At 72.3% G+C, this 56,613-nt stretch carries 55 protein-coding genes and 2 pseudogenes (2 of these 57 running past the window's edge); 28 read left to right on the top strand and 29 right to left on the bottom strand.

The genetic code is table 11. The annotated features are described in order from the left end of the window. Positions 1-751, bottom strand: partial view of a phosphotransferase enzyme family protein gene (locus tag WQO_RS28165; protein ID WP_010059318.1) — the 5' portion only. It extends 116 nt beyond the left edge of the window; the window shows 751 of its 867 coding nt (coding positions 1-751); its start codon is at positions 749-751; its stop codon lies beyond the left edge, outside the window. 144 nt (positions 752-895) lie between these two features. Here WQO_RS28165 and WQO_RS28170 point away from each other — a divergent pair, with 144 nt between their 5' ends. From WQO_RS28170 to WQO_RS28195, 6 genes and pseudogenes are all read left to right on the top strand, one after another. Next, positions 896-1,912: a carbohydrate ABC transporter permease gene (locus tag WQO_RS28170; protein WP_029182172.1), complete on the top strand. Its 1,017-nt coding sequence runs from the start codon at positions 896-898 to the stop codon at positions 1,910-1,912. Further along, positions 1,909-2,778, top strand: coding sequence for a carbohydrate ABC transporter permease (locus WQO_RS28175; RefSeq protein ID WP_010059316.1), 870 nt, complete (start codon positions 1,909-1,911; stop codon positions 2,776-2,778). The genes WQO_RS28170 and WQO_RS28175 overlap by 4 nt, the downstream gene beginning before the upstream one ends. Continuing rightward, positions 2,778-4,076, top strand: coding sequence for an ABC transporter substrate-binding protein (locus WQO_RS28180; protein WP_010059314.1), 1,299 nt, complete (start codon positions 2,778-2,780; stop codon positions 4,074-4,076). The genes WQO_RS28175 and WQO_RS28180 overlap by 1 nt, the downstream gene beginning before the upstream one ends. Then, positions 4,048-5,347, top strand: a pseudogene (mgt, locus tag WQO_RS28185) (macrolide-inactivating glycosyltransferase). The gene WQO_RS28180 and the pseudogene mgt overlap by 29 nt, the downstream one beginning before the upstream one ends. Positions 5,348-5,915: 568 nt before the next feature. Beyond that, a complete protein-coding gene (locus tag WQO_RS28190; protein WP_010059312.1) occupies positions 5,916-7,118 on the top strand; it encodes a S8 family peptidase in 1,203 nt (400 codons plus the stop codon). Between the two features lie 155 nt (positions 7,119-7,273). After that, the gene (locus WQO_RS28195; RefSeq protein WP_010059311.1) at positions 7,274-7,822 is read left to right on the top strand and encodes a DUF1697 domain-containing protein; all 549 of its coding nucleotides are present in this window, start codon (positions 7,274-7,276) and stop codon (positions 7,820-7,822) included. 10 nt (positions 7,823-7,832) lie between these two features. Here WQO_RS28195 and WQO_RS28200 read toward each other — a convergent pair whose 3' ends face one another. Then, entirely contained in the window at positions 7,833-9,344 is a 1,512-nt protein-coding gene (locus WQO_RS28200) for an alpha/beta hydrolase (RefSeq protein WP_010059310.1), read from the bottom strand. Between the two features lie 161 nt (positions 9,345-9,505). On the opposite strand from WQO_RS28200, the gene WQO_RS28205 reads away from it, so the two are divergent. The 8 genes from WQO_RS28205 (at position 9,506) to WQO_RS28240 (ending at position 18,942) form a co-directional block, all read left to right on the top strand. Further along, complete coding sequence (locus WQO_RS28205) at positions 9,506-10,324, top strand: MerR family transcriptional regulator (protein WP_010059309.1); 819 nt, start codon at positions 9,506-9,508, stop codon at positions 10,322-10,324. A gap of 78 nt (positions 10,325-10,402) precedes the next feature. Next, positions 10,403-12,094, top strand: a complete 1,692-nt coding sequence (locus tag WQO_RS28210) for an ABC transporter ATP-binding protein (RefSeq protein WP_029182170.1) — start codon at positions 10,403-10,405, stop codon at positions 12,092-12,094. Beyond that, a complete protein-coding gene (locus WQO_RS28215; RefSeq protein ID WP_010059307.1) occupies positions 12,091-13,974 on the top strand; it encodes an ABC transporter ATP-binding protein in 1,884 nt (627 codons plus the stop codon). Before WQO_RS28210 ends, WQO_RS28215 begins: the two co-directional genes overlap by 4 nt. Positions 13,975-14,041: 67 nt before the next feature. Next, positions 14,042-15,100: an iron-siderophore ABC transporter substrate-binding protein gene (locus WQO_RS28220; RefSeq protein ID WP_010059305.1), complete on the top strand. Its 1,059-nt coding sequence runs from the start codon at positions 14,042-14,044 to the stop codon at positions 15,098-15,100. Between the two features lie 85 nt (positions 15,101-15,185). After that, positions 15,186-16,211, top strand: coding sequence for a FecCD family ABC transporter permease (locus tag WQO_RS28225; protein ID WP_010059303.1), 1,026 nt, complete (start codon positions 15,186-15,188; stop codon positions 16,209-16,211). Positions 16,212-16,213: 2 nt separating this feature from the next. Further along, entirely contained in the window at positions 16,214-17,374 is a 1,161-nt protein-coding gene (locus tag WQO_RS28230) for a FecCD family ABC transporter permease (protein WP_010059302.1), read from the top strand. Between the two features lie 3 nt (positions 17,375-17,377). Next, positions 17,378-18,217 (top strand): ABC transporter ATP-binding protein, encoded by an 840-nt coding sequence (locus WQO_RS28235; protein ID WP_010059301.1) that lies wholly within the window; start codon positions 17,378-17,380, stop codon positions 18,215-18,217. Between the two features lie 86 nt (positions 18,218-18,303). Next, the gene (locus WQO_RS28240; protein ID WP_010059300.1) at positions 18,304-18,942 is read left to right on the top strand and encodes a mycothiol-dependent nitroreductase Rv2466c family protein; all 639 of its coding nucleotides are present in this window, start codon (positions 18,304-18,306) and stop codon (positions 18,940-18,942) included. A 19-nt stretch (positions 18,943-18,961) separates the two neighbouring features. On the opposite strand, the gene WQO_RS28245 is transcribed toward WQO_RS28240, so the two are convergent. The 16 genes from WQO_RS28245 to WQO_RS28320 form a co-directional block, all read right to left on the bottom strand. Beyond that, positions 18,962-19,816, bottom strand: coding sequence for a class I SAM-dependent methyltransferase (locus WQO_RS28245; RefSeq protein ID WP_010059299.1), 855 nt, complete (start codon positions 19,814-19,816; stop codon positions 18,962-18,964). A 112-nt stretch (positions 19,817-19,928) separates the two neighbouring features. Further along, entirely contained in the window at positions 19,929-20,681 is a 753-nt protein-coding gene (locus tag WQO_RS28250) for a sirohydrochlorin chelatase (RefSeq protein WP_010059298.1), read from the bottom strand. A gap of 8 nt (positions 20,682-20,689) precedes the next feature. Then, complete coding sequence (locus WQO_RS28255) at positions 20,690-21,616, bottom strand: ABC transporter permease (protein ID WP_010059297.1); 927 nt, start codon at positions 21,614-21,616, stop codon at positions 20,690-20,692. After that, entirely contained in the window at positions 21,603-22,394 is a 792-nt protein-coding gene (locus WQO_RS28260; protein ID WP_010059295.1) for an ABC transporter ATP-binding protein, read from the bottom strand. Before WQO_RS28260 ends, WQO_RS28255 begins: the two co-directional genes overlap by 14 nt. A gap of 48 nt (positions 22,395-22,442) precedes the next feature. After that, entirely contained in the window at positions 22,443-23,555 is a 1,113-nt protein-coding gene (locus WQO_RS28265) for an aliphatic sulfonate ABC transporter substrate-binding protein (RefSeq protein WP_010059292.1), read from the bottom strand. Between the two features lie 230 nt (positions 23,556-23,785). Further along, positions 23,786-25,120, bottom strand: coding sequence for a sulfate adenylyltransferase subunit 1 (locus WQO_RS28275; RefSeq protein WP_058954125.1), 1,335 nt, complete (start codon positions 25,118-25,120; stop codon positions 23,786-23,788). Then, a complete protein-coding gene (gene cysD / locus WQO_RS28280) occupies positions 25,121-26,059 on the bottom strand; it encodes a sulfate adenylyltransferase subunit CysD (protein ID WP_010059290.1) in 939 nt (312 codons plus the stop codon). Beyond that, complete coding sequence (gene cysC, locus WQO_RS28285; RefSeq protein ID WP_010059288.1) at positions 26,056-26,601, bottom strand: adenylyl-sulfate kinase; 546 nt, start codon at positions 26,599-26,601, stop codon at positions 26,056-26,058. Before cysC ends, cysD begins: the two co-directional genes overlap by 4 nt. Positions 26,602-26,624: 23 nt before the next feature. Further along, positions 26,625-27,341 carry a phosphoadenylyl-sulfate reductase gene (locus WQO_RS28290; protein WP_010059286.1) on the bottom strand — a complete coding sequence of 239 codons (717 nt, stop codon included), beginning with the start codon at positions 27,339-27,341 and terminating at the stop codon, positions 26,625-26,627. Continuing rightward, the gene (locus tag WQO_RS28295) at positions 27,338-27,517 is read right to left on the bottom strand and encodes a hypothetical protein (protein WP_010059284.1); all 180 of its coding nucleotides are present in this window, start codon (positions 27,515-27,517) and stop codon (positions 27,338-27,340) included. The genes WQO_RS28290 and WQO_RS28295 overlap by 4 nt, the downstream gene beginning before the upstream one ends. Next, a complete protein-coding gene (locus WQO_RS28300; protein ID WP_029182168.1) occupies positions 27,514-29,211 on the bottom strand; it encodes a nitrite/sulfite reductase in 1,698 nt (565 codons plus the stop codon). Before WQO_RS28300 ends, WQO_RS28295 begins: the two co-directional genes overlap by 4 nt. Before the next feature lie 114 nt (positions 29,212-29,325). Continuing rightward, positions 29,326-29,409, bottom strand: coding sequence for a putative leader peptide (locus WQO_RS37290; protein WP_309486338.1), 84 nt, complete (start codon positions 29,407-29,409; stop codon positions 29,326-29,328). 211 nt (positions 29,410-29,620) lie between these two features. Beyond that, on the bottom strand, positions 29,621-30,217 hold the full coding sequence (locus tag WQO_RS28305) for a GNAT family N-acetyltransferase (RefSeq protein WP_010059282.1): 597 nt from the start codon (positions 30,215-30,217) through the stop codon (positions 29,621-29,623). A gap of 82 nt (positions 30,218-30,299) precedes the next feature. Further along, on the bottom strand, positions 30,300-31,598 hold the full coding sequence (locus tag WQO_RS28310; RefSeq protein ID WP_032748145.1) for a GAF domain-containing protein: 1,299 nt from the start codon (positions 31,596-31,598) through the stop codon (positions 30,300-30,302). 244 nt (positions 31,599-31,842) lie between these two features. Continuing rightward, positions 31,843-32,625, bottom strand: a complete 783-nt coding sequence (locus WQO_RS28315) for a SigB/SigF/SigG family RNA polymerase sigma factor (protein ID WP_010059280.1) — start codon at positions 32,623-32,625, stop codon at positions 31,843-31,845. A 258-nt stretch (positions 32,626-32,883) separates the two neighbouring features. Continuing rightward, positions 32,884-33,261 carry a DUF4267 domain-containing protein gene (locus WQO_RS28320; RefSeq protein WP_032748143.1) on the bottom strand — a complete coding sequence of 126 codons (378 nt, stop codon included), beginning with the start codon at positions 33,259-33,261 and terminating at the stop codon, positions 32,884-32,886. A 206-nt stretch (positions 33,262-33,467) separates the two neighbouring features. Here WQO_RS28320 and WQO_RS28325 point away from each other — a divergent pair, with 206 nt between their 5' ends. Continuing rightward, the gene (locus WQO_RS28325) at positions 33,468-34,028 is read left to right on the top strand and encodes a DoxX family protein (protein WP_010059277.1); all 561 of its coding nucleotides are present in this window, start codon (positions 33,468-33,470) and stop codon (positions 34,026-34,028) included. Between the two features lie 55 nt (positions 34,029-34,083). Here WQO_RS28325 and WQO_RS28330 read toward each other — a convergent pair whose 3' ends face one another. Then, a complete protein-coding gene (locus WQO_RS28330) occupies positions 34,084-35,721 on the bottom strand; it encodes an acyl-CoA dehydrogenase family protein (protein WP_010059275.1) in 1,638 nt (545 codons plus the stop codon). A 74-nt stretch (positions 35,722-35,795) separates the two neighbouring features. On the opposite strand from WQO_RS28330, the gene WQO_RS28335 reads away from it, so the two are divergent. Together WQO_RS28335 and WQO_RS28340 are read left to right on the top strand one after the other, a co-directional pair. Then, the gene (locus tag WQO_RS28335; protein WP_029182167.1) at positions 35,796-36,947 is read left to right on the top strand and encodes a YihY/virulence factor BrkB family protein; all 1,152 of its coding nucleotides are present in this window, start codon (positions 35,796-35,798) and stop codon (positions 36,945-36,947) included. An 18-nt stretch (positions 36,948-36,965) separates the two neighbouring features. Beyond that, complete coding sequence (locus WQO_RS28340) at positions 36,966-37,736, top strand: DUF6597 domain-containing transcriptional factor (protein ID WP_010059271.1); 771 nt, start codon at positions 36,966-36,968, stop codon at positions 37,734-37,736. Here the strand turns inward: WQO_RS28340 and WQO_RS28345 are convergent. From WQO_RS28345 to WQO_RS28360, 4 genes are all read right to left on the bottom strand, one after another. Further along, positions 37,664-38,071 (bottom strand): VOC family protein, encoded by a 408-nt coding sequence (locus WQO_RS28345; RefSeq protein ID WP_029182166.1) that lies wholly within the window; start codon positions 38,069-38,071, stop codon positions 37,664-37,666. The genes WQO_RS28340 and WQO_RS28345 overlap by 73 nt on opposite strands. 71 nt (positions 38,072-38,142) lie before the next feature. Continuing rightward, the gene (locus tag WQO_RS28350; protein ID WP_029182165.1) at positions 38,143-39,693 is read right to left on the bottom strand and encodes a 3-hydroxyacyl-CoA dehydrogenase; all 1,551 of its coding nucleotides are present in this window, start codon (positions 39,691-39,693) and stop codon (positions 38,143-38,145) included. 16 nt (positions 39,694-39,709) lie between these two features. Beyond that, a complete protein-coding gene (locus WQO_RS28355) occupies positions 39,710-40,495 on the bottom strand; it encodes a CoA-transferase subunit beta (protein WP_029182164.1) in 786 nt (261 codons plus the stop codon). Beyond that, positions 40,492-41,403 carry a CoA transferase subunit A gene (locus WQO_RS28360; protein WP_193407310.1) on the bottom strand — a complete coding sequence of 304 codons (912 nt, stop codon included), beginning with the start codon at positions 41,401-41,403 and terminating at the stop codon, positions 40,492-40,494. Before WQO_RS28360 ends, WQO_RS28355 begins: the two co-directional genes overlap by 4 nt. Before the next feature lie 150 nt (positions 41,404-41,553). Between WQO_RS28360 and WQO_RS28365 the strand changes: the two genes are divergently transcribed. Then, positions 41,554-42,459 (top strand): LysR family transcriptional regulator, encoded by a 906-nt coding sequence (locus WQO_RS28365; protein WP_010059265.1) that lies wholly within the window; start codon positions 41,554-41,556, stop codon positions 42,457-42,459. 136 nt (positions 42,460-42,595) lie between these two features. Beyond that, on the top strand, positions 42,596-43,816 hold the full coding sequence (locus WQO_RS28370) for an acetyl-CoA C-acetyltransferase (protein ID WP_010059264.1): 1,221 nt from the start codon (positions 42,596-42,598) through the stop codon (positions 43,814-43,816). Positions 43,817-43,838: 22 nt separating this feature from the next. Here WQO_RS28370 and WQO_RS36965 read toward each other — a convergent pair whose 3' ends face one another. The 3 genes from WQO_RS36965 to WQO_RS37230 all read right to left on the bottom strand — a co-directional run bounded on the left by WQO_RS36965 (position 43,839) and on the right by WQO_RS37230 (position 45,541). Further along, positions 43,839-44,171, bottom strand: a complete 333-nt coding sequence (locus WQO_RS36965) for a hypothetical protein (protein ID WP_237274174.1) — start codon at positions 44,169-44,171, stop codon at positions 43,839-43,841. Then, positions 44,168-44,689, bottom strand: a complete 522-nt coding sequence (locus tag WQO_RS37225; protein ID WP_237274237.1) for a Rossmann-fold NAD(P)-binding domain-containing protein — start codon at positions 44,687-44,689, stop codon at positions 44,168-44,170. Before WQO_RS37225 ends, WQO_RS36965 begins: the two co-directional genes overlap by 4 nt. A 174-nt stretch (positions 44,690-44,863) precedes the next feature. Then, positions 44,864-45,541: a chaplin gene (locus WQO_RS37230; RefSeq protein WP_029182163.1), complete on the bottom strand. Its 678-nt coding sequence runs from the start codon at positions 45,539-45,541 to the stop codon at positions 44,864-44,866. 555 nt (positions 45,542-46,096) lie between these two features. Between WQO_RS37230 and WQO_RS28385 the strand changes: the two genes are divergently transcribed. From WQO_RS28385 to WQO_RS28410, 6 genes are all read left to right on the top strand, one after another. Next, positions 46,097-46,498 carry a rodlin gene (locus WQO_RS28385; protein WP_030710050.1) on the top strand — a complete coding sequence of 134 codons (402 nt, stop codon included), beginning with the start codon at positions 46,097-46,099 and terminating at the stop codon, positions 46,496-46,498. Between the two features lie 249 nt (positions 46,499-46,747). Further along, on the top strand, positions 46,748-46,981 hold the full coding sequence (locus tag WQO_RS28390; RefSeq protein ID WP_010056890.1) for a chaplin: 234 nt from the start codon (positions 46,748-46,750) through the stop codon (positions 46,979-46,981). A gap of 248 nt (positions 46,982-47,229) precedes the next feature. Further along, positions 47,230-47,520 (top strand): hypothetical protein, encoded by a 291-nt coding sequence (locus tag WQO_RS28395; protein WP_010056891.1) that lies wholly within the window; start codon positions 47,230-47,232, stop codon positions 47,518-47,520. 69 nt (positions 47,521-47,589) lie between these two features. Then, the gene (locus WQO_RS28400) at positions 47,590-48,000 is read left to right on the top strand and encodes a rodlin (RefSeq protein ID WP_030710052.1); all 411 of its coding nucleotides are present in this window, start codon (positions 47,590-47,592) and stop codon (positions 47,998-48,000) included. Positions 48,001-48,199: 199 nt separating this feature from the next. Further along, entirely contained in the window at positions 48,200-48,421 is a 222-nt protein-coding gene (locus tag WQO_RS28405) for a hypothetical protein (RefSeq protein WP_010064322.1), read from the top strand. Positions 48,422-48,539: 118 nt separating this feature from the next. Further along, complete coding sequence (locus tag WQO_RS28410) at positions 48,540-48,947, top strand: rodlin (RefSeq protein ID WP_010064321.1); 408 nt, start codon at positions 48,540-48,542, stop codon at positions 48,945-48,947. A gap of 150 nt (positions 48,948-49,097) precedes the next feature. On the opposite strand, the gene WQO_RS28415 is transcribed toward WQO_RS28410, so the two are convergent. Then, the gene (locus WQO_RS28415) at positions 49,098-49,598 is read right to left on the bottom strand and encodes a DUF5949 family protein (protein WP_010064320.1); all 501 of its coding nucleotides are present in this window, start codon (positions 49,596-49,598) and stop codon (positions 49,098-49,100) included. A 358-nt stretch (positions 49,599-49,956) separates the two neighbouring features. Here WQO_RS28415 and rsgA point away from each other — a divergent pair, with 358 nt between their 5' ends. Both rsgA and WQO_RS28425 read left to right on the top strand, forming a co-directional pair. After that, complete coding sequence (gene rsgA / locus WQO_RS28420) at positions 49,957-51,108, top strand: ribosome small subunit-dependent GTPase A (RefSeq protein ID WP_010064319.1); 1,152 nt, start codon at positions 49,957-49,959, stop codon at positions 51,106-51,108. A gap of 72 nt (positions 51,109-51,180) precedes the next feature. After that, the gene (locus WQO_RS28425) at positions 51,181-52,551 is read left to right on the top strand and encodes a DNA-3-methyladenine glycosylase 2 family protein (RefSeq protein ID WP_058954126.1); all 1,371 of its coding nucleotides are present in this window, start codon (positions 51,181-51,183) and stop codon (positions 52,549-52,551) included. Positions 52,552-52,575: 24 nt separating this feature from the next. Here WQO_RS28425 and WQO_RS28430 read toward each other — a convergent pair whose 3' ends face one another. Beyond that, positions 52,576-53,058 carry a DUF456 domain-containing protein gene (locus WQO_RS28430; RefSeq protein WP_010064318.1) on the bottom strand — a complete coding sequence of 161 codons (483 nt, stop codon included), beginning with the start codon at positions 53,056-53,058 and terminating at the stop codon, positions 52,576-52,578. 80 nt (positions 53,059-53,138) lie between these two features. Continuing rightward, a complete protein-coding gene (locus tag WQO_RS28435; RefSeq protein WP_010064317.1) occupies positions 53,139-54,131 on the bottom strand; it encodes a helix-turn-helix transcriptional regulator in 993 nt (330 codons plus the stop codon). Between the two features lie 210 nt (positions 54,132-54,341). On the opposite strand from WQO_RS28435, the pseudogene WQO_RS28440 reads away from it, so the two are divergent. Next, a pseudogene (locus WQO_RS28440) lies at positions 54,342-56,613 on the top strand (S8 family peptidase); it runs 1,499 nt beyond the window's last position.

The raw sequence follows: 56,613 nt of genomic DNA on the forward strand, positions 1-56,613 counted from the left end.
TCGCCGTCTCACGGGCGCCGCGCAGGACCGCGCAGCCCTCCCACTCCCGGACGTCCCAGCCGTACGCGGCGGTGAAGGCGTCGTAGGCCGCCGGGTCGAGGCCGTAGCGGTCGCGGGAGAGGGCGAGGACGACCAGGTCGTGTTCCCGCAGGTCGGCTGAGAACGTCTCCAGGTCGACCAGGACCGGGCCGTCCGGGCCGACATGGACGTTGCGCGGGAGCGCGTCGCCGTGGATCGGCCCCGGAGGGAGGTGGGGGACCAGCGCGGCGGCCGCGGCCGCGAAGCCGTCGCGGCGCTCGCGGAGGTAGTCCGCGTCCGCCGGGTCGATCGCGTCGCCCGCCAGGGTCAGCCAGCGCTCGACCCCGCCGAGCAGCTCGCGGCGCGGCAGCGTGAAGTCCGTCGGAGCGGGCAGCGCGTGCACCCGGGTCAGCAGCGGGGCGAGGTCGCGCGGTTCGGCGGGGCGTACGGCGTCCGGGAGCCGGTGCCACAGCGTCACGGGGTGGCCCTCGACCAGGCGCGGCTCACGCTCGGCCGCGCGGACGGCCGGGACACCGGACGCGGCGAGCCAGTCGGCGAGCGCCACCTCCCGCTCCGCCCGCGCGCGCAGCTCGGGATGGCCGGTGGCGTCCCGGCCGACCTTGATCACCAGGTCGCCGGTGGTGAACACCGCGTTCTCGCCCAGCGCGAGCAGCTCCGCCGCACCGGAGAACCCGGCCGCCGTCAGCACCTCGCGCGCACGCATCTCGTCCATGGGTGCGATTTTCGCATCCTCGCAGGCCACCTTGACGAACCGACGGCCCGTCAGCACGATGACGGAGGCCTCCCGGGCAGCCGGAACGGGATGAAGTCCGCCTCAGGTACATATCAGGTAGCAACGCGACAGAGGGGTCTCCTCGTGACATCGGTGACCGCGACGAAGCGGTCCGGACCGGACGACCCGCACGGCGGGCACAGCGGACGGGACGGACACGGCGGACAGGGAGGGCGACCGCGGAGGTCCTGGCGGCCGGGCCCCTCCGGGCCGCCGCCCCGGGGCAAGGCCTTCGGGGACCGGGCCGCCTGGTTCCTGGTCCTGCCCGCGCTCATCCCGATCCTGATCCTCAGCGTCGGACCGCTCCTCTACGGCATCGCGCTCGCCTTCACCGACGCCCAGTCCGGCCGGACCCGCTCCACCCAGTGGATCGGCACCCTCAACTTCCAGGACCTGCTGCACGACACCCTGTTCTGGGACTCGTTCCGGATCGGCCTGGTCTGGGCCGTCGGCGTCACCGTCCCGCAGTTCCTCCTTGCCCTCGGCCTCGCCCTGCTGCTCAACCAGAACCTGCGGCTGCGCTGGCTCGCCCGGGCGCTGGCGATCGTCCCCTGGGCGATGCCCGAGGTCGTCGTCGGCATCATGTGGCGGCTCGTCTACAACCCGGACGCCGGCATCCTCAACGAGACCATCCGCGACCTCGGACTCGGCGACGGCCGGGACTGGCTGACCGGCCTGGCCACCGCGCTGCCCGCCGTGATCCTCGTCGGCATCTGGGCGGGCATGCCCCAGACCACCGTGGCCCTGCTCGCCGGACTCCAGAACACGCCGCGCGAACTCCACGAGGCGGCCGCCCTGGACGGGGCGGGCGCCTGGCGCCGGTTCCGTACGGTCACCTGGCCCGCGATCAAGCCCATCGCGCTCGCGATCTCCGCGCTCAACCTGATCTGGAACTTCAACTCGTTCGCCCTGGTCTACGTCCTGACCAGCGGCGGACCCGGCGGCCGGACCCGGCTGCCGATGCTCTTCGCCTACGAGGAGGCCTTCCGCTACGGGCAGTTCGGCTACGCCGCGGCGATGGGCTGTGTGATGGTCGCGGTGATCTCCGTACTCCTCGCCCTCTATCTCGTCGGCCGGCTCAGGGGAGGTGAGGACCGATGAGGCGCGGAGCCGTCGCCCGTGAGTCCACCGGGCTGCGTACCGGCCGGGCCGCGCGCACCGGGCAGTACCTTGCCCTCCTGGCGTATCTGGTCTTCCTCGCGTTCCCGTTCGTGTGGCTGATCTCGACCGCCTTCAAACCCGCCCGCGAACTGGGCTCGCTGCACCCCACCTGGATCCCCGAGCACCCCACCCCGGACAACTTCCGGCAGGCCTTCGACGAGCAGCCGCTGCTCCAGGCCGCGGGCAACTCGCTGGTCGCCGCCGTCTCCGCCGCCCTGATCGCCGTCGTGATCGCGACCCCCATGGCCTATGTGATGGCCCGCCACCGGGGCCGCCTCGCCACCGCGGCGACCGGCTGGGTCGTGGTCAGCCAGGCGTTCCCGTTCGTCCTGGTGATCATCCCGCTCTTCCTGATCCTCAAGAACCTGCATCTGGTCAACACCCTGTGGGGGCTGATCCTCGTCTACGTCGTCTGGTCGCTGCCCTTCGCGCTGTGGATGCTCGCCGGGTACGTGCGCGCCGTACCCACCGAGCTGGAGGAGGCCGCCGCCGTGGACGGCGCGGGCCGCGTCCGTACCCTCGTCTCGGTCGTCGCCCCGCTGCTCGCCCCCGGCATCGTCGCCACCGCGCTGTTCGCGTTCATCACCGCATGGAACGAGTTCTTCTTCGCGCTCGTCCTGCTCAAGACCCCGGAGAAGCAGACCTTGCCGGTCGTCCTCACCCACTTCCTCGGCGCGGAGGGCGTGGCGGACCTCGGACCGCTCGCCGCCGCCGCGTTCCTCGCCACCCTCCCCTCCCTCGTGCTCTTCGCCTTCATCCAGCGGCGGATCACCGGCGGGATGACGGCCGGGGCGGTGAAGCACTGATGCGCGCCACTCTCCGGCGGGCGGCCACCGCCGTCGCCGTCCTGGCCCTGCTGCTCACCGGCTGCTCCGGCGGCGACGGTGACGGGCGGGACGCGGACGGCACGATCCGGCTCCGCTTCCAGTCGCTGGCCTGGCAGAAGGAGTCCGTCGACGCCAACAAGCAGCTGGTGAAGGAGTGGAACGCCGCCCACCCCGACGTCCAGGTGGAGTACGTCCAGGGCAGCTGGGACAGCGTCCACGACCAGCTCCTCACCTCCTTCGAGGGCGGCGAGGCACCCGACATCATCCACGACGCCTCCGACGACCTGGCCGACTTCGCGTACGGGGGCTACCTCGCCGACCTGCGCCCCCTCCTGCCCACCCGGCTCAAGGCCGACATCCCCGAACAGTCCTGGCGCACCACCACGTTCGGCGAGGGCGTCCACGGGGTGCCCTTCCTCCAGGAGCCCCGGGTCCTGATCGCCAACACGAAGCTGCTGAAGGCCTCGGGTGCGCGCGTTCCGACCCCGGGGCGCCCCTGGAGCTGGGAGGAGTTCCGGCAGGTGACGAAGGAGCTGACGGGGAAGGGGCGGTACGGGATCGCCTGGCCGCTCAAGGAGCCGGTCTCCGTCACCCTCAACCTGGGCCTGTCCGGCGGTGGCCGGCTCTTCCACCGCGACGGTGACGGCAAGGCGGTCCTGCGCTTCGAACCGGGCGACGGTGTGGTCACCGGCACCATCCACGACCAGGTCAACACCGACAACAGCGCGGCCCGCAGCGCGCTGGGAATGGGCGGGTCGGACGCGCTGCCCGGGTTCTTCGGCGGTAAGTACGCGATGCTGCCGCTCGGCTTCTCCTACCGCCAGCAGATCATCCAGCAGGCCCCCGAAGGGTTCGACTGGACGGTCCTGCCGATGCCCGCGGGCGCGGGCGGCGCGGTCCAGGGCGTGAGCCCGCAGACGCTGTCGGTCGCCGAGGAGAGCCCGTACAAGAAGGAGGCCGTCGCGTTCATCGACTTCCTGCTGCGCCCCGCGAACATGGTGCGCCTCGCCCGGGGCGACTGGATGCTGCCCACCGGGACCGAGGCGCTGGCCGATCCGTCGCTGCGCTCCGCCGAGCACGGGTGGGCCGTCGGCACCGCGCTCGCCGAGGGCCTGCGGCCGGCGCCCGCCCAGGCGGTGCGCGGCTATCCCGAGTGGAAGGACAAAGTGGCGACCCCCGCGTACCAGGAGTTCTACAGCGGTGCGATCGACACCGACGAGCTGAGCAAGAGGCTGGTGGAGGACGGGAATCGGGTGCTGGCCCGCTACCAGCGCTGATCCCGGTACGGAGAGATCCCGGTACGGAAAGAGGTTGCACGAGACGTCTCGTCTCGCCTAGGGTCGCCGACATGACGGAATCCCCGCGTGCCCACATCGCCATGTTCTCCATCGCCGCCCACGGACATGTGAACCCGAGCCTCGACGTGATCCGCGAGCTCGTCGACCGTGGACACCGCGTCAGCTACGCCATCCCCGCCTCCTTCGCGGAGAAGGTCGCCGCCACCGGCGCCGAGCCGGTGATCTGGACCTCGACCCTGCCGACCGACGACGACCCCGACGCCTGGGGGACGGAGCTGATCGACAACATCGAACCCTTCCTCGCCGACGCCATCCAGGCCCTCCCGCAGCTCGCGGAGGCCTTCGCGGGCGACGAGCCCGACCTCGTCCTGCACGACATCACCTCCTATCCCGCCCGCGTTCTCGCCCACCGCTGGGGCGTCCCCGCCGTCTCCCTCTGGCCCAACCTGGTCCCCTGGGAGGGGTACGAGAAGGAGGTGGCGGAGCCGATGACTGCCGAGCTGAGGCAGACCGAGCGCGGCCAGGCGTACTACGCGCGCTTCGAGGGCTGGCTCGCCGAGAACGGCCTCGGTCACGTCCCCGCCGACGACTTCGTCTCCCGGCCGCGCCGCGGCCTCGTCCTCATCCCCGAGGCGCTCCAGCCGAACGCGGACCGGGTGAACCGCGAGATGTACGCCTTCGTCGGCGCCTGCCAGGGCGACCGCGCCGACCAGGGGGAGTGGCAGCGGCCCGCCGACGCAGAGAAGGTGCTGCTGGTCTCGCTCGGCTCCTCGTTCACCAAGCAGCCCGCCTTCTACCGCGAGTGCGTGGCGGCCTTCGGCGACCTGCCCGGCTGGCATGTGGTGCTCCAGATCGGTGCGCACGTCGACCCCGCCGAACTCGGTGACGTGCCGGGCCAGGTGGAGGTACGCACCTGGGTGCCGCAGCTGGCCGTCCTCAAGCAGGCCGACGCCTTCATCACCCACGCCGGTGCGGGCGGCAGCCAGGAGGGGCTCGCCACGGGCACCCCGATGGTCGCCGTGCCGCAGGCGGTCGATCAGTTCGGCAACGCGGACATGCTCCAGTCCCTGGGGGTGGCCCGGCATCTGCCGATGGAGGAAGTGAACGCCGCGAGTCTGCGCGAGGCGGTGCTCGCCCTGGCGGACGATCCCGAAGTGGCCGCCCGGTGTGCGCGCCTGAGCGAGCAGATGGCGCGGGAGGGCGGCACGCCGAGGGCCGCCGACCTCATCGAGGCGGAGCTGTCGCGCTGAGCGGACCCGCCTGACTGATATCCGGACGTTCTCCGTCCCGCCCCGACCGCTCCGACCTGCGGTTACCCGGGGCGGGGCGCTTCTGTTACGGCTCCGTGAACCCGATATCGCGGCGGGGGTGGTCGGCGCATCTGCACGCACGCCCTTGCGATTTCACACCCGGGACCGGGCGTTCACCCCCCTTGCGCACACCTTCACGGGTCTTCACATGTCTTCACGCATGGTCACTCCTGCCCCGGAGGGCACGAGGCGGCCGCGGGCGGTGGTCGGGCGAGGAGCGCCCGATGCCTCAAGTGCCGCTCTGAACAGGCGGAATGCAAGGTGGGAGGGCCTTCACGGGGTGGTCACGGAATCATCGATTCCGGCGAGGTAACTACTCGACCGGCCGCCGCGGCTGATGTGACCAGCCATGGCCGATTTCTTATTACGAAACCTTGTTGAGCAAGTCACGCCTCCATGAAGGTCTTGATCTGCGCTCGTCAATCGGTCAGGGTTTCGAGCCAGCCCCCGGAGATCTTCCGGCCGAGGGCCAATCCCCCCACAAAGACTGACGAGGAGAACCCTCTTCATGGCCAAGCACCAGCGCACCCGTCGCATCAAGCTCACTGCCGCGATCACCGCCGTGGCGGCCGCCGCAGGAGTCACTCTTCTCGGGACCTCGTTCGCGGGGGCCGCACCCGCCCCCATGGGCACGGTCTACGGCGCGGACGCCGCGACCGCCGTCTCCGGCAGCTACATCGTCATGCTGGACGAGAAGAAGGCCGACAAGTCCGAGCTGGCCAAGGAGTACGGCGGCAAGCTCAAGCGCGACTACAACTCCAGCATCAACGGATTCTCCGCCAGCGGCCTTTCGGAGACCGAGGCCAAGCGCCTCGCCGCCGACCCGGCCGTCGCCAAGGTGGTGCAGAACAAGAAGTTCAGCATCAACGCCACCCAGGAGAACCCGCCGTCGTGGGGTCTGGACCGCATCGACCAGACCGAGACCGCCGGTGACAAGGCGTACAACTACCCCGACGCCGCGGGCGAGGGCGTCACCGCGTACGTCATCGACACCGGTGTCCGCGTCACCCACGAGGACTTCGAGGGCCGCGCCACCTCCGGCTTCGACGCCGTCGACAACGACGACGACGCCGACGACGGCAACGGGCACGGCACCCACGTGGCGGGCACCATAGCCGGGGCCGCGCACGGCGTCGCCAAGAAGGCGAACATCGTGGCCGTCCGCGTCCTGGACGACAACGGCTCGGGCACCACCGAGCAGGTCATCGCCGGGATCGACTGGGTCGCCGCCAACGCCAAGGGCCCGTCCGTCGCCAACATGAGCCTCGGCGGCGGGGCCGACCCGGCTCTCGACGAGGCGGTCCAGAAGGCCATCGCCGCGGGCATCACCTTCGGTGTGGCCGCCGGCAACGAGTCCAGCGACGCCGGTCAGGGTTCGCCCTCCCGCGTCCCCGAGGCGATCACCGTCGCCTCGTCCACGGAGGCCGACGAGCAGTCCGACTTCTCCAACTTCGGCTCGGTCGTCGACATCTACGCCCCGGGCTCGGACATCACGTCCACCTGGAACGACAGCGACAGCGGCACCAACACCATCTCCGGTACGTCCATGGCCACCCCGCACGTCGTCGGCGCGGCCGCCGTCTACCTGGCGGGCCACCAGGACGCCACCCCGGAGGCCGTCGCCACGGCGCTCACCGAGGGAGCCACCCCGGACGCCATCAGCAACGCCACCGAGGGCACGGCCAACAAGCTCCTCAAGGTCGTCGAGTAACACCCCGGTAAGTATCCGGTTCCGACCGGATGCCGGGCGGCGGTGGCCCCACACCCCGCCGCCCGGCCACCGCCGCACCCAGCAGCCGCCGCGCTCGCCCCCACGGGGCGCGGCGGCTGCGGCGTGTCCGGGGAAGCGCTCTAGGGTGGGGCGCCATGACGACGACGTATGCGGCGCTCCTGCGCGGGATCAACGTGGGCGGCAGCAAGAAGGTCCCGATGCCCGAACTGCGCGAGGTGCTCGCCGGACTGGGGCACACCGGCATCGCCACCCACCTGCAGAGCGGCAACGCCGTCTTCCGCAGCGACAGCGAGGACGCCGACGCCCTCGCCGCAGCCCTGGAACAGGCCCTGCGGGAGCGGTTCGGGTTCGCCGTCGACTGCCTCGTCCGCAACGCCGCGTATCTCGCGGCCGTCGCCGACGCCTGCCCCTTCCCCGCCGCCGAACTGGAGGGCAGGCAGCTCCACGTCACCTACGTCGACCGGCCCCTGGACCCCGAACGCTTCGCGGACCTGGACGCGGAAGCCTTCCTGCCGGAGGAGTTCCGGCTCGGTGACCGCTGCGTGTACCTGTACGCCCCCGACGGCCTCGGCCGCTCCAAGCTGGCCGTCGAGCTGGGCCGCCCCCGCCATGTCAAAGGCATCGTCGCCACCACCCGTAACTGGAACACCGTGGCGAAACTGGTGGAGCTGACCCGGGACTGAGCCTCCGGGCTCAGCCCGCCCGGCAGAACGTGTCCTTCCGGGGCGTCGTTCCGTCGACGAGGTAGCGCGTGGCGGTGTTCAGCGCGCAGGGATTGTCGCCGTACACATAGACCCCGTGACCGCTGTCGTCCACGCTGACCAGCCGGGACCGGTTGGCGAACTTCTTCCGCAGCAGCTTCCCGCCGACGTGCGGGGTCGGCACGTCGCGCAGGTTCTGGACGAGCAGGATGTTGCGCGGCCCCTCGTCGTCGATCGCCACCGGCTTCTCCGCCCGGGCGTACGGCCAGTAGGCGCACGGGGTGATGTTGGCGGCAGCGGCGCCGAACATCGGGTAGCGCGCGCGGTCCTCGGCGACGCCCTTGCGGTAGGTGTCCACGCTCGTCGGCCACGCGATGTCGTTGCAGCTCACGGCGAGGAAGACGGAGAGCTGGTTGTCCAGCGACGGCGGGGTGTCCGCCGCCTGGCCGCCGGCGTCCGCCGCGCGCACGGACGCGGTGTCACCGCTCTTCAGCGCCTGCCAGTGCTGGGCCAGCTTGGCGTACTGCACCTCCTTGAACAGGTAGCCGAAGGTGAGCTGGCGCAGCACGTTGCCGTCGAAGCCGTCGACCGGTTTCTCGTCGAGCCGTTTTGCGAGGGTGAAGTAGGTGCGGCGGACCTCGGCGGGGGTGCGGCCGAGACCGTAGCTGCCATGACGGGCGGCCGCCCACCGGGCGAAGTCGGGGAACGTCTGCTCCACCCCGAGCGCGTAGCGGCGCATGCCGTCACGGTCGAGGTGGGTGTCGCCGATGTTGCTGTCGAGCACGATGCGGTCGGAGCGCTCGGGGAACATCGACGCGTAGGCGGCCCCGAGCGCGGTCCCGTAGGAGTAGCCCAGGAAGCTGGTCCTCTCCTCCCCGAGAGCCGCCCGGATGCGGTCCAGGTCGCGGGCGGTGTTGGCCGTGGTCAGGTGGCGCAGGACCCCGTCCTTGTCGCGCCGCGCGCACTGCTCGGCCACCTCCTTCACCACCTTCGCCCGCGCGGTGACCGCCGCGTCGTCGACCGCGTACGGCGGGATGTTGGCGAAGTAGGGACCCTCCGGGGTGAATCCGCAGGCCACCGGTGCCGAGCGCCCGATACCCCGGGTGTCCATGCCGATCACGTCGTAGGTGTCCAGCACCTCGGAGGGGATGCCCCGGTTCGCCAGGAACGCGGGCTGCGACAGCCCCGAGCCGCCGGGACCGCCCGGGTTGAGCATCAGCGTGCCGCGCCGCTTGCCGGGGTCCGTGCTCGCCAGCCGGGAGATCATCAGCTCGATCCGGTCACCGCCCGGGGCAGAGTAGTCCTTCGGTACGGAGACGGTGCCGCACTCCAGGACGACCGGCGCGGCCTCGGCGGCCACGTCCTCGGGGCAGGTGCCCCACCGTACGGCCGGTCCCTCCTTCTCCTCGGCGCCCGCAGGGCCCGCGACGAGCGACCCGCTCAGGCCGAGGCCGAGGGCGACCGCCAGGGCCGCGCTCCGCCGGATACCGCGTCCTCGTGTCATATCCGCATCTCCCCATGGGCTGAAGGTGGTTGACCGCGCCCATCGCACTCCGTGCCCCAAGGGCACAGTCAAGTCCGCGCCGCCGGGGTCGACCCGGCGGCCAGGGGGCAGGGGAGAGGCAGGGGCCCCTCCCGGCGACGGAACCCCGGAAAGGGACTCCCGTGACATGGAGCACGCGTCAGCTGGCGGAACTCGCGGGCACGACGCTCAAGACGGTCCGGCACTACCACAAACTGGGTCTGCTGGAGGAGCCGGAGCGCGCACCGAGCGGCTACAAGCGGTACGACGTACGGCACCTGGTCCGGCTGATGGGCATCCGCCGGCTGACCGACCTCGGCGTGCCGCTCTCCGACATCCCCACGGTGGCCGCCGCCGATGCACGGTCGACGGAGATCCTCCGCGCTCTGGACGCCGAACTCGCGGCGAACATCGAGCGCCAGCAGCACATGCGCCGCCAACTGGCCGCGATCCTGCAGGACGGGGCCTCGCTCGACCTGCCCGCGGACTTCGGGGCCGCCGCCGCCACGCTGCCCCGGGCGCAGCAGGACCTCCTGGTGGCGTATTCGAGCGTCCTCACGCCGACGGCGATGTCCGTCATCCGGGACCAGTACACGCGCCCCCGGGACGAGGTCGCCGAGGAGTTCGAGCAGCTGCCGGCCGACGCCCCCGAGGACGTGCGCCGCAGACTGGCGGCGCACCTGGCGGCCGAGGTCCGGGCCCAGCGGGCGGACCACTCCTTCATCACGGACCTGGACGCCGCGTCCCGCCGGAACGGGAAGCTCACCCGGTCCGTCGTCACGCAGGCCCTGATCACGTTCTACAACGAGGCCCAGCTCGGTGTCCTCCGCCATCTGCACGACCTGCTCGAACAGGAGGAGGCGGACGGCGGCGCGGACGGGGACGGCCGGGACGGGAAAGGCGAGCAGGATCACAGCGGCGATCCCGACCCGCACCGAGTCACCCCCGGCGCGACAGGTTAGCCTTGCCTTCGTTTGGCTGGAGGCAGGTGGCCTGAAATCCCCCCTCCGCTGTTCGTAGACATGCTGAGGAGCAGGTGAGTGGGGGCTGACAGCGCCGGGCGCGGCGTCATACGCCGTGCTGTCGCGGGACAGCGTCGGGACGTGACCGTCGGATCGGTCCTGGGCGCCTGCCATCAGATCGGCGAGGCGCTCGTCCCCGTACTCATCGGGCTGATCGTCGACCGCGCCGTGGTGCGCCCCGACGGGGGAGCGCTGGCGATCTGGCTGGTGGTCCTCGCCGTCGTCTACACCCTGCTCTCCTTCGGCTTCCGCTTCGGCGCCCGCGCCGGTGAACGCGCCGCCGAACAGGCCGCCCACCAGCTCCGCCTGGACGTCGTCCGCCGGGTCCTCGCCCCGCACGGGGGCGCGGAGGCCGGCCGTCCGCCCGGGGCGCTGGTGAACGTTGCCACCGAGGACGCCCGCCGCGTCGGTGCCGTCAACATGGCCCTGACCCTCGGCATCGCCGCGGTCGTCGGCGTTGCCGCGGGCGCGGTGCTCCTGCTCCGCGCCTCCCTGCCCCTCGGGCTCCTCGTCCTGATCGGCGCCCCGGTCCTGATGGCGCTCGGCCACTTCCTGGCCCGGCCCCTGGAACACCGTAGCGAGGCCGAACAGGAACAGGCCGCCCACGCCTCCGGGGTGGCCGCCGACCTCGTCGCCGGGGTCCGGGTGCTCAAGGGCCTGCGGGCCGAGCGCGCCGCCGTCGACCGCTACCGCGCCACCAGCCAGGCCTCCCGCCACGCCAATGTGCGCGCCGCCCGCGCCGCCGCCCTCCAGACCGGCCTGATGCTCACGCTGACCGGCTCGTTCATCGCGCTCGTCGCCCTCGTCGGCGGCCGCCTGGTCCTCAGCGACTCCATCGGCCTCGGCGCCCTCGTCTCCGCCGTCGGCCTCGCCCTCTTCCTCCCCGGACCGATCAGCGTGCTGGCCTGGGTCGGCGCCGAACTGGCCAAGGGCCGCGCCTCCGCCGCCCGGATCGCCGACGTGCTGGCCGCCCCGGGCGAGACGACCGGCGGCACCGCCGAACCGGCCGCCCCCGCCCCCGGCGAACTGCGCCTGAACGGCCTCGGCCACGGCGGACTCGACGCCCTCGACCTGACCGTCCGCCCCGGCGAACACCTCGGCATCGTCGTCACCGACCCGGCCGACGCCGCCACCCTGCTGCACTGTCTGGCCCGCCGCTGCGACCCGGAGCGGGGGAGCGTCGAACTGGACGGCGTACCGCTCACCGAACTGGCCCCGGCCGCCCTGCGCTCCGTGCTGCTCGTCGCCGAGCACGACGCCCAGCTCTTCGACGGCACCCTCCTGGAGAACGTCACCGCCGCCGCCCCCGCCGGGGCCGACCCGCACGCGGCGATGGACGCCGCCGCCGTCGACGAGGTGGCCTCCGCCCTGGCCGGCGGCACCGGCGGCCGGATCGGCGAGCGCGGCAGTTCGCTCTCCGGCGGCCAGCGCCAGCGCGTCGCCCTGGCCCGCGCCCTCGCCGCCGACCGCGGCGTCCTCGTCGTCCACGACCCGACCACCGCGGTCGACGCCGCCACCGAGGCCCGGATCGCCGCCGGCATCCGGCGCGCCCGCACCGGCCGCACCACCGTCCTGGTCACCAGCAGCCCCGCCCTGCTCGCCGCCACCGACCGCGTCGTCCTCGTCGACGGCGGCACGATCACCGCCGAGGCCCCGCACGAGGACCTCGTACGCGACCATCCCGTCTACCGCACGGCGGTGCTCACATGACCACTCCCCCGCCCACAGCGGACACCGGCGCCGAGCTGCTCCCCATCGCCACCCCCGCCCGCACCCGGGCCGCCCTGCGCACGCTGATCCGCCCCGACCGCGGTCTCGCCCTGACCGGCATCGGCATCCTGGTCGCGGCCACCGCCGTCGGCCTCCTCGTCCAGCCGCTGCTGGGCCGGATCGTCGACATCGTCGCCGACGGCCGCCCCGCCGGTGACCTGACCCTCCCGGTCGTCCTCCTCGTCGCGGTCGCCGTCGTCCAGGGCCTCACCACGACACTCGGGCTCACCCGGATCGCCCGGCTCGGCGAGACCGTACTGGCCCGGCTGCGCGAGCGGTTCGTCGAACGCGCCCTGAACCTCCCCGCCGACCGGCTGGAACGCGCCGGGGCAGGCGACCTCACCGCCCGCGTCACCGGCGATGTCGCCCGGGTAGCCGAAGCCGTGCGCTCCGCGCTGCCCGAAATGGCCCGCTCCGTCCTCGCGATCCTTCTCACCCTCGGCGCGCTGGCCCTCCTGGACGTACGGTTCCTGCTCGCCGCGCTTCTCGCCGTCCCCGTCCAACTGCTCACCGCCCGCTGGTACGTACGTCGCGCCCTCACCCTCTACGCCGACCAGCGGGTCGCCAACGGGGCCCAGCAGCAACAGCTCCTGGAGACCATCGGCGGCGCCGTGACCCTACGCGGCCACCGGCTGGAGGAGCAGCACACCGAGCGCAGCGCCGGACGCTCGCGCAAGGCCGTCGACCTCACCATGCGCAGCGTCAACCTGGTGCTCGGCTTCTACGGGCGGCTGCACATCGCCGAGTACATCGGCCTGGCCGCCGTCCTGATCGCCGGATTCTGGCTGGTCCGCGACGGCGCGGTGTCGATCGGTACGGCCACGGCCGCCGCCCTCTACTTCCACAGCCTCTTCGGACCCGTCAACGCCGCCCTCGTGCTGCTCGACGACGCCCAGTCGGCGGCGGCGGGACTGGCCCGGCTGGTCGGCGTGACCGACCTCGCGGAGCAGCCGGAGCCGGCGGCCGGAAAGCCGGCGGCCGGAAAGCCGGAGGCCGGGAAGCCGGAGGTCGGAAAGACGGCGGCCGGAAAAGCCGCGCCCGCCTCCGTACCGCGTCAGCGCATCGCTCCTTCGGAAGCCGCCGTCACCGTGCACGCCGTCAGCCACGCCTACGGACCCGGCCGCCCCGTACTGCACGAGGTCTCCCTCACCCTGGAGCCCGGCGAACACGTGGCGCTCGTCGGGACCAGCGGGGCCGGGAAGTCGACCCTCGCCCGGATCGTCGCGGGCGTCCAGCAGCCCACCTCGGGCACGGTCACCTCACCGGGGGGCGAGGGTTCCGCACCTGCCGGCGCGGGGGAACACCCGGTCGTCCTGGTCACCCAGGAAGTCCACGTCTTCACCGGCACCCTCGCCGAGGACCTCCGGCTCGCCCGCCCCGAAGCCACCGACGCCGACCTGCGCACCGCCCTGTCCACCGTGCACGCCCTGGACTGGGCCGAGGCGCTCCCCGACGGGCTCGCCACCGTCGTCGGCGAGGGCGGCCACCGCCTCGACCCCGCCCGCGCCCAGCAACTCGCCCTCGCCCGGCTCGTCCTGGCCGACCCCGCCCTCGCCGTCCTCGACGAGGCGACCGCCGAGGCGGGCAGCGCGGGCGCCCGGGTCCTCGAACGCTCCGCCGAGGCCGCACTCGCCGGCCGCACCGCCCTGGTCGTCGCCCACCGCCTCACCCAGGCCGTCGCCGCCGACCGGGTCGTCGTGCTGGAGGCCGGCCGCGTCGTCGAGAGCGGCCCGCACGACGAACTGCGCGACGCGGAGGGCCCGTACGCCGCCCTCTGGCGCGCCTGGTCCGGCAGCCGCACCACCGCACCGCACCCCTGACCCCACGCACCACCCGCCCCCCGCCCCCCGTCCCCGGCGAATGCCGACGCTCCCGAAGGAATCCGTCATGTTCCGCATGATCCAGCGCACCCGGCTGACCGCCGTGGCCGCGTCCGCCCTGCTGCTGTTCGGAGCCGCCGCCTGCGGGTCCGGCGAGAGCGACGACCAGGCCGCGCCGTCCGGCGACAGCGCGCCGAAGGGGGCCTTCCCGGTCACCCTCGACCACAAGTACGGCACCACCACCGTCAAGAAGGACCCGCAGCGCATCGTCACCGTCGGCCTCTCCGACCAGGACGCGGTCCTCGCCCTCGGGAAGGTGCCCGTCGGCACGACCGAGTGGTTCGGCGAGTTCAAGGGTGCCATCGGCCCGTGGGCCGAGAAGGCGCTCGGCGACAAGGCGCGCCCCACCGTCCTGCACGACGACGGCACCGGCCCGCAGGTCGAGAAGATCGCCTCGCTGCGCCCCGACCTGATCCTCGCGCTGTACTCGGGCCTCACCAAGGACCAGTACCGCACCCTCTCCAAGATCGCGCCGGTCGTCGCCCAGCCGAAGGAGGGCGCCGACTGGGGCATCTCCTGGCAGGACCAGACCACGCAGGTCGGCAAGGCCCTCGGCAAGAGCGACGAGGCGAAGGCGCTGGTCGCCACGACCGAGAAGCACATCGCCGACGCCGCGGCCGCGCACCCCGAGTTCAAGGGCAAGACCGCGGTCATGGCGACCCCGTACGAGGGCATGTACGTCTACGGCCCGCAGGACAACCGCTCGCGCGTGCTGACCGGCCTCGGCTTCCAGCTTCCGACGGGCCTCGACAAGGTCGTCGGTGAGGCGTTCGGCGCCAACATCAGCAAGGAGCGCACCGACCTCCTCGACACGGACGCCGTCGCCTGGATCGTCACCGACCCGGCCAAGGACACCAAGAAGCTCCACGCCGACCCGCTGTACGGCAAGCTCGACGCGGTCAAGGAGGGCCGCGAGGTCATGATCAAGGAGAGCAGCCACTTCGGCAGCGCCATCTCCTTCGTGACCCCGCTGAGCATCCCGTACACCGTCGACCGCCTGGTCCCGATGCTGTCGGCCGCCGTCGACGGCAAGACCGACACGAAGGTCGTCCACCCCGCGTCCTGACGCCTTGTTCTCTCCGGGCCACCCCGCGCCTGCGGGGCGGCTCATCCACCCCTCCCGTGAGGAACCGGACCGTGGAGCCAGCCCCGTGACCCGCCCCGCCCGATGGCGTCCCGCCCTGCTCGTGGCCGCGCTCGCCGCGCTGCTGGCCGTGCTCTGCCTGCTCTCGATCGGCCTCGGGGCGCTCAGCATCCCGCCCGGCGACGTGATCAAGGCCCTGACGGGACAGCCGACCGGCCCCCGGATCGAGGACGTCATCTGGTCCGTGCGCATCCCGCGTACGGCGCTGGGCCTGGCCGCCGGAGCGGCGCTCGGCCTCTCCGGCTGCGTGATGCAGGCCCTGACCCGCAACCCGCTGGCCGACCCCGGCATCCTCGGCGTCAGCGCCGGGGCCGCGTTCGCCATCGTCATCGCCGCCGGGGTCGCCGGGATCGGCTCGCTGTTCGGCTACATCTGGTTCGCCTTCGCCGGGGCCATGGCGGCCAGCGTCGTCGTCTATCTGCTGGGCCGGATGGGGCGTTCGGGGTCGACCCCGGTGAAGCTGGCCCTCGCCGGAGTCGCCGTCACCGCCGTGCTGTCCTCGCTGACCAGCGCCGTCGTCCTCACCGACCCGGCCGCACTGGACCGCTTCCGGTTCTGGTCGGCCGGCTCGCTCGCCGACCAGGACGCCTCCACCGTGCTGCGGATCCTGCCCTTCCTCGGGCTCGGCGCCCTCCTCGCCCTGGCGAGCGCCCCCGCCCTCAACAGCCTCGCCCTCGGCGACGACGTGGCCGCGTCCCTTGGCCGCAAGCTCGGCCTCGTCCGCCTCCAGGGCGTCGTCGCCGTCACGCTGCTCACCGGGGCGGCCGTCGCGGTGATCGGGCCCGTCGTCTTCATCGGCCTGGTCGTCCCGCACGTCGCCCGGGTCCTCGCCCAGTACGCCGGACTCGGCCCCGACCACCGCTGGCTGCTGCCGCTCTCGGCCGCGCTCGCCGCGGGGCTGCTGCTCGGCGCGGACATCCTCGGCCGGGTGATCGCCCGGCCCGTCGAGGTGCAGGCCGGGATCATCGTCGCCTTCATCGGCGGACCGTTCTTCATCGCCCTGGTCCGCCGACGTCGCCTCGCGGAGATCTGACCATGACACCGGACACCCCGCCCTCGAAGACCACCGGGACCACAGGGACCAACGGGAACACCGGGCTCACCGGAACCACCGACACCGTGGCCGGGAAGACCAGCACCGGCCCGCTCCCGAAGGCCGCCTCCCGCCCCTTCCGCCTCGCCTTCCCGCCGCTCTCCGGCACCCTGCGCCCCCGTCAGCTCGCCGTCAGCGCGGGGCTCGTCGTCGCCGTGTTCGCGGCGCTGTGCTGGCACGTCTCCATCGGCGAGTACGGGATCCCGCTCGCCGACGTCGCCCGGGCGCTGACCGGTTCCGGGGACGCGGGCACCCTCCTCGTCGTCCAGGAACTGCGGCTGCCCCGCGCCATGACGGGCCTGCTGGCGGGCATCGCGTTCGGCATGTCCGGCGCGCTCCTGCAGACGATGACCCGCAACCCCCTGGCCAGCCCCGACATGATCGGCCTCACCCAGGGCGCCGGAACGGCCGTCGTCGCGGGCATCGTGCTCGGCTGGGACTTCGGCCTCGGCACCCAGGCACTCGGTCTCTTCGGCGCCCTCGCCAGCGCCCTGATCGTCTACGGGCTCGCCTGGCGGCGCGGCACCACCGGCTACCGCATCATCCTCGTCGGCATCGGCGTCTCCTGGATCTGCCTCAGCGCCACCGACTACCTGCTCGCCCGGGGCGGCCGCTTCCAGGCCCAGGCCGCCCTCGGCTGGCTCGTCGGCAACCTCAACGGCCGTGACTGGCAACAGGCCGAGCCCCTCGCGTGCGCCCTTGTCGTCCTGGTCCCCACCGCCCTGCTCATCGGCCGCCTCATGCGGACGCTGCAACTCGGCGACGACGTGGCCAAGGGGCTCGGCACCCGCGTCCAGACCGTCCGCCTCACCGTTCTGCTCACCGGTGTCGGTCTGGTCGCCTTCGCCACCGCGGCGGCCGGACCCGTGGCGTTCGTGGCGCTCGCCGCCCCGCAGATCGCCCAGCGGCTGTGCCGCACCGCCTGGCCGCCGCCGCTCGCCGCCGGACTCACCGGCGCCCTCGTCGTCCTCGCGTCCGACGTCGTCGCACGCGAACTGATCCCCGGCACCGAACTACCCGTCGGGATCGTCACCGGAGTGCTCGGCGCCCCGGTGCTGCTCTGGCTGCTCATCCGCGTCAACCGCGCGGGCTCAGGAGGCTGACCGATGTCCACCGCCGAACCCGACCTGCGGGCCGAGGGCCTGCACCTGGGCTACGACGACCGAGCCGTCGTCAGCGGCCTCGACCTGGCCGTGCCGCCGGGCCGGATCACCGCCATCGTCGGCGCCAACGCCTGCGGCAAGTCGACCCTGCTGCGCGCCCTGGCCCGGCTGCTCGCCCCGCGCGACGGCGCGGTCAGCCTGGACGGACGGGCCCTGCACTCCATCCCCACCCGGGAGCTGGCCCAGCAGCTCGGCATCCTCCCGCAGTCGCCGGTCGCCCCCGACGGCCTCACCGTCATCGACCTGGTCAACCGGGGCCGCTCCCCGCACCAGACGTGGTGGCGGCAGTGGACCAAGGCGGACGAGCAGGCGGTGCACGACGCGCTCGCCGCCACCGGCACCACCGACCTCGCCGACCGTGCCGTCGACGAACTCTCCGGCGGTCAGCGCCAGCGCGCCTGGATCGCCATGGCCGTCGCCCAGGGCACCCCGGTCCTCCTCCTCGACGAGCCGACGACGTATCTCGACCTCGCCCACCAGATCGACGTGCTGGACCTCGTCGTCGACCTGAACCGGCGCGAGGGACGCACGATCGTCATGGTCCTGCACGACCTCAACCAGGCCTGCCGGTACGCGGACCACGTCATCGCGATGAAGAAGGGCGCCATCGTCGCCGAGGGCGCCCCCGCCGACGTGATCACGGCCGAGACGGTCGAGGACGTCTTCGGCCTGCGCTGCCAGGTGACCACGGACCCGGTCAGCCGCACCCCGCTGGTGATCCCGGTCGGCCGTCACCACGCCCCGGAGCCGGAGTCCGAGGAGCCGGCCAACGCCCTCGGCTGACGGGCCGGGCCCCCGGCGAGTGGCCCACCGCATCAGCGTCGGATTGGCCCGGGAGTCCAGGCCACTCGCTGCCTAGGCTGAGGCGCATGAGCACACAGCACCCCACGACCGGGCCCGCCGCCCGCACCGCCGTCGACTTCTTCTTCGACCCCGCCTGCCCGTTCGCGTGGATCACCTCCCGCTGGATGCTGGAGGTGGAGCGGCACCGGGACATCGACCTGCGCTTCCGCCCCATGAGCCTCTACCTGCACAACGAGGGCAACGAGCTGCCCGACGGGTACCGCGAGCTCGTCGACAAGTCGATCGGACCGGTCCGGGTGGCCGTCGCCGCTGCGGCCGCCCACGGCGACGGAGTCCTGCGCGATCTGTACACCGCGCTCGGCACCCGCATCCACCAGCACAAGGAGGAGGGCTTCGACGCCGTGATCGCCGCCTCCCTGGCCGAACTGGACCTGCCCGCCGCCCTGGCGGAAGCGGCCCACTCCACGGCGTACGACACCGAGGTCGCCCGCCACCACGACGCGGGCAAGGACCCGGAGCAGGGCGCCTACGTGGGGACGCCGACGATCCACGTCGACGGCACGGTCTGGTTCGGCCCGGTCCTGAACGCGATCCCGCGCGGCGAGGAGGCGGCCGAACTCTTCGACAGCTTCCGGGTCCTCGCGAACCACCCGGGCTTCTTCGAACTCAAGCGCGCCCGGTCCGGCGGGCTGTCCTACGACTGAGCCGCCGCTGAGGCGAAGGTCAGCGCGCGGTGACCGAGTACGCGGCGAGCGGACGGTTGCCGCGCTCCACGGCAACGGCCCGCAGGACGTCGGCCTGGCTGAGGACGAGCCGGCGCACCGGCTCGGGCAGCGACGCCAGATGCTCCTCCGCTCCGACCAGGTCGAGACAGGCGGCGACCTCCCAGTCGCCGTCCTGAAGACCTTCGGTGTCGACCGGCCAGTTGCCCTCGGCCGTCCAGCCGGACTCGGACAGGAGCCGCAGCAACTCCTCACGGGAGAAAGGCGTGCGCACATTGCCCTGGCCACGCGATCCGGCAGCCTCGATCTGCCCCTGGATCAGCACGGCGAGGAGGTGGGCCAACTGGTCGCCGGACGTGGGCGTCACGTCCCACTCGGTGAACCACAGCCGCCCCGCCCACCGCCGTACCCGGGCCAGTGTGTCCCGCAGCTGCCCGAGCGAGGCGAAGTACCAAGAACAGTGCGCGAGCACCACATGGTCGAAAGAGCCGACGGGGAAGTCGACGGACGGGGCGAGGACGTCGGTGCCGAAACGGAAGTCGATGCGGGGGCCGAGAGGGCCCGCCGCGAGCCGGTCCGCCGACTCCCCGAGCGTGACCGGTGAGCCGTAGGAGGGGGCGGCCACATCGATGGCCACCACGCGCCCCTCCGGCCCGACCGCCTCCGCGAGGACAGCGGTCATGTCACCCTGACCGCAGCCCAGTTCCAGGACGGTCGAGCCTGGCCCGATGTCCCAGCTCGCCACGAGCGTGGCGCGGTGACGGGTCTGGACGAGCTGGCCGTCCGGGCTGTGATCGGCGGCGGCCATGCCGGCCGCGAGCGAGGGGGCCCTGGCGGGGAGATCGGAGCGATTCACAGAATCCTTGGTGGTACGCGAAGGGTCGGTGCGGGCCGATCGTACGAGACGTACGGCAGCGGCGCCTCCCGGTTTTCCGGGCACCGCCCGGTGCCGGGGCAGGCCCGGCCCCTCACGCCGACAGCGACGCCCCCACCGGCATCCGCGCCTCGTCGAACCGGTTCAGCAGCAGCCGAGCCAACTCCGGGGCGGGGCCCAGCACATCGGCCAGAACGTCCGCTCCGGCCGCCTCGGCGCCCGCCGCGATGCGGTCGGGAAGCTGGCCGGGCGCGATGACGTACGGGGCCACCGCCACCCGCTCCACGCCCTCGGCGCGCAGGTCCCGTACCACGTCCTCGGTACGGGGAAGGAGTGCGGAGGCGAACGCAGGCCGCACGGCGCACCAACCGGTGTGCCGCAGCTCCCGCGCGATTTCAGCGATCACTGCGATCGCCTCCGGGTCTGAGGATCCCGCCGACGCCAGGACGAGCCCGGTCCGGGGGAGGTCGCCGGGACGTACCCCGGCCTCCCGCAGCCGCCGTCCCAGAGTGGCGTTGAGCAGCGGGGACGGGCCGAGGACGTCGGCCTGCCGGATGTGCAGCCTCGGCAGCCGGGCGCGGGCCTCGCGCAGGACCGAGGGGATGTCGGTCTTGGCGTGGAACGCCCGGGTCAGCAGGAGGGGGAGGGCGACGACTTCGTCCGCCCCCTCACCGGCCAGGCGCTCCAGCACCCGGGGTACCGACGGGGCGTTGAACTCCAGGAACGCCGTCTCCACCCGCAGTCCCGGCCGCTCGGTGCGGACCCGCTCGGTGAGCGCGTGCACGGTCGCGGCGTGCCGCGGGTCGCGGCTGCCGTGGGCGATGACGAGGAGCGTGGGATGCGTCATGGGAAGGCTCAGTTCTTGACGAGGAGACCGCGGCTGCGCAGCACCCACCCCTCCAGCGGACTGAAGATGAGCAGGTCGATGGCGATGCCGACGAACAGGATGAGCAGGATCGACAGGAAGATCCCGGGCATGTCGAAGTTGCTGCGGCCGTTCTCCAGCAACTGGCCAAGACCCAGGCCAAGTTCGGGTGACGAGGCGATGATCTCGGCGGCCATCAGGGAGCGCCAGGAGAACGCCCAGCCCTGCTTGAGGCCCGCCAGATAGCCGGGCAGCGCCGCCGGGAGCACGATGTGCCACGTCCCGCGCAGCCCGGTCGCGCCCAGCGTGCGGCCCGCCCGGAGGAACAGCGGCGGCACCTGGTCGACGCCGGAGACCAGACCGTTGGCGATCGAGGGCACCGCGCCCAGCAGGATCACCGCGAACATCATCTGGTCGTTCAGCCCGAGCCAGATCACCGCCGGGGCCACCCACGCCACCGAGGGCAGCGACTGAAGCCCGGACAGGATCGGGCCGATCGCGGCCCGGACCAGCTTCACCCGGGCGACCAGCAGCCCCAGTGGCGTGCCGATGGCGACCGCGAGCAGGAAGCCGAACAGGCCGCGCGAGACGCTGGTCCAGACGACCTCCAGCAGGGTGCCCGCCAGCCACATGTCCCTGGCGCTGTCCCACACCGCGGACGGCGGCGGCAGCTTGTACACCTCGGTGACCTCGGCGCGGACCAGCAGCTCCCAGACCACCAGGACCAGCGCCACCGCCACGACCGGCGGCAGCACCTTCTGCAGGAGCACCTCGCGTACCGGGGTGCGGCGGATCTGTACGGCGTCGAGCGCGTCGAGGCCGGCCTCCAGGCCCGCCAAATCGTCGGGCTTCTTGTCGACCGGTCCGGCCGCCTCGTCCGGCCGCTTCCGGTCGGACGTGATGTCAGTGCTGGCCATGTCGGCGGATCTCCCCACGCAGTTCTTCGGTGATCTCGACGGACAGCTCCGCCACGGCGGTGTCCTCGATGCGGCGCGGCTGCTCGATGTCGACCGTCCACTCCCGGGCGATCCGGCCCGGCCGGGACGAGAGCAGCACGACGCGCTGCGCGAGCCGTACGGCCTCACGCACGTTGTGGGTGACGAACAGGACCGAGGCGTTCGTCTCCGCCCAGATCCGGGTCAGCTCGTCGTGCAGCACATCGCGGGTGATGGCGTCCAGCGCCGCGAACGGCTCGTCCATCAGCAGCAGCTGGCTGTCCTGCGCGAGCGCCCGGGCCATCGCCACCCGCTGGCGCATACCGCCGGACAGCTCGTGCACCCGCTTGCCGTACGCCCCGCCGAGCCGGACCAGTTCGAGCAGCCGATCCGCCTCGGTGCGGCGCTCCGACTTCGCCACCCCGCGCAGCCGCAGGGCCAGTTCGATGTTCTTGCCCGCGGTCAGCCACGGGAAGAGGGCGTGCTCCTGGAACATCAGGGCCGGCCGCCCGCCGGGGGTCTCGATGGACCCCTTCGACGGGCGGTCGAGTCCGGCCACCAGATTGAGCAGCGTCGACTTTCCGCACCCGGACGCTCCCAGGAGGGTGACGAACTCACCCGGAGCGACATCGAGGGTGATGTCGTCCAGCACGAGCTGCTGCCCCGTGGGTCCGGCGAAGGACTTCGAGACATGTGCGAGACGGGCCGCGTGCTCGACCGTCGTACGGTCCTCGGCCTTGGTGAGGGTAGGGGTCGCCATGGTCGTCACCTCCTGGGATTCCTTACGTCCTGCTGCGGATCGAGCGGGCTACTTGACGCCGAGACCGGCGTCGGCGACCTCGGGCAGGCCCTCGGCCTTGAGGATCTTGTTCAGCGGACCCAGGTCGTAGATGCCCTGGAGGTTCGGCTCCTTGAGCAGACCCGACTTGACCGAGTACCCGGCCTGCGTCTTCAGCGTCTCGGCCAGCGGGTCATCCGTGATCTCGATGGACTCCCACGCCGGGTCGAGGATCTCCTTCGGCAGCGGCTTGCCGCTCAGCTTCTCCAGCGCCTTGTTCGCCGACGCCTTGGCCTCGTCCGGGTTGGCGTTGATCCACTTGTTGGTGGACACCGAACCCTTCAGTACCGCCTCGACCACGTCCGGGTGCTCGTCGAGGAACTTCTGCGACACGATGATGTTCGTGATCACGAACTTCTTGTCCGGCCACAGGTCCTTCTCGTCGAGGAGCACCTTCGCACCCTCGGAGACCAGCTTGGACGCCGTCGGCTCGGGCACCCACGCGCCGTCCAGGTCACCGGACTTGTAGGCGTCGGGGGTCACCTTGTTGTCCGAGCGGACCACGGAGACATCGCCCTTGCCGCTCTGGGCGTCGACCTTCCAGCCCTTCTCGGAGATCCAGTTGAGGAACGCCACGTCCTGGGTGTTGCCGAGCTGCGGGGTGGCGATCTTCTTGCCCTTGAGGTCGTCCAGGGTCTTGATCTTGTCCGGGTTGACGACCAGCTTCACCCCGCCGGAGGCCGAACCGGAGATGATCCGCAGCCCCTTGCCCTGGGACTTGCTGTAGCCGTTGATGGAGGGGGAGGGGCCGATGAAGCCGATGTCGATGGAGCCGGCGTTCAGCGCCTCGATCTCGGACGGGCCCGCGTTGAAGGTCGTGGACTCGACCTTGGTGCCGCCCAGTTCCTTCTGGATGGTGCCTTCCTGGATACCGACCAGGGCGGTGGCGTGCGTGAGGTTCGGGAAGTACCCGATCTTCACGGTGTCGGAGGAGAGCTTCTTCCCTCCGGCGGAGACGTTCGTCTTCGCGTCGTCGTCCTTCGCCTCGGAGCCGTAGCCGCAGGCGGTGGCCGCCAGGGCGAGCAGCGGCAGGGCGGCGACGGCGGCGAGGCCGCGGCGAACGGTGGAACGGGGGGCAGGCACGGGAGGCTGTCCTCTCGTTGGCCCGGTCTCACGTCCCGCTGTCTGTTCAGGGGGGCGTGGCCGGGAGGTCGGCAGGTCTTCGGCGGTACGGGTGCGGGGGGTTCAGGGCGCGCGAGCGGTGCGCGTACGTCATCACGCACATCGCCCGACCCCGCCCTGGCCGCTGCCGAGGGCGCCGCTGCCCACCCGGCCGCCCTCCTTCGCGAAGGAGGAGAAGAAGTCGGTGGCCATCAGAAGTCCCATTCGGCGTCGTCGTCGGCCGCCACGACGGCCTCGGCGGCGGCGGCGAACGCGGCACCCGCCATTCCGGCGCTCAGGGTCGTCCCGTCCGCCGGGTCGATCAGCAGGAACGATCCGGTGCGCCGGGAGTCCTCGTAGGAGTCGAGCGCCAGCGGCTCGGCGGTGCGCACGACGACCCGCCCGATGTCGTTGGCGACCAGCTGCCCGGGGGCCGGGTGCTGGGAGAGGTCGTCCAGGGTCAGCCTCGACGGGATGTCCTTGACGATCGCCTTGACGGTGCGAGTGGTGTGCTTGAGCAGCACCCGCTGGCCCACCGAGAGCGGCTGGTCGGCCACATGGCAGACGGTCGCCTCGACGTCCTGCGTGGTCGGCGGGGCGTCGTCGGCGGGGGCGATCAGGTCGCCGCGCGAGATGTCGATGTCGTCGGCCAGCCGGAGCGTCACCGACTGCGGGGCCCAGGCGATGTCCACGCTCTCGCCGAGCGCGTCGATGCCGGTGATCGTCGTCGTACGCCCCGAGGGGAGGACGGAGACGGACTCGCCGACCCGGAACACCCCGGCGGCGATCTGACCGGCGTACCCCCGGTAGTCGGGGTGCTCGGCGGACTGCGGGCGGATCACGTACTGCACGGGGAAGCGCGCGTGGCAGGCGGTGAGGTCGTGGCTGACCGGGACCGTCTCCAGGTGCTCCAGGACGGTCGGCCCGCCGTACCAGTCCATGTGCGCGGACGGCTCGACCACGTTGTCCCCGGCCAGCGCCGAGATCGGGATCGCGGTGATCTCCGGAACGCCGAGCGACGCGGCGTACGCGGTGAACTCCTCGGCTATCGCGGCGAACACGGGCTCCGCGTAGTCGACGAGGTCCATCTTGTTGACCGCCAGCACGACGTGCGGGACGCGCAGCAGGGCCGCGACGGCGGCGTGCCGGCGGGTCTGTTCGACGACCCCGTTGCGGGCGTCGACCAGCACCACGGCCAGCTCGGCCGTGGAGGCGCCGGTCACCATGTTCCGGGTGTACTGCACGTGGCCCGGGGTGTCGGCGAGGATGAACCGCCGCCGGGTGGTGGCGAAGTAGCGGTAGGCGACGTCGATGGTGATGCCCTGCTCGCGCTCGGCGCGCAGCCCGTCGGTCAGCAGCGCCAGGTCCGGTGCCTCCTGCCCGCGGTTGATGGAGGCCTGCTCGACGGCCTCCAGCTGGTCGGTGAGGACCGACTTGGAGTCGTGGAGCAGTCGGCCCACGAGGGTGGACTTGCCGTCGTCGACGGACCCGGCGGTGGCGAAGCGCAGCAGGGTGGTGGCGCTCAACTGCTCAGCTGTGGTGGTCATTTAGAAGTACCCCTCGCGCTTGCGGTCTTCCATCGCGGCCTCGGACATCTTGTCGTCGGCGCGGGTCGCGCCCCGCTCGGTGAGCCGGGAGGCGGCGATCTCGGTGATCACGGCGTCCAGCGTGGTGGCGTCGGAGTCGACGGCCCCGGTGCAGGACATGTCGCCGACCGTGCGGTAGCGCACGAGCCGGGTCTCGGTGGCCTCGTGCTCCTTCGGCCCGCCCCAGTGACCCGCCGTCAGCCACATGCCGTTGCGGTTGAACACCTCGCGCTCGTGAGCGAAGTAGATCTCCGGCAGCTCGATGGCCTCGCGCTCGATGTACTGCCAGACGTCCAGCTCGGTCCAGTTGGAGATCGGGAAGACCCGGACGTGCTCACCGGGGGCGTGCCGGCCGTTGTACAGCTGCCACAGCTCGGGCCGCTGGCGGCGCGGATCCCACTGGGAGAACTCGTCGCGCAGCGAGAAGACCCGCTCCTTGGCGCGCGCCTTCTCCTCGTCGCGCCGCCCGCCGCCGAACACCGCGTCGAAGCGGTGTTGCTGGATCGCCTCGGTGAGCGGGACGGTCTGGAGCGGGTTGCGGGTGCCGTCGGGTCGCTCGCGGAGCTTCCCGGCGTCGATGTACTCCTGCACGGAGGCGACGTGCAGCCGCAGCCCGTGCTTCTCGACCGTGCGGTCGCGGTAGTCGAGGACCTCGGGGAAATTGTGCCCGGTGTCCACGTGCAGCAGCGTGAACGGCACCGGCGCGGGCGCGAACGCCTTGAGCGCCAGGTGCAGCATCACGATGGAGTCCTTGCCGCCGGAGAACAGGATCACCGGCCGCTCGAACTCGCCCGCCACCTCGCGGAAGATATGGACCGCCTCGGACTCCAGGGAGTCCAGGTGGCTGAGCGCGTACGGGTTCGCTGTGCCCTCGGACACGGTGGTGGTGACGGCACTCACGCCAGGCCCCTCTCGGTGAGCAGCGCGTGGAGCGCCGCCGCTGACTCCTGCACGGTCTGCTGGTGCGACTCGATCCGCAGGTCGGGCGATTCGGGGGCCTCGTAGGGGTCGTCGACCCCGGTGAGCCCGCTGATCTCGCCGGCCGCCTGCTTGGCGTAAAGGCCCTTCACATCGCGTACGGAGCACACCTCGACGGGCGTCGCGACGTGCACCTCCAGGTAGGTGGTGGACTCGGCGGCGTGCCGCTTGCGGACGGCCTCGCGGCTGTCGGCGAACGGGGCGATGACGGGGACCAGCACCTTCACGCCGTTGGCGGCGAGGAGTTCGGCGACGAAGCCGATCCGGGCCACGTTGGTGTGCCGGTCCTCGCGGGAGAAGCCGAGGCCCGCGGAGAGGAACTCGCGGATCTCGTCGCCGTCGAGCACCTCCACCTTGTGGCCCTCGGTCCGCAGCCGGCCCGCCAGCTCGTACGCGATGGTGGTCTTGCCCGCGCTCGGCAGACCGGTGAGCCAGATCGTGGCCCCCGTCTCCGTCACGCTCATCGAAGTCTCCTGATCAGTCGTCATCAGCCGTGCAGCCCGCATTCGGTCTTGCCCCGTCCGGCCCAGCGGCCGGCCCGTGCGTCCTCGCCCTCCAGCACCCGGCGGGTGCAGGGCGCGCAGCCGACGGAGGCGTAACCGTCCATCAGCAGCGGGTTGGTGAGCACGCCGTGCTCGGCGACGTAGGCGTCCACGTCGTCCTGCGTCCAGCGGGCGATGGGGGAGACCTTCACCTTGCGGCGCTTGGCGTCCCAGCCGACGACCGGGGTGTTCGCCCGGGTCGGCGACTCGTCACGGCGCAGCCCCGTCGCCCACGCGGCGTACGCGGTCAGGCCGTCCTCCAACGGCTTCACCTTGCGCAGCGCGCAGCACAGATCGGGGTCCCGGTCGTGCAGCTTCTCGCCGTGCTCCGCGTCCTGTTCGGCGACCGTCTGCCGCGGGGTGATCGTGATGACGTTGACGTCCATCACGGCGTCCACCGCGTCCCGGGTGCCGATGGTCTCCGGGAAGTGGTAGCCGGTGTCCAGGAAGACCACGTCCACGCCTGGCAGCACCCGGGAGGCCAGGTGCGCGACCACCGCGTCCTCCATCGAGGAGGTCACGCAGAAGCGGGGCCCGAAGGTGTCGGTCGCCCACTTCAGGATCTCGATGGCGGAGGCGTCCTCCAGCTCCCGTCCGGCCCGCTCGGCCAGCTCCCGGAGCTCCTCGTCGGTCAGCTCTCCGCTCAGCAGAGTGTCCGTCATATCGCGTCCCCTTCACCGTCGTTGCGCTGAACGCCCCGGGTCAGCAGACCCAGGAACTTCAGCTGGAACGCACGGTTGCAGGAGGCACATTCCCAGGCGCCGTGACCGGTCTCGTTGGGGCGCAGGTCCTCGTCGCCGCAGTACGGGCAGTAGAACGGCGCGGCTCGCTCGCTCATGACAGCGACTCCGCACTGGCGCGCGCCGCCCAGGTCGCGAAGCGCTCGCCGTCCTCGCGCTCCTCCTGGAACCGGCCGAGCACCCGCTCGACGTAGTCCGGCAGTTCGGCCGACGTGACCTTCAGACCACGGACCTTGCGGCCGAACCCGGCCTCCAGACCGAGCGCGCCGCCGAGGTGCACCTGGTAGCCCTCGACCTGCTCGCCGTTCTCGTCCAGCATCAGCTGGCCCTTGAGACCGATGTCCGCGACCTGGATACGGGCGCAGGCGTTCGGGCAGCCGTTGATGTTGATGGTGATCGGCTGGTCGAACTCCGGGATGCGGCGCTCCAGTTCGTCGATCAGGGAGGCGCCGCGCGCCTTCGTCTCGACGATCGCCAGCTTGCAGAACTCGATGCCGGTGCAGGCCATCGTGCCGCGCCGGAACGGAGAGGGGGTGACCCGCAGGTCCAGTGCCTCCAGACCGGCGACCAGGGATTCCACCTGCTCCTCGGCCACGTCCAGCACGATCATCTTCTGCTCGGCGGTGGTCCGCACCCGGCCGGAGCCGTGCGCGTCCGCCAGGTCGGCGATCTTGGTGAGCGTGGAGCCGTCGACCCGGCCCACCCGCGCGGCGAAGCCGACGTAGAAACGGCCGTCCTTCTGCCGGTGCACCCCGAGGTGGTCGCGCCAGGTCTGGGCGGGCTGCTCGGGCGCGGGCCCGTCGACCAGCTTCCGCTTCAGGTACTCGTCCTCCAGGATCTGGCGGAACTTCTCCGCGCCCCAGTCCGCGACCAGGAACTTCAGCCGGGCGCGGGTGCGCAGCCGCCGGTAGCCGTAGTCGCGGAAGATCCCGATGACCCCGCCGTACACGTCCGCCACCTCGTCCAGCGGCACCCAGGCGCCGAGACGCACCCCGAGCTTGGGGTTGGTGGAGAGGCCGCCGCCGACCCAGAGGTCGAAGCCGGGGCCGTGCTCCGGGTGGTTCACGCCGACGAAGGCGATGTCGTTGATCTCGTGCGCCACGTCCAGGTGCGGGGAGCCGGAGACGGCGGACTTGAACTTGCGGGGCAGGTTGGAGAAGTCGGGGTTGCCGATGAACCGGCGCTGGATCTCGTCGATCGCGGGGGTGCCGTCGATGATCTCGTTCTCGGCGATGCCCGCGACGGGGGAGCCGAGGATCACACGGGGCGTGTCACCGCAGGCCTCGGTGGTGGACAGGCCCACCTCTTCCAGCCGCCGCCAGATCTCCGGCACGTCCTCGATGCGGATCCAGTGGTACTGCACGTTCTGCCGGTCGGTGAGGTCGGCGGTCCCGCGCGCGAACTCCTGCGAGATCTCCCCGACCACCCGCAGCTGCTGCGTGGTCAGCCGGCCGCCGTCGATCCGGACCCGCAGCATGAAGTACTTGTCGTCCAGCTCCTCCGGCTCCAGCACGGCGGTCTTGCCGCCGTCGATGCCGGGCTTGCGCTGGGTGTAAAGACCCCACCAGCGCATACGTCCGCGCAGGTCGTTCGGGTCGATCGAGTCGAAGCCGCGCTTCGAGTAGATCGTCTCAATACGTGTCCGTACGTTGAGACCGTCGTCGTCCTTCTTGAACTGCTCGTTCCCGTTGAGGGGCGTGTGGTGGCCCACGGCCCACTGACCTTCACCACGGTGGCGTCCGGCCTTGCGGCGGGGCGTGGCGGTCGCAGGCTGTTCCGGGGTAGCGGCCATGGCAATACGTCCTTCGGGACTGCGGGAGGGCGGCTCTGAGCGGCACACTCGCGCGGAGGCGCGGCGGTGCGCAGGCGGTTCAGAGGTAAGAGAAGAGCGGCGGTGCTGGGTCTCTCAGCTCGCCGGACAGATGGCGCTGGACATGCGGCCGAGGTCGACGTGGCGTCGACTCACCAAGGCAATTCCAGTTCCAGACATGACGGAAGCGTGTCACGCGCATCTCGGGACAGTCCACCACTATCCGCTATGTGGACGGCTGAGTCTCGAAGAGTGGGACGAGGTGGTGCCGGTCACGGAGTGCTTCATCGGCATTACCGACAAATCGCCTGCGCAGGGCCCGAAAGGCCGGATGGGGGGACGCAACGACGGGGGGCGGTGATGCCACCGCCCCCTCCGGGCCTCCGGACGGTCAGGAGGCGTACGCCCCGGGCCACGGACCGGGCGTCGCCACCTCCGGCTCCACCTCGGTCTTCGTGTCGAAGAGCCGGAAGCCGCGCCGCAGGTAGTTGTCCATGGCGTGCGGCCCGTCCTTGGAGCAGGTGTGCAGCCACACCCGCTTCGTCTGCGGCCGCCCCGGCCAGCGCTCCGCCAGATCCCAGGCGCGCGCCACGCCGTGACTGAGGAGATGGCCGCCGATCCGCCGCCCCCGGAACGCGGGGATCAGCCCGAAGTACATGATCTCGACCACGCCGTCGTCCTGCGGGTCCAGCTCGACGTACCCGGCCGGCGTCCCGTTCTCGTACGCCACCCAGGTCTCCGCGCCGGGCCGCTCCAGGACCTCCTGCCACTGGGCGTACGTCAGGCTCAGCCGGTCGGTCCACCGGATGTCCCCGCCCACCGCGGAGTAGAGGAAGCGGCTGAACTCCGGCAGCGGAACCTCGGACCGGACGATGCGGACATCGCCCTCCGGCGCGCGCGCCGGGCGCAGGTCGGCGGGCGATGTCTGCTCCAGGGACCAGACGGTCACCTCGGTGGTCGGCGCTGCGGGCTGCGGGATGTCGCTCATGACGGCCAGAAAACCATGGAGCCGGACACCGGCGCACAGCGGCCCCGCCCCGGACCGCCCGCACGCGCCGCAGCGGGTCCTCTCAGGTGGTCCGGGCCGCCCTGCGGGCCTCCGCCACCACCGGTGCCAGGGAGTGCGGCAGCAGATCCGCGCCGTGCTCCGGATGGATCACCTCCACCTCCACCCCGTCCCCGAAGCGGTACGGGCGGTGGGCCAGGACCTCCGCCAGATGCCGCCGCAGCCGGGAGATCTCGGCCCGGACCGTCACCGTCCGGGTCGCGTCCCCGAAGATGTCCCGCGCCAGCTCCGAGGCCGTCCGCCCCTGCCGGTGCACCGCCAGCGCGTACAGCAGCTCCGCGTGGCGCGGCGAGAGCCGCTGCTTCACGCTGCCCAGCGGCCCCGTCAGATGCACGGCGAGCGCCCGGGGCCGGCTCAGGTCCAGCACCACCCGGCGCGGCGCCCCCGACGTCCTCCCGACGTCGTCCACCTGCACCAGCCAGCCGCCCGGCAGCGGCTCGACCTGGCACATGCCGAGCGAGGGCAGCCACACCGGACCCGGCCGCAGCGACTTCGGCAGCGGCAGCCGGTCCACCGGAGGTATGCCGGTCACCGCCGCCAGCCGCCCGTGCACGTCCACCGCCAGCGCCCGCCCGCCGATCCGGCACAGGATCGGCGCGGCCACCGCGCGCAGCCGCTCGATCTCCGCCAGGTGCCGGGTGCGGATCTCCCCCTCGGCGAGCCGGGCCACCGAGTCGACCAGGGTCAGCGTCGCCGGATGGAACGTGGACGCGGGACCGCTGATGTCGACGATCCCGATCAGCCGCCCGTCGCGCGGATCCCGCACCGGGGCCGCCGCGCAGGTCCAGCCGTGCAGCGCCCGGATGAAGTGCTCGGCGGAGTGCACCTGGATGGGGACCCGGGCGGCCAGCGCCGTCCCGATCGCGTTCGTCCCGGTCGCCGCCTCGGCCCAGGCCGCGCCTTCCTCCAGGCAGATGTCGTGGGCCCGGCGCAGCACCCCCGTGTTGCCCTGCCGCCACAGCACCCGGCCCTCTGTGTCGGTCACCACCATGATCTGCTGCGCGGCGTCCGCGATCGAGGCCAGTCCCGCCCGCAGTAACGGCATCAGTTCGCCGAGCGCCGTGCTGCGCCGCCGGTGCTCGATCTCGTCCGCCTCCAGCAGCTCGCTCTCCGGCGACTGGCCGGGGTCGATGCCGCTGCGCACCACCCGGTCCCAGGAGGCGTCGATCTCCGCCCGGGGCGCGACACCGGACGGCTCGCCCGCCAGCCGGGCCTCCCGCGCGTGGTGGAGCAACCGGGTGGCCCGGCGGCCCGCCCCCTGGCCCGTCACCCGCAGCACCCCCGCCGAACCTGTCTCCGTCATGGTCCCCGTTCCCCCCGGACGCCTCCCCGCCCATCCTGCCGTTCACCAGGGCCGGTTGCGGTGCAGTCCACACAATGGTTGCAACCCTTTGCAACTCTGGCGATGCGCATCGGGCCCGTACGAGAGTGGGAGGACACTGGGTGCCGGACCTGATCCGGCCGCCCGGTGTGAAGAAGCATGGAGGGTGGTGCCGTGTCGGCGCAGCACCACCCTCCTTCGCTTCCGGCGGGGGCGCCGGGGCGGCTCAGCAGAGCATTCCGGCCCGCAGTTCCGCGAGGGTGCTCCTGAGCATGCGGGAGACGTGCATCTGCGAGATGCCGAGCCGTGCGCCGATCTGCGTCTGGGTCAGCTCCTGGCCGTAGCGGAGTTCCAGCAGCGTGCGCCGGCGGTCGTCGAGCGCGGCCAGCAGGGGCGCCAGGGCGTGCAGATCCTCCACGTGCTCCAGTCGGCCGTCCTCGTCCCTCAGAAGGTCGGACCAGGCCGGCGCGGGCCCCCCGGAATCGGAGTCGTTGCGCAGGGGGGCGTCGAGGGACCCGGCGCTGTAGCCGTTCGCGGCGATCTCGGCCTCCGCCACCTCTTCCCTGGGCAGGCCCAGATGACGGGCCAGTTCCGCACGGGTGGGGGAGCGGTCGAGACGCGCCGCCAGATCCTCGTGGCCGGCCTCGACCACGGACCTCAGTTCCTTGAGCCGCCGCGGAACCTGTACGGACCAGGTGGTGTCCCGGAAGAGCCGCTTGATCTCGCCGCTGATATAGGGGAGAGCGAAGGCGGGGAATTCCACTTCGCGCGCGAGCTCGAAGCGTTCGATGGCTTTGATGAGACCGATGGTGCCCACTTGCAGGACATCTTCGAACTGCCCGTTCCGCAGCGTGCGATAGCGCCTGGCCGCGTAGCGCACCAGGTACATGTGTGCTTCGACGAGCGTGTTGCGGGCGTACTGGAATGCGGCTGTTCCCTCGTCCAGGGCGGCGAGCTGTTCGAAGAGCAGTCGGCTGATTTCCCGCGCGTCTGCCGACGGGTGGTCCATCAGTTCCTGACCGGTCGGAAAATCATTCCCTGCTGTCGGAGCTGTTGCAGAGATTCCGATAAGAGCCCTCATGGCACCTTTCCGGGCGGTGTGGCGAACATTTTCACCGTGAACCTACATGTCCCGGAGGAGTGTTGAGTGCGGTGCCTCGCGGAATCGCCGTTCCCGGCGAGGTAATACGGAAAGGCGTGATGAGAATAAGAATGCGGGGTGCCCGCTCCGGTCGAGCGGGCACCCCTGTTTCCTTCGGCCCTCGCCCTACGTCCGCACGCTCCGCGACGCCAGGCCCGCCACCGCGCACAGCGCGCCCCAGCCTCCCGCGACCGCGGCGGCCTTCCGCCGAGCGGCCGGATCGGGGAGCTGCGTACCGAAGAGCACCGCGTCACCGAGGTCGGACGCGACCCTGCACACGGTCGCCGCCCGCAGCGCGGCACCCTCCTTCGCTGCCAGCATGGCGAGCCCGGACGCGAGGTCCCTGGCTCCGACGGCTCGGATCAGCAGCGCGGTCGCCGCCGGCACGGACCCGTCCTCGTCGTCCAGCCCGCACGGGCGGGCCATCAGCTGCGGGCGTAGCAGAATGCCCACCCCGTAGGCGGCGGTCGCCGCACCCGCCCACCGCACCGGCCAAGCTCCCACCGCGTCCTCCTCAGGTATCCACCGACATGCGTCCATCGGCATCCAGTCGCCGACGCGAATGCATCGTCGCGATCGTCGCGACGGATCACGGGTTCCCCCGCCCTGTCCGTACGACACCTGCCGACCGCCGATCGGCCGTCCCCATCCCGGAGTACGCCGGTACGGCGAGGGGTGTGGTCCGGCCCTGACGGGGCAACGGAACGGTCATGGCTGTTCTGCGCAGAGTCGCCCGGCCCCTGCTGGCCGCGAAATTCATCCGTGACGGGATCGCGGCGGTCCGCGATCCCGCCCTCCCCGACCCGCCGGAGGACACCCGGGGTGAGCGGGAGGCCCCCGCACTCGCCACGCGCGTCCCGTTCCTGCCCGAGGATCCCGAGCAGCTCGTCCGCCTTCAGGGCGCGGTGCAGCTCGGGGCCGGTGTCCTGCTCGCCCTGGGGCGCGCGCCACGGCTGGCGTCCGCGGCCCTCGCGGTGACCCTGGTGTCCTCCGCCCTCACGGCCGGCGGCCGCGGGACGGACGACGGTTCCGGGGCGCGGCGCGTGGATCTCCTCACCGACCTGTCCCTGCTCGGCGGGCTGCTGATCGCCGCGGCCGACACCCACGGCAAGCCCTCGCTGGCCTACCGGACCCGTCGGACGGCGGCCCACGCGTCCGACGCGGTCAGCCACCGTGCCCATGCCGTCTCCCATCAGGTGGGGAACGCGGCGGGCGCGACCGTCGACAGTGTCACGCACTCCGTCGAGGCCGCCCGCAAGCGCCTCTCCTGAGCCCGCGCGCGAGAGGATCCACCCGGCCTCCGGGCGGGTCCTCTCGCGTGAGGCTTCAGTTCACGGACGGCCGGGCCCGTGCCACCACCGAGGCCAGGTCCAGACTGTGCGGCAGCGTCCCGAACACCGCGCCCGCGTCCCCGCCGAGCCGCGACGCGCAGAACGCGTCGGCCACCTCCGGCGGAGCCCAGCGCACCAGCAGCGAACCCTGGAGCACCAGCGCGAACCGCTCCACCAGCCGCCGCGCCCGCGCCTCGATGCCGTCCAGATCGGCCAGCTCCGTCAGCAGCGCCTTGATCGCCGCGTCCAGCCGGTGATCCGCCCCGCGCGCCTGCCCGACCTCCCGCAGGAACGCGTCCAGCGCCCGCGGCTCCCGCTGGAGCGCCCGGAGCACATCCAGCGCCTGGACGTTCCCCGAACCCTCCCAGATCGAGTTGAGCGGCGCCTCGCGCAGCAGCCTGGGCATCCCCGACTCCTCGACGTACCCGTTCCCGCCCAGGCACTCCAACGCCTCGCCCACCACGGCGGTGCAGCGCTTGGTGACCCAGAACTTCGCGGCGGGCAGCGCGAGCCGCAGGAACGCCCGCTCCTCCTCGGTGTCCGCGTCGTACGCCGCCGCCAGCCGCATCGCCAGCACCGTCGCCGCCTCCGACTCCAGGGCCAGGTCGGCCAGGACGTTGCGCATCAGGGGCTTGTCGATCAGCGGCCCGCCGAACGCGCCGCGGTACGCGCTGTGATGGAGCGCCTGCGCCACCGCCTGCCGCATCAGCCCCGCCGAACCCACCACGCAGTCGAGACGGGTGGCCGCCACCATCTCGATGATGGTGCGCACTCCGCGCCCCTCCTCACCGACGAGGCGGGCCCGGGTCCCGTCGAACTCGACCTCGGCGGACGCGTTGGACCGGTTGCCCAGCTTGTCCTTCAGCCGCTGGATCAGGAACACGTTGCGCGTGCCGTCCGGGAGCACCCGCGGGACCAGGAAGCAGCTCAGCCCGCCCGGCGCCTGCGCCAGCACCAGGAAACCGTCCGACATCGGCGCCGAGCAGAACCACTTGTGCCCGGTGAGCAGGTACTCGCCTTCGCCGGCCAGCGGTTCCGCCCGGGTCGTGTTGGAGCGTACGTCGGTGCCGCCCTGCTTCTCCGTCATGCCCATCCCGAAGAGCACCCCGGCCTTCTCGCGCGGATTTTGCAGCCCCTCCACGTACGTGTGCGAGGTCAGCAGCGGCTCCCACACGGCGGCCAGCGCCGGATCGGTGCGCAGCGCGGGCACCGCGGCATGCGTCATCGACAGCGGGCAGCCGTGCCCCGCCTCGGTCTGCGTCCAGACCAGGAACCCCGCCGCACGACGGACATGACCGGCCGGCCGTCCCCAGGCGTCCGTCAGTCCGGCGGACACGGCATGGCCCAGCAGCCGGTGCCAGGACGGATGGAACTCCACCTCGTCGACGCGATGCCCGTAGCGGTCATGCGTCCGCAGAACGGGCGGATGCGCGTTCGCCTGCGCACCCCACTCCTGGGCCTGGGCGGAGCCCGCGGCCCGGCCGAGCTCGCCGAGCTCCTCCAGCGCCACGGGCAGGACCCCGGGCTCGATGTGCCGCTCGACGGCCTCGGACAGGACCCGGTCGGTGGCGAAGACGTCATGGCCGACCAGCGGCGGAACCTGATTGGTCACGGTGTGGGTGGTGGCTGCCATACGGATACGGTAAGGAGGTGCAGGCAGCAAATGAAACACCCGAGCGGCCACCGGGCCGGCTCCACCGGGCGCGAGTGCTCTACCGCAACGTCTCCAAAAGGCGTATGGCGTGGCACTTGCTCAAGGACACCGTCAACTCGTGCATCGAGTACCGCATTCTGGGCCTCGCTGCCGAGGCGGCGTTCTTCACCCTGCTCTCGCTGCCCCCGCTGCTGCTCGGCATGATCGGACTGCTCGGTTACGTCGACGAGTGGACGACCACCACCACGGTCGCCTCCATCGAGCGCAACATCCTCTCCGCCTCCCAGACGGTGCTGTCCGAGCGCGGGGTCAACGACTTCGCCAAACCGCTGCTCGCCGACGTCACGACCGGGGCCCGCCCCGACGTCATCTCCCTCGGCTTCGCCATCGCCCTGTGGTCGGGCTCCCGTGCGGTCAACGTCTTCATCGACACCATCACCGTGATGTACGGCCTCGACGGCCACCGCGGCATCGTCAAGACCCGGCTGCTCGCCTTCCTGCTGTACGTCGTCGCCCTGCTCCTCGGCGCGGTGGTGCTGCCGCTGCTGGTCGTCGGCCCGGACCGGGTGGTCGAGTTCGTGCCCTGGGGCACCGAGGTCATAGCCGTCCTGTACTGGCCGCTCGTCATACTGCTCACCATCGCGTTCCTCACGACGCTCTACCACGTGTCCGTGCCCGTCCGTTCGCCCTGGATCGAGGACGTCCCCGGGGCGCTGGTGGCGCTCGGTATGTGGGTCCTCGGCAGCTTCCTGCTCCGGATCTACCTGACCAGCACGGTCGAGGGCCCGACCATCTACGGCTCCTTGGCGGCGCCGATCGCCGTACTGCTGTGGATCGGCATCTCCGCCTTCGCGGTCCTGGTCGGCGCCGCGGTCAACGCGGCCATCGACCGGGTGTGGCCCTCGCTCGCCACGGCCGCCGCCCGCGAGGCCACCGAACGCGTCAGGGCCGCACAGGCCGCCGAGTTCGTCGCCCGCACCCGCTCGGGCGCCTACGACGGCACGGACGACGACGATGACGAGGACGACGGCCCCGCGTACATGCCCTCCGAGTTCCCCGAGCGCTGGTCCCGCTTCCTCCCGCCCGACGACGTGAAGTCCCGGCTGCACGCGACCTGGGAGAAGGAGCCCAAGGACGCGAAGGAGCCCAGGGAGACCAAGGAGTCGGGGGAGCCCGCCGACACCAGGGAACCGCCCACCCGCTGACCGCGCTAGCGTGGAGGCATGCCCCGGCGACACCAGCGGTACCAGGAGCGGCCCTCCCGGCTGGACGGGGCCGTCGTCTGGACCCTGGACGTCCCGCCGGGCCCCGGGCGGCCCGCCCGGTCCGTGCTCCCCGACGGCTGCATGGACCTGATCTGGACCGCCGGCCGCCTGGTCGTCGCCGGGCCCGACACCCACGCGTTCGAGGTCGACCCGCGCAACCGGGGCTCCTGCGCCGCGATCCGGTTCGCGCCCGGCACCGCCCCCGTCCTCCTCGGCGTACCGGCGCACGAGCTGCGCGACCACCGGATCGACCTGACCGAGCTCTGGCCCCGTAGAGCCGTCGCCGCGCTCACCGGCCGGCTCGCCCGGTCCGCCGACCCCTCCGCGGCACTGGAGGAGTTCGCGCTCGCCAGGTCCGCCGACACGGGACCGCCGGACCCGCTCACGGCGGCCGTCGCCGACGGGCTGCGGCGCGGCAGGAGCGTCGCGTCGACGGCCGCCGAGGTCGGCCTCGGCGCCCGCCAGCTGCACCGCCGCTCCCTGGCCGCCTTCGGCTACGGCCCGAAGACGCTGGCCCGCATCCTCCGCCTGCAACGCGCCCTGGCCCTGGTCCGCACCGGCCTGCCCTACGCCGAGGCCGCCTGCGCGGCGGGCTGCACCGACCAGGCGCACCTGGCCCGGGAGATGCGCGACCTGGCCGGCACGACCCTGGGGGCCTACTTCGCGGCAGGGGAGGCGGCGGCGAACAACGACACCCCGCACCCGTCCGGGTCCAGCACCACCGCGTAGCGCTGCCCCCACACCGCGTCCCACGGCTTCAGATGCCCGGTGTACCCGGCGTCGACCAGCTCCGCGTACAACGTGTCCACCTCCTGCGGACTGTCGCAGACGAACGCCAGGGCGACCCGCTCACCCCCGCCCGCCGGACGCTGCCAGTCCGGGTCGAACGAGGCGATGACCTCCTCCGTGTCCCACAGCAGCCGCTGCCCGCCCGGCAGGGCCACTTCGACATGGGGCGCGGACTCCGCCCCGTCGGGGATGCCGAGGCCCAGCCGCCGGTAGAAGGCGAGTGAGGCCGCGAGGTCGGAGGTGATGATGCTGATGGCGTCGAGTCGTGGAGTCATGCCCCGACCGTAGGCACGCGGCGCCGCGGCCGTCTTGTACGAATCGGTCATCCGCGGGTCCACTCCAGGGTTCACCCCAGGCAGTCCGCCGGCGACGTCCCCGGATCGGTCAGCGCGAGACCCAGGGCCGCCCGCTCCGTGATCCACCGCGCCGGGCGGTGGCGCGGATCGCCGGTCGACGCGTGCAGCGCCCGCTGCAGCGCCAGCATCCGCACGGCCCCGATCCGCTCGCCCCACGCCAGCGGCCCGGCCGGATAGCCGAGGCCCGTGGTCACCGCGAGATCGATGTCGGCGGGCGCGGCCAGGGAGCGTTCCGCGATCGAGCAGCCGACCGCGACGACGGAGGACAGCAGCCGCTGCGCGACCGAGCCCGCGGTGTCCCGCACCACCGACACCCCGTACGGCTCCTCGCTTCCGGCCGCCCGTGCCAGGACCGCCCGCGCGTCCCGGGCGGCCGCCGGATCACCGGCCGCCGTCACCGCCAGGACCCGCCGCCGCCCCGCCGGGGGCAGCACCTCCACGCCGAACGTACGCTCCCGGGGCAGCCCGCCGTCCGCGACCGCCGCCGACACCGGCGTCCCCCAGACGGGCACCAGCACCACGGCCTCCGCCGACGGCCCCACGCCCCGCTCGACGCGGACCCCCGCCGCCTCCAGCGACGCGGTCAGCTCCTCCTCGCACGACGCCGTCTCCGGCCGCCTCGCCGAGGCCAGGAACACCGGGCGGTCGGCGTCCCCGGTCACCGGGCTCTCCGGTGCGGGGCCGGACGGCCCGTCGCCGTACGCGTACCACCCCCGGCCCGTCTTACGGCCGTGCAGCCCGGCCACCACCCGGTTCGGGGTCAGGAAGGACGGGCGCAGCCGGTCCTCGTACCGGAAGCCCTGCCAGATCGAGTCGATCACCGCGGCCGTCACGTCGAGACCGGTCAGGTCCATCAGTTCGAAGGGGCCCATGCGCAGCCCCAGCACGTCCCGGGCGATCCGGTCGATCTCCGCCGGGTCCGCCACCGACTCCTCCAGCAGCGCGAGCGCCTCGGTCACCAGCCCCCGGCCGGCGTGGTTGACCAGGAAACCGGGGGTGTCGGCGACGGTCACCGCCCGGTGCCCGCAGCCCTCGACCAGCTCGGTCAGCAGGACCGGGATCTCCGGGCGGGTGGCCGCGCCCGGCACCACCTCGACGATCCGCATCAGCGGCACCGGGTTGAAGAAGTGCAGCCCCGCCAGGCGCGACGGGTCCCGGAGCGTCGCCGCGATCCGGGTCACCGACAGGGAGGAGGTGTTCGTCGCGAAGACGGCGGAGGCGGGCAGCGCCCGCTCCAGCCTCCCGAACACCTCGGCCTTCGTCTCCAGGTCCTCCCGGACCGCCTCGATCACCAGTTCCACGTCCGGGCCCGCCGCCCACGGCTCGGCGAGCGGCACCAGCCGGGCCACCGCCGCGTCCCGGCCGGCGGCGGTCGTCCGGCCCTTCGCGACCGCCCGGTCCAGCATCGACGCGATGAAGTCCAGGGCCTCCTTCACCGCCTCGGGCCGTACGTCACCCAGCTCCACGGTGTGTCCCGCGCTCGCCGCCCACTGGGCGATGCCCCGGCCCATGGCCCCGGCTCCGACGATCCTGATACGCATGGCAGTTAGGGCCCTTTCAGCGGAGGTAGACACGGTTCGGGTCGACATCGTCGCGCAGGAGCCGCAGCTCCGCGGAGGTGGGCGGGGCCGTCGTCGTGAGCCGGTCGGCGGTCTTCAGCTCCCAGCCGGTCGCGGCCCGCACCTGCTCGACGCTCACCCCGGGATGCACGGCGACCAGCCGCAGCTCGTCCCCGACCCCCTCCCGGGCGAGGACGCCCAGTTCGGTGATGACCCGGGTGACCCCGGCGCCGAGCGGGCGGATGCCGTCCGCCAGCGCCCGGTCGGGACCCGGCGTCGTACAGAAGTCCAGCACGTCAGAGAAGGAGCGCGGGGTGTGGCGGCGCATCACCACGAACACCTCCCGGGCGTTCGCCATCACCTCGACCGCGCCCCCGGAACCCGGCAGCCGCACCGAGGGACTCTCCCATTCCCCGATCACCGAGGTGTTGAGGCTGCCCCACCGGTCGATCTGCGCCGCCCCCAGGAAGCCGACGTCGATGTGCCCGCCCTGGAGCACCGAGCCGAACAGCGTGGCCATGGACACCACCGCCTCGGCCCCCGTGATCAGGACGGCGTCCGCGATGGTCTCCGGCAGATGGGAGGGGTGCGCCCCGCAGACCCCGGACTCGTACACCACCTCGATGCCCGGAGCGACGGTCAGCCGCGCCAGCTCGGTCGCGAGCGTCGGCAGCCCGATCCCCGCGAACACGGTCCGCCGCCCGGCCAGTTCGCGCGCGGCGAGGACCGAGAGCAGCTCGGACGGGGTGACGGGCCGTGTCTCCTCCCCGGGCTGCCCGCTCACAGCCGCCTCCCGTAGTCCACCGACCCGCTCGGCGCCTCGCCGACCGCCAGCCCCGCCCAGAACTCCTCGCCCAGCTTCGCCACGTACGCGGCGTGGTCGGCGGTCCCGTACACCCACTCCTCCAGCCATCCCCGCAGCCGCGCCGGGTCCTTGCTGATCGCGGACCAGGCCCGGTAGAAGGCGTTGTCCCGGTCGTAGTAGCCCTGCGCGAAGGACGGGTGCGCCCCGCGCGGGCACAGGACCACCGCGTCCACCGCGTGGGCGGGGACGAGGGTGCGGTTCGGGTCCGCGCGGATCACCTCGTCCGCCACCAGTTCCTCCACCACCACGACCGCCTTCTGCGCCGCGTACACCGCCTCGGCCTGGACCCCGGTCAGCCCCCAGATCTGGGTGTTGCCCCGGCGGTCGGCACGCTGGGCGTGGATGAACGTCACGTCCGGGTGGACGGGCGGTACGACGTAGATCTCCTCGGTGGATCCGTCGGCGGCCGGGTAGGGCGAAGTGACCTTGCGGATCCCGGGGTTGACCGACGGCAGATCGCTGCCCGCGTAACTGCGCAGCGGGTGGAACGGCAGCCGCTGCGCACCGGCGAGATACCGGCACACCATCCCGTAGTGGCTGTACTCCTCGAACACCAGCGGCTCGGGATCGGCGTGCTCGATGCGCCGCCGCAGCTCACCGAGCGAACCGGCGGAGGAGTTGCCCACGAACGAGGAGACCAGCCGCGTCACGCACCCGGCGGCCAGCATCTGGTCCACCACGATGTCCGCCGTCATCCGGACGACCGTCAGATCCCGGCGGCCCTGCCGGATGATCTCGTGCCCGGCGGCGGTCGGGATGAGATGGGTGAACCCTTCGAGGCTCACGGTGTCCCCGTCGTGGACGAAGGCGGCGACCGCCTCCCGCATCGACAGGACCTTGCCGGCCCCTCCGCCCGCCCCGGCCGTCCGCTCCACCGTGCCCCTCACCCTCCGTATGCGCCGACCCCACGGTGCCAGCACCATTGATGGCTGTCCAATACCGAATTAAGGTCGGATTGAGACGCCAGGAGTATCACTATGGAACTGCGCCACCTCAACGCCTTCCTCGCCGTCGCCGAGGAGCTGCACTTCGGCCGGGCCGCCAAGCGGCTCCAGATGGCCCAGCCTCCGCTGAGCCAGCAGATCCGCCAGCTGGAGAAGGAGCTCGGCGTCCAGCTCTTCCACCGCAACACCCGCTCGGTCCGGCTCACCAGCGCGGGGGAGACCTTCCTCGAACCGGTACGGACCGTCCTGGACGACCTGGACACCGCCGTCCGCGCGGCCAGATCGGCGGGGATCGGCGAGTACGGCCGGGTCACCATCGGCTTCGCCGGTGCCTCCAGCCACGAGACGCTGCCCCGGCTCACCCGCGCCGTGCGCGCCGCTCACCCCGGGCTCGAACTCGTCATGACCGGACAGACGTACGCCAACACCGCCCTGTCCCGGGTCGCCGACGGCTCGCTCGACCTCGGCTTCGTCCGGCTCCCGGTTGCCCGGCCCGGCGTCGCCCACCGGGTGATCGACGAGGAGGAACTGGTCTGCGCCCTGCCCTCCGACCACCCGCTCGCCCGGCGGGAGACCGTCCCGCTCGACGTACTCGCCGGCGAACCGTTCGTCTCCTTCCCCGCCAACTCCGGCTCCACCGTGCGCGACGCCATGACCGAGGCCTGCGAGAACGCCGGGTTCACCCCGCGCATCGTCCAGGAGGCCCCCGATTCCTACACGATCCTCGCCCTGGTCGCCGCCGGGGTCGGCGTCACCCTCACGGTGACCTCCGTCCAGCACATCCAGCAGAACGGCCTCGTCTACCGCCCCCTCGCCGGTCCGGCCGTCCGCCTCCGCGCCGCCCTGGCCTGGCGCGCCGACAATCCCTCCGCCGCCCTGCGCGCGGTGCTCGCCGTGGCGGAGGAAGCGCTGCCGACACCCGCGCGTACGCTCGATTGAGACGTACTGCCTCTCAACCCGGTGCGGATTCAATATTGGACCGACTCAGTGCCGGATGCGAAGGTCGTCCCACCGCACCACTCGTCCACCTCGACGGGCCCCTGTTCCCCGCCCCCGACCCCAGGGAAGGCTTTCCGTGCCGCTCGACGTCGTCATCTGCGAACCCCTGCGCACCCCCATCGGCCGGTTCGGCGGGGCCTTCGCCCAGCAGACCCCGGCCGCGCTGGCCGCACGCGTCATCGCGGAGATCGTCACCCGCACCGGCATCGACCCCGACCGGGTCGACGAGGTGATCCTCGGACACGCCTACCCGACCAGCGAGGCCCCCGCCATCGGCCGGGTCGCCGCCCTGGACGCCGGACTGCCCACCACGGTCACCGGCTCGCAGGTCGACCGCCGCTGCGGCTCCGGGCTCCAGGCGGTGCTGGACGCGGCGATGCAGATCCGGGCCGGGTTCAGCGATGTCGTGATCGCGGGCGGCGTCGACGTGATGAGCGCAGCCCCCTACTACACCCACGACGGACGCTGGGGCATCAAGGGCCCCGGGCTCCAGCTCCACGACGCCCTCGCCCGCGGCCGCGTGACCGCCGGAGGCGTCAACCACCCGGTCCCCGGCGGCATGATCGAGACGGCGGAGAACCTGCGCCGGGAGTACGGCATCAGCCGCGCCGACCAGGACGCCCTGGCGCTGCGGTCGCAAGCGCGGGCCGCCCGCGCCGCCGCCGAGGGCCGCTACGACGCGGAGACCGTCCCCGTCGCCGTACGCACCCGCAAGGGCGAGACGACGGTCACCGCCGACGAGCACCCCCGCCCCGACACGACGGCCGGGCAACTCGCCGCCCTCCAGCCCGTGATGGCGAAGTCCGACCCGGACGCCACCGTCACCGCGGGCAACGCCAGCGGCCAGAACGACGCTGCCGCGGCCTGCCTGGTCACCAGCGCCGAGACGGCCGAGCGCCTCGGCCTCACCCCGCTCGTCCGCCTCGTCTCGTTCGCCCGCGCCGGGGTGCCCGCCGCGACGATGGGCATCGCCCCCGTCGCCGCCACCCGCACCGCCCTCGACCGGGCGGGCCTCACGCTCGCCGACCTCGACCTGATCGAGCTGAACGAGGCGTTCGCCGCCCAGGTGCTGGCTTGCACACGGGAGTTGGGCCTCGGCGAGAAGGACCACGAGCAGCGGATCAACGTCAACGGCTCGGGCATCTCGCTGGGTCACCCGGTCGGCGCCACCGGGGCCCGCATCCTCGCCACCCTCACCCGCGAACTGCACCGCCGCGAGGCCCGGTACGGCCTGGAGACGATGTGCATCGGCGGCGGCCAAGGCCTCGCCGCCGTCTTCGAACGCATCGCGGACTGAGGGCCGTTCGCGCGGAGCCGCCTCACCGGGCGACGGTCGCCTCCGGGCCCGCATCCGGTTCGGCGGCGGCCTCCCCGGGCTCCTCGTAGAGGTAGTGCCACGTCCCGGCCAGCACCCCGCGGAACCACACGTCCACCTCGTCCTGCCCCATCGCCGGCCAGTCGGGGACCTCCTCGACCAGGGAACGTCCCATCCGGCGGCCCAGCTCCACCGACCGGGCTCCCGCCGCCGTGCGTTCGTCCGCGTACCGCTCCAGCGCCGTGGCGGGATCCGGCCCCTCGCGCAGGACCCGCTCCAGGCACAGGGCGGCCTGCAGCGCCTTGACCGCCCCCGTGGCGGTGTGCGATCTGGTCACCCCGCCGCGTCCCCGGCCAGCAGCAGGGGCGGGCGGGCGACCCGGGGGGCCTGCACATCGGCGACCGGGTGGCAGGCTGTCGCCCGGCGGCCGCCCCGCGCGGAGGTGATCACCGCCCGCCCGGCCGCGTCCGCCCGGACCGAGGCCACCGGCTGCCCCCGGAGATACCGCACGGACCCGGCGCTCGCGCGCAACGACCGCCACAGCAGACCCCAGTTGCACGGGCTCACGGGGGAGGGCTGGCGGGCCAGTTCGCGCGCGGACCTTCCGCCCGGCTCCCGCGTCAGCCAGACCCGCGTCCCGACGGGAGCCGTCGGCATGTCCGGGCCCAGATAGCCGGACCCGACCAGTTCCGCGTGGAGCGGCGGCGGGATCACGGTGCCGAACCCCCGGTCCTGTAGTTCGGCGCCGCTCCGTTCGTACACGGTGACGTCCGCCCCGGCCCGCGAGCCCGCGACGGCCGCCGCGCACCCCGCGATGCTGCCGCCGATCACCCCGATGCGCAACGCTGCCGCCACGTCCCCGGCCCTTCCCGTTCGTCGCCCCTGCGGTCCGCGCGGTGCGCGGTGCCGTGGTCGTCGTTGCATCGCCCGGCCCGGCCTTTCCGGCGAACGGACCGCAGAACACGCGGAAGGTCCGGCCGGGCAGTCCCCGCTGTCCGGCCGGACCTCGTTCTCCCGCAGGAGCTGCAATCAGTCCCGCGCGTTGCGGGTGCGGCGCATCAGCACCGCACCGCCGAGCAGGAGCGCGGCACTCGCGCCGGCGGCCAGACCCAGGTCGGCGGCGCCGGTGTCGGCCAGGTGCGCGCCCGGGGTGTTGGACCCCGGCGTGCCGGACCCGGGAGTGTCCGAACCGGGAGTGTCCGAACCGGGCGTGTCGGTACCGGGCGTGTCGGTCGGCGGCTCGTCGACGGGCGGCTGGTCCACGGGCGGCTGGTCCACGGGCGGCTCGTCGACCGGGGGCTCGTCCACGGGCGGCTCGTCGACCGGAGGCTCGTCCACCGGCGGTTCATCGACGGGCGGCTCGTCCACCGGGGGCTCATCGACCGGGGGTTCGTCCACCGGCGGCTCGTCCACCGGGGGCTCGTCCACCGGCGGCTTGACCGGCGGGTGTTCGTGCTTCGGGCCGTCGGCGTTCACGCACTTGTTGCCGAAGGCCGGGTTCAGCAGAGCGATCACATTGACGGTGTTGCCGCACACATTGACCGGGACGTGCACCGGCACCTGCACGGCGTTGCCCGAACCGACCCCCGGCGAACCGACCGCCGCACCCTCGGCCGACGCATCGGCGTGCGCGGTGCCGCCCACCGCCGCCAGGAGGCCCGAGGCGGCCGCCATGACGATCATGCTCTTATTCAAGACCTGTCGCATTACTTGCCCTTTCTGAGGACATTCGCGAGGACATCGCGTGGGTGCTTCGCGCGCGGACAACGGGCAGCCATCGGGCGGAGCCGCTGCACAGCCGGATCCGGCGGGAAGCCAAGGTGAAAGTGGTGGAGACGTGCGCGCTGGACGACTGCCATAACGACACAGACGTCACGCGGGAAACTTGGAGTTGCGTGGAAAATGTGTAATCACCCGAACGGGTGGTGTCGCCGTATCCCGTCCATCCCGTTTCGCAGAACAAGAAAAACGATTCGCCCTCAACTCCGTCGTTCTTCGCCGGTGTTGACTGCGTTCGGGTATCCGTCACGGCTACGGCGCGGCGTCACGGCCGTCGGTGCTCGCCCACTCGTTCGGGCGAAATGAGTCCGAGAGGTCTGTGCAATTCCTTCACGAACGGGTTGCCGTACGAAATCGCCGTACGAAGGGGAGGCGGGGATCTCCCCGTGTCCGGCATTCGGGTGAATGGGCGGAACCTAACGTCGCGTGGTGAGTTGACCAGGGGGCTCCGCCGCGGGGCAACCAGTACGAGAAGGGTTAATCGTGATCAAGAAGGTTCTGGCTACGGGCGCTGTCGCCGCCTCCATCCTCGGTCTCGGTGCGACGCAGGCCATGGCCATCGCCAACGACGGCGGCACCACCTCGGTCAACGGCAACGGTGCCTCGCAGTCGTACGGCAACTCCGAGACCCACGGTGACTGGAGCCCGCAGTTCGCGCTCGTCCAGGGTTCGCTGAACAAGCCCTGCATCGCCCTCCCGGCCAAGGCGAACGTCGGTTCGCTCATCGGTCTCGTGCCGGTCGCGGTCCAGGACATCAACGTCCTGTCCTCCCCGCAGAACCAGCAGTGCACCGAGAACTCCACCCAGGCCAAGGGTGACGAGGCGCTGTCGCACATCCTGGAGGACATCCCGGTCCTCTCCGGCAACGGCGTCGGCAACAACTGACCCGCAGCCGCCCTACTCGGGCCCGGGCCCTCGGAGTTCCTCCACCGAGCGGCCCGGGCCCGTTGCTTTCCCTGGACAAGGCTGCTGCATTCGGGCGGATATCCGGAAATCCGCCCGACGAACAGTTCCGATTCCGGTCGTTCATCGTTACGTAGGACAGTGCAGGAGTCGTGAGCGATGCAGTATCCGGCTCGGGCGGGGCACGACAGTCGTGACCGCGCCGGACTCCGCCGAGGAAAGGGAAGAAACGTGAAGTTCACCAAGGTTGCCGCCGTCGCCGCCGGTACGTTCCTGGCGATGGGCGTCGCCGCGCCGGCCATGGCCGACTCGGGCGCCGAGGCCATCGCCGCGGGTTCCCCGGGTGTGCTGTCGGGCAACATCCTGCAGGTCCCGGTCCACATTCCGGTCAACCTCTGCGGTAACACCGTCAACGTGATCGGCGCGCTGAACCCGGCGTTCGGCAACACCTGCATCAACAAGTAACTCTCTCCGATCTGCTGGGCCTCCGGCCCGCAGTTCGGTGGGCCCCGGACGGCACACGCCGTCCGGGGCCTTTTCGCTGCCCGAGTGACTCGTGAACGGCGCCGGAGAAATTCCGTGCCCCACAGTTTCCCGGAAGCGGCCTGATCGTTGATCAGGAAGAAAGCGGCAGAAGTCACAGGTAAAGAAAGCTTGTGTGCGGCACGGAGACGTGACCGAAAGCAGACGCCGCGCAGAAGGGAACCAGAAAAGTGAAGTACGCGAAGACCGCCGCCCTCGTTGTCGGTTCCGTGGCTGCCCTCGGATCGGCCGCTCCCGCCTTCGCGGCTCCCACCCCCACGGCCCCCAACTTCAGCCTCGACAGCGGCCTCAACCAGGTGATGGCCAGTGCCCCGCAGGTCGTCGACCCGCTGGTGGACACGGCCGCCGAGACCACCGAGACGCTCTCGGAGGACGGCACGGTCGGCAAGGTGGCGGGCCAGGCAACCGGTGCGGTCGAGGGTGCCGCCCCGCTGCTCGGCGGTGTTCCCCTCGGCGGCTGACGGCCGCACCACGACCATCCCTCAGGGCTTCTCCGCCTGATACGCATCACTTCCCAGAAGGGCTCTTCCATGTTCAAGAAGTTCATGTCCACGGCGGCCGTCGCCGTCTCCATCGTCGGCGTCTCCGCCGCGGCCGCCCCGTCCGCCATGGCCATCGCCAACGACGGCGGCACCACCACGGTCAACGGCAACGGCGCCTCCCAGGCGTACGGCAACTCCGAGACCCACGGTGACTGGAGCCCGCAGTTCGCGCTCATCCAGGGCTCGCTGAACAAGCCCTGCATCGCCCTCCCGGCCAAGGCGAACGTCGGCTCGCTGCTCGGCGTCGTGCCGATCTCCGTCCAGGACATCAACGTCCTGTCGTCCCCGCAGAACCAGCAGTGCACCGAGAACTCCACCCAGGCCAAGGGTGACGAGGCTCTGTCGCACCTGCTGAACGACATCCCGATCCTCTCGGGCAACGGCGCCGGCAACAGCTGAGACCGCGTGACCCCGGTCCGCTCCCGGTGACCACCCGGGGCCGGTCCATCCGTACGGCGACCGTTCTTCGCCGGACCGGACGGACCGGCCCCTCGTCATGTGCCGAGTCGTGTGCCGGTGTCTCCCCTCGGGGCAACCGGTTGGGCCGGATGCCGTAACCCCGGCTGACGGTTCGTGCCGGGCCGGGTAGGGCATCGGCATGGATCCGTACGACAGTCAGATCTCGCAGAGCGCCGAACGGCGGCCCGCGCCGGGCGGCGGCACACCGATCTACGACCGGCTCGTCGCCGAATGGCAGGCGGCCGGAGGTGACCACCCCCTGGCGGAACCGCAGCCCGGCCCCGCCCCCCGCCGCGGTGGATTCGTGCCGGCGGCGCGCACCGCGGACCAGGTCCCCGGGCCCGAGGCGCCCGGAAACTGACCAGAAGCGTCTACTTTGCGCCGGAACGAACCCATATGAGTGGTACTGCGCAACCGATCAGGGGCAACGGCAGTTGATCAGTACGTTCCACAACGGGACGCTCCGAAAGGTGAAGTTGATGAAGAAGATGATGGCCGGCGCTGCAGTGGCCGTGTCCCTGCTCGGTCTGTCCGCAGTCGCGGCTCCCACGGCCATGGCGATCGGCAACGACGGCGGCACCACCACCGTCAACGGGAACGGCGCCGAGTCGGAGATCGGCAACGCGGAGACGAAGGGCGACTGGAGCCCGCAGAACCAGCTCGTTCAGGGCACCCTGAACAAGCTCTGCGTCGGCCTGCCCCTCAAGGCGAACGTCGGTTCGCTCGTCGGCCTCGTGCCGGTCGCGGTCCAGGACGTCAACGTCCTGTCCAACCCGCAGAACCAGCAGTGCGCCGACAACTCCACCCAGGCCAAGGGCGACGAGCCGCTGTCGCACATCCTGGACGACATCCCGGTCCTCTCGGGCAACGGTGTCGGCAACAACTGACGCACCACAGCCTGACGCAGTCGGCGCGGGCGGTCCGAGGGTCACCCCTCGGACCGCCCGTTCTCGTTCGGCCCGGCATCGGGCAGACGACGAGGCCCACCACTCCACGGGGGGTGGTGGGCCTCGTCTTGTGCGGGGAGGCGGAGCGCCTCAGCCCAGGGAGCGGACCGGGAGCAGGCAGTGGGCGGCGGCGCGGACGACCTCCTCGTCGGCGGCGAAGGCCCGCAACTGGTCCTCGCTGACCGGCTGCCCGGGAACGGCCTCCGGCCACGGGGTCGTGGCGAACATCCCGTACACCTGGCCCTGCGCCTGGGCCGCGGCCAGCCACTCCGCGGGGGCCGGGTACTGCGCGCTGAGGTGAGGCAGGGTCAGGACGGCCTGGCCCGCCTGGACGAGAAGCTTCGCCTGGATGCCCGGGCTCTCGGCGGCGTCCTGGATCGAGCCGCCGACATGGAGGCCCGCACGTTCCAGCGCGGCGCGCATGGCCTCGCGGCCGACCACCGGGCCGTCCTGCCCGTCGCCCAGCGAGTACGCGAGGAGATAGGCGGTGTCCTGGTCCGCGTCGGGCTGCCGGCCGCTCCAGCCGATCAGGATCTGGGTGCCCAACTGGGCCGGGGTGAACATGCCGGTGGAGGCCTGGGGTGTGGTCATGCTCGGCACCCTAACGGCCCCGGACCGGGGCCCATGCACACGTATCACCCGATCGAGGGAGATTGCGGCCATTCCTCGCGAATAAGTCTGCTCGAACGTCCCTCGACCGTGGTCCGGAATAAATCGGTTGACGGTGTTCCCGGGGGGCGGGCTAGGGTGATCACCGTTCCCCCGGAAGCCAGTTCCGGGAACCGAGAACCAGAGGAATCAGGAGGTGAGGACATTGATGACTGTCGTTGCGATGGGCACTGCCCACAACCGGAAGAGCATCGTCCTCATCCCCGTGGCCACCGGCTGACCACTTCTCTCCTTTCCGCGCCGAGCGCGCGCGCCGGGGCCACCCTGTGAAGGGTTTCCCTTGTCTTTCCCGCTTTCCTCCGCTGTCTCCTCCTCGCACCCGCTGACTCCGTACGGCTGGGACGAGGACTGGGCGGCGGTCTTCTCCCCGTACGCCGAGCAGGGGCTCGTGCCGGGCCGGGTCGTGCGCGTGGACCGCGGCCGGTGCGACGTGATCACCGCCGACGGCACGGTCCGCGCCGACACCGCGTTCGTCGTACCCCGCGACCCGATGCGGATCGTCTGCACCGGCGACTGGGTGGCGCTCGACGCCGACGGCGACCCGCGCTTCGTCCGTACGCTGCTGCCGCGCCGTACCGCCTTCGTCCGCTCGACCTCCTCGCAGCGGTCCGAGGGCCAGGTGCTCGCCACCAACATCGACCACATCGCCATCTGCGTCTCGCTCGCCGTCGAGCTGGACCTCGGGCGGGTCGAGCGGTTCCTCGCACTCGCCCTGTCCAGCTCCGAGGGAGCCGCGCTGCTGGGCGACGGTTCCGGCGGGGAGCGGCAGCCCCAGCCGATCGTGGTCCTGACCAAGGCCGACCTGGTGCCCGACGCGGTCACCCTCTCCCACCTCGTCCAGGACATCGAGGCCATCGCGCCCGGCGTCCAGGTGCTGCCCGTCAGCTCCACCACCGGCGAGGGGCTCGACGTCTTCGGCGCCATCGTCTCCGGCGGCACGAGCGTGCTGCTCGGCATCTCCGGCGCCGGCAAGTCCACCCTGGCCAACACCCTGCTCGGCCAGGACGTGATGGACGTACGGGCGGCCCGTGACGTCGACGGCAAGGGCCGGCACACCACCACGACCCGCAACCTCCTGCTCCTGCCGCAGGGAGGCGTCCTCATCGACACCCCCGGGCTGCGCGGCGTCGGCCTCTTCGACGCCGAAACCGGGATCGGGGAGGTGTTCTCCGAGATCGAGGAGCTGGCCGGGGAATGCCGGTTCCACGACTGCGCCCACGAGGCCGAGCCGGGGTGCGCCGTCCTCGGCGCCCTGGAGGACGGGACCCTGCCCGAGCGGCGGCTGGAGAGCTACCGCAAGCTGATCCGCGAGAACCAGCGGATCGTGGCCAAGACCGACGCCCGGGTACGCGCCGAGATCCTGCGGGACTGGAAGCGCAAGGGCGCGGAGGGGCGCGCGGCCATGCAGGCCAAGCGCGGCCGGGTCCGGTAGCCGCCACTACCGGGTTCGACGTCCGAAAACCGCGAGTGCGGTGGCCCGGGCTGCCGCACACTGGACGGTGTGATGGACGATCGGACCCGGTACGAGGCGGTGAGCAGCCGCGACGCACGGTTCGACGGCGCGTTCTTCTTCGCCGTCGTGACCACCGGCATCTACTGCCGGCCCAGCTGCCCCGCCGTCACCCCCAAACGCGCCAACGTGCGCTTCTACCCCACCGCGGCGGCGGCCCAGGCGGGCGGCTTCCGGGCCTGCCGCCGCTGCCGTCCGGACGCCGTGCCCGGCTCCGCCGAGTGGAACGTCCGCGCGGACGTCGTCGGCCGGGCCATGCGCCTGATCGGCGACGGCGTCGTCGACCGCGAAGGGGTCCCCGGACTCGCCGGGCGGCTCGGCTACAGCGCCCGGCAGGTCCAGCGCCAGCTCAACGCCGAGCTGGGTGCCGGGCCCGTCGCGCTCGCCCGCGCCCAGCGCTCCCACACCGCCCGGGTGCTCCTCCAGACCACCCCGCTGCCGGTCACCGAGATCGCCTTCGCCGCCGGGTTCGCCAGCGTGCGGCAGTTCAACGACACCATCCGGCAGATCTACGCCCGCACCCCCAGCGCCCTGCGCGCCGAAGCGGGTACGGGGCTCGGCGGCGGCCGCCGCGAGGGGCTGCGGGCCGGGATCCCGCTGCGGCTCGCCCACCGGGGCCCGTACGCCACCGCCGCCCTGTTCGACCTGCTGGCCGCCGAGGCGGTCGCCCGGGTCGAGGAGGTGGCCGGCACACCCGGCTCGCGCACCTACCGGCGCACCCTGCGGCTGCCGTACGGCTCCGGGCTCGTCGCGGTCGACGAGGCGTCGCCCGGCGGCCCCTGGCTGGAGGCCCGCATCCAGCTCACCGACCTGCGCGACCTGACCACCGCCGTCCAGCGGGTGCGCCGCCTGTTCGACCTCGACGCCGACCCGTACGCCGTGGACGAGGCACTGGCCGCCGACCCCCGGCTCGCCCCGCTGGTCGCCGCCCGCCCCGGGCTGCGCTCGCCGGGCGCGGCCGACCCGGAGGAGGCCGCGGTACGGACCCTGGTGGGGCGCGCCGCGGCCGGGGAGCTGGTCGAGCGGTACGGGAAGGCGCTGGACGTGCCCTGCGGCGGGCTCACACACCTGTTCCCGGAGCCCGGCGTGCTCGCCGGGTCCGCCGAGGACCCGGCGCTGCGGGCCCTGGCCACCGCGCTCGCCGACGGCCGGCTGCGGCTGGACGCCGGGGCCGACCGGGACGAGGCGGAGGAGACGCTGCTGACGCTGCCCGGGATCGGCCGGTCCACCGCCGCCCTGATCCGGATACGGGCGCTCGGCGACCCCGATGTGGACCCGTACGGAACACCGGGCGCGGAGCGGTGGCGGCCCTGGCGCTCGTACGCCGTACGCCATCTGGAGACGGCGGGGGCGGCGCTGAGCTGACGCGGGCCGCCTGACACCCCCGGGTCAGCCCCAGAGCACCGCGCCCAGCCAGGCGCCCGCCACCAGCAGGCAGCAGAACAGCTCCACCAGAACCGCGTAGCCCGTCGCCCGCATCACCGAGCGCACCGACGTCCAGGCCGCGCCCCGGCCGCCCAGACGCAGCCGCTCCGCCCCGAAGATGGCCCCCACGTATCCGAGGACCCCGCCCACCACGGGCACCACGAAGAAGCCGACGATCCCCGCGACCCCGCCGATCATCAGCGTCCGGCGGGGCGCCCCCGACTCACCCGGGCGGCGCGGGGGCAGCAGCGGTTTGAGGGCCTGGTTCAGCAGCATCAGCCCGGTCGCACCGATCAGGACGCCCCAGGCGGCCGGGGTCATGTCGGTGAGCGCCCACCACAGCACCGCCGCCCACACGATCGCCTGACCCGGCACCCCCGGCAGCAGTACGCCGACCAGACCCAGCAGCATGACCAGGCCGACGGCGACGAGCTGCCACACACTCATCTGACCAGCGTGCCGGAGAGTGTCCGGCTCCGCCCGTCAGCGCACCCCGGCCACCTGCGGCGATGAGGCGGCGGGACCCTTCAGCCCTGCGACCCGGTACGGGCCACCCAGCCGCGCTCGTACGCGTGCCAGCCCAGCTGGAGCCGGGTCGAGACGCCCGTCAGCTCCATCAGGCCCTTGACCCGGCGCTGCACGGTCCGCAGGCCCAGATCCAGCTGCTTGGCCACACTCGCGTCGGTCAGCCCCGCCAGCAGCAGGGACAGGATCTCCAGGTCCGTCGGATCCGGCCCGACGCCGTCCTCGCGCACCCCGCCGCCCTCGCCGAGACGCAACGGCATGGCATCGCGCCACACCGCCTCGAACAGGCCCATCAGCGACTCCAGCAGACCGCTGGCGTGCACCACCAGGGCCGCGGGCTCCGCGCCCCGCGCGGTCAGCGGGACCATCGCGAGGCTTCCGTCGGCCACCACCAGCTTCGTCGGCACCCGGTCCACCACCCGGCACCGCTCGTCCCGGCTCAGCGCCGCCGACAGCTCCAGGATCCCGTAGGGCGTCGACAGCACCTCGCGCTCGACCACCACCCGGTAGCTCACCCCGCGCGAGGCGGCCCGCTCCTCGGACTCGTTCTCCATCCCGGTCACCGCGATCGGCTTCCCCGTCACCAGGGCGCACACCTCGGACACCGCGCCCAGCTGCAACTGGTGGAAACGCTGGGTGACCGCGCTCGCCCCCGTCACCACCTCCACCAGATCGTGCACCGCCGGTTCGCTCGCCTCCGCCCGGTACTCCTCGGCGAGCAGCGCCGACGCCAGCTCCGCCTGCTCCAGCTCGTGCCGCTGCTGGATCAGCAGCGCGCCGAGCGCCACCCCGGGCGGCGCCGCCACCCAGCGTCCTGGCCGGGCCGACGACTGGGCGGCGAGACCCTGCTGCTCCAGCCGCCGCAGCACGCGTTCGGCGTCCGCCTCCGGAAGCGCCAGCCGGTGCGCGAGGTCGGTCAGCTCCGCGGCCCCCGCCGCGACGAGCGCGCGGTACGCGGTCTCCTGTCTCTCGTCGAGACCAATGGCCCCCAGCATTCTCCGACCTCCCCGGACGTGGCTGATCGCGCATCGCGGCGCCCCTGCGGCGGGCTCCGCGTTGTGGGAAAGGGCCACGGCGTAAACCCGCCGTCCACATCATCCCCCGTACCCCTGGCCCCTCTGCCAGTGTGGCGCCACCGCAGCACCAACAACCTCCGGAATGAGGCTGCTTGGGCTGCTTCGTTCCGGAATGACCTGGGGAGAGCGATGCGCCCGATATCGCGTACGGCACTCGGAACGGCGACCGCCGCCGTGCTCGCCGTCACGGTGATCGCGCCGTCGGTGGCCGCGCCACCGGGCGGGCGAGACGCGAAGAGACCGATCACCGGGAGCGCGGCGACCGCCGCCACGGACCCGAAGCCCGTCACGCTGACGCTCGTCACCGGCGGCCGGGTACTGGTGACCACGGACGCCTCGGGCGCGGCCGCCGCCACCGCCCTGCCCCGCGCGGACGGCAGCGTTCCCCTCGTCCAGACCCGGCAGTCCGGCCCGGACCTGTACGTCTACCCCGAGGCCGCCGTGTCCGCGCTCGCCGCCGGCACCGTGGACGAGGAGCTGTTCAACGTCACCGGGCTGATCCGCCAGGGGTACGACGACAGCCGCGCCGACTCCGTCCCGCTGATCGCCACCTACACCGGCGACACCGCCCGCCGCACCCTCGTCACCCCGCGCGGGGCCGAGCGCGGAGCGGCCCTCGACATCATCGGCGGACTGGCGCTCACGGCCGACAAGAAGCGCGCCGCCGACTTCTGGGCCGACCTCACCGCGCCGCGCTCCCGTGCGGGCTCCGGCCTCAAGAAACTCTGGCTCGACCGCAAGGTTCAGGCCAGTCTCGACAAGTCGACGAAGCAGTTCGGCGCGGACCGCGCCTGGGCCGCCGGCTACGACGGCACCGGCACCAAGGTCGCCGTCCTGGACACCGGGGCCGACGCCGAACACCCCGATCTCCGGGACCGGATCACCGCGTCGGAGAACTTCACCGACTCCGCCGACACCGACGACCGCCAGGGCCACGGCACCCATGTCGCCTCCACCGTCGGCGGGTCCGGCGCGGCGAGCGACGGGTAGAACAAGGGCGTCGCACCCGGCGCCGACCTGATGGTCGGGAAAGTCCTCAACGACAGCGGCTCCGGCGCCGCCTCCTGGATCATCGCGGGCATGCAGTGGGCCGTCGACAACAAGGCCGACGTCGTCTCCATGAGCCTCGGCAGCGCCGAACCCACCGACTGCACCGACCCGATGAGCCAGGCCGCCGCCGAACTCGGCAAGAACAAGGACACGTTGTTCGTGGTCGCCGCCGGAAACCTCGGCCCGTCCCTCGACACCGTCTCCTCGCCCGGCTGCGCCCCCGGCGTCCTGACCGTGGGCACGGTGGACCGCGACGACTCCACCGCCAGCTTCTCCAGCCGCGGCCCCGCGATCGTCTCGCACACGCTCAAGCCCGAGCTCGCCGCACCCGGCGTCGCGATCTCCGCCGCAGCAGCGGGCGGCCGGGGCCCACAGGCGTACCGCTCCATGTCCGGTACGTCGATGGCGACCCCGCATGTCGCGGGCGCGGCGGCCGTGGTGAAGCAGCGCCACCCCGGGTGGACCGCCCAGCGGATCAAGGCGGCCCGCGTCTCCTCGGCGAGCAGCGCCGTCCCCGGTGACGTACGCGAGAGCGGAGGCGGCCGCCTCGATGTCGACCGGGCCGTGCGTACGCCCGTGACCGGCGCCCCCGCCGTACGGGGCGGAACCTTCAACTGGCCGCAGGGCACGAGCGATCGCACCACCGTCACCGTCCCCTACACCAACACGAGCGGCAAGCAGGTGAAGCTGTCGCTGAAGGTCGCGGGGGTCACCGGCAACGACGGCTCGGCCGTACGCTCGAAGATCGCCTCGCTCGGCCGTACGTCCGTCACCGTGCCCGCCGGGGAGAGCGTCGAGGTGCCCCTCGCCCTCGACTCCGCCGCCCGGCTCACCGCCGCCCAGTACGGCGACGTCACCGGCCGCGTGCTCGCCACGGCCACCGGGGGAGTGAAGGTCTCCACCCCGTTCTCCCTGTACGTGGCACCGGAGACCGTCACCCTGCGCGTCAAGCTCGTCGACCGCACCGGCAAGCCCGCCGACGGCGTCTCCTCCCTCGACCTCATCGGCACCGACACCGCCTCCGGCGAACGCCGCTTCAACGAGGGCGCCACCGACCAGACCTTCCAGGTCCGGCCCGGCGCGTACTCCGTCTCCAGCTTCATCGCGACGCCCGACGCCACCGACCCGACCGGCCGGCTCGTCGGTTCCGTCGGCTATCTGGCCCGCCCCCAGCTGAACCTCACCAAGGAGACCACCCTCGTCCTCGACGCCCGCAAGGCCCACCGCCTGAAGGTGCGGACCGAGGACCGGGCCGCCGAGACACGCGGCGCGACCCTCGCGTTCGGGCGCTCCTGGGACGACACCTGGCTGCACTCCGGATCCATCTCCGGCACCGGGATCATCAAGGACT

Source organism: Streptomyces globisporus C-1027 (assembly GCF_000261345.2).
Classification (GTDB): Bacteria; Actinomycetota; Actinomycetes; order Streptomycetales; family Streptomycetaceae; genus Streptomyces; species Streptomyces pakalii.

Bases quoted from the DNA above. Each gene is read 5' to 3' on its own strand.
- WQO_RS28315 (WP_010059280.1), bottom strand. From the start codon at position 32,625: ATGGACCACCCGTCGGCAGACGCGCGGGAAATCAGCCGACTGCTCTTC.
- WQO_RS28275 (WP_058954125.1), bottom strand. From the start codon at position 25,120: ATGACCACCACAGCTGAGCAGTTGAGCGCCACCACCCTGCTGCGCTTC.
- WQO_RS28260 (WP_010059295.1), bottom strand. From the start codon at position 22,394: ATGGCGACCCCTACCCTCACCAAGGCCGAGGACCGTACGACGGTCGAG.
- WQO_RS28350 (WP_029182165.1), bottom strand. From the start codon at position 39,693: ATGCGTATCAGGATCGTCGGAGCCGGGGCCATGGGCCGGGGCATCGCC.
- WQO_RS28310 (WP_032748145.1), bottom strand. From the start codon at position 31,598: ATGACGGAGACAGGTTCGGCGGGGGTGCTGCGGGTGACGGGCCAGGGG.
- WQO_RS28405 (WP_010064322.1), top strand. From the start codon at position 48,200: ATGGATCCGTACGACAGTCAGATCTCGCAGAGCGCCGAACGGCGGCCC.
- WQO_RS28345 (WP_029182166.1), bottom strand. From the start codon at position 38,071: ATGACTCCACGACTCGACGCCATCAGCATCATCACCTCCGACCTCGCG.
- WQO_RS28400 (WP_030710052.1), top strand. From the start codon at position 47,590: ATGTTCAAGAAGTTCATGTCCACGGCGGCCGTCGCCGTCTCCATCGTC.
- WQO_RS28250 (WP_010059298.1), bottom strand. From the start codon at position 20,681: ATGACGCATCCCACGCTCCTCGTCATCGCCCACGGCAGCCGCGACCCG.
- WQO_RS28360 (WP_193407310.1), bottom strand. From the start codon at position 41,403: ATGCGGGAGGCGGTCGCCGCCTTCGTCCACGACGGGGACACCGTGAGC.
- WQO_RS28435 (WP_010064317.1), bottom strand. From the start codon at position 54,131: ATGCTGGGGGCCATTGGTCTCGACGAGAGACAGGAGACCGCGTACCGC.
- WQO_RS28330 (WP_010059275.1), bottom strand. From the start codon at position 35,721: ATGGCAGCCACCACCCACACCGTGACCAATCAGGTTCCGCCGCTGGTC.
- WQO_RS28215 (WP_010059307.1), top strand. From the start codon at position 12,091: ATGACCACTCCCCCGCCCACAGCGGACACCGGCGCCGAGCTGCTCCCC.
- WQO_RS28220 (WP_010059305.1), top strand. From the start codon at position 14,042: ATGTTCCGCATGATCCAGCGCACCCGGCTGACCGCCGTGGCCGCGTCC.
- WQO_RS28190 (WP_010059312.1), top strand. From the start codon at position 5,916: ATGGCCAAGCACCAGCGCACCCGTCGCATCAAGCTCACTGCCGCGATC.
- WQO_RS37290 (WP_309486338.1), bottom strand. From the start codon at position 29,409: ATGTCTGGAACTGGAATTGCCTTGGTGAGTCGACGCCACGTCGACCTC.
- WQO_RS28305 (WP_010059282.1), bottom strand. From the start codon at position 30,217: ATGAGCGACATCCCGCAGCCCGCAGCGCCGACCACCGAGGTGACCGTC.
- WQO_RS37230 (WP_029182163.1), bottom strand. From the start codon at position 45,541: ATGCGACAGGTCTTGAATAAGAGCATGATCGTCATGGCGGCCGCCTCG.
- cysC (WP_010059288.1), bottom strand. From the start codon at position 26,601: ATGAGCGTGACGGAGACGGGGGCCACGATCTGGCTCACCGGTCTGCCG.
- WQO_RS28425 (WP_058954126.1), top strand. From the start codon at position 51,181: ATGGACGATCGGACCCGGTACGAGGCGGTGAGCAGCCGCGACGCACGG.
- WQO_RS28295 (WP_010059284.1), bottom strand. From the start codon at position 27,517: ATGAGCGAGCGAGCCGCGCCGTTCTACTGCCCGTACTGCGGCGACGAG.
- WQO_RS28325 (WP_010059277.1), top strand. From the start codon at position 33,468: ATGGCTGTTCTGCGCAGAGTCGCCCGGCCCCTGCTGGCCGCGAAATTC.
- WQO_RS28340 (WP_010059271.1), top strand. From the start codon at position 36,966: ATGCCCCGGCGACACCAGCGGTACCAGGAGCGGCCCTCCCGGCTGGAC.
- WQO_RS28200 (WP_010059310.1), bottom strand. From the start codon at position 9,344: ATGACACGAGGACGCGGTATCCGGCGGAGCGCGGCCCTGGCGGTCGCC.
- WQO_RS28255 (WP_010059297.1), bottom strand. From the start codon at position 21,616: ATGGCCAGCACTGACATCACGTCCGACCGGAAGCGGCCGGACGAGGCG.
- WQO_RS28230 (WP_010059302.1), top strand. From the start codon at position 16,214: ATGACACCGGACACCCCGCCCTCGAAGACCACCGGGACCACAGGGACC.
- WQO_RS28175 (WP_010059316.1), top strand. From the start codon at position 1,909: ATGAGGCGCGGAGCCGTCGCCCGTGAGTCCACCGGGCTGCGTACCGGC.
- WQO_RS28365 (WP_010059265.1), top strand. From the start codon at position 41,554: ATGGAACTGCGCCACCTCAACGCCTTCCTCGCCGTCGCCGAGGAGCTG.
- WQO_RS28415 (WP_010064320.1), bottom strand. From the start codon at position 49,598: ATGACCACACCCCAGGCCTCCACCGGCATGTTCACCCCGGCCCAGTTG.
- WQO_RS28430 (WP_010064318.1), bottom strand. From the start codon at position 53,058: ATGAGTGTGTGGCAGCTCGTCGCCGTCGGCCTGGTCATGCTGCTGGGT.
- WQO_RS28300 (WP_029182168.1), bottom strand. From the start codon at position 29,211: ATGGCCGCTACCCCGGAACAGCCTGCGACCGCCACGCCCCGCCGCAAG.
- WQO_RS28195 (WP_010059311.1), top strand. From the start codon at position 7,274: ATGACGACGACGTATGCGGCGCTCCTGCGCGGGATCAACGTGGGCGGC.
- WQO_RS28290 (WP_010059286.1), bottom strand. From the start codon at position 27,341: ATGACGGACACTCTGCTGAGCGGAGAGCTGACCGACGAGGAGCTCCGG.
- WQO_RS28240 (WP_010059300.1), top strand. From the start codon at position 18,304: ATGAGCACACAGCACCCCACGACCGGGCCCGCCGCCCGCACCGCCGTC.
- WQO_RS28235 (WP_010059301.1), top strand. From the start codon at position 17,378: ATGTCCACCGCCGAACCCGACCTGCGGGCCGAGGGCCTGCACCTGGGC.
- WQO_RS28410 (WP_010064321.1), top strand. From the start codon at position 48,540: ATGAAGAAGATGATGGCCGGCGCTGCAGTGGCCGTGTCCCTGCTCGGT.
- WQO_RS28180 (WP_010059314.1), top strand. From the start codon at position 2,778: ATGCGCGCCACTCTCCGGCGGGCGGCCACCGCCGTCGCCGTCCTGGCC.